Genomic DNA, 55,346 nt, shown 5'->3' with positions numbered 1-55,346 from the left:
TCGGACCAAATTGGCCACCAACAGCCACGAACCATAATGCTGTGCCAGCTCTGGATATAGGCGTTGTTGCCAAAAACGATGCCTTTGTAGAGGTTGGTCAGCCAAACGTTTTGCACCAGCAACTGGCTGGCTGGAATGCCATACATATTTGTCGCATCGCTGTAAACGCACAGGCCACACAGGTTAGCCTCGGCACCGGGGGTACCGACAATGCGCAGGTTATAGATCGCCGGTGCACCCTGACTATACATCACTCTTACGCACTCATTTCCGTATGGGCGGGGGTTCTTTTCTGGGCCGGGGGCGGGGGAGCCAGTAGCACCGCGGAAATCTAGAATGGTGCCCTTAAAGTCGACAGAGTTTTTCCATAATTTTAAATCGGCGGTGGTTTTACATCGGCGGACGCCACCGGGGCCGACCAGGGTAATGCCTGCAGGTGTGGTCGGGATTGGCGCATCCGACCATTCTACCCCTGTAACCTGTAAAAAATCACTGGCGCGGGTAATGGTCAGGGAATAATCCAGTTCATCGCCAGCCTGATACCACCAGTCGATGCTGTACTCGCCGTTATTGATAATACGTTTCCAGCGGCGGTTCTGCGTGTCGATCAGAAGGGTGGCACCATTATCCAGGCTGGTGGTGTCTGCGCTGTCACGGAGGAATACGCCGTGGTGATAGCGATTTTCAATCATTACGGTTGACTCACTGCCGGTATAGGCGCGCAGGTTGGCATAATCATTTAATGTAATCATGGTGTAATCCTCACTCTTTCGATGATGCAGGTTACTGCAAGGTCATAATTGCAGTAGCACAGTGATGTATTGAAAATAAAAGTGTGCAGGCCGAGAACGATGCATTTTTAAATCTCCCGGCCTGTGGGAGAAACTTAGCAGGAAGGGCAAGGCAGGTTAAGCCGTGAGCGTTGTGCCCGCTGTCAGCGGGCTAACGGCACTCTGTTACGGATGGGGGAGAATCTAACCGGCCTGCGGTGTGCGGCGAAGATAAGTGAGCGGGTTCAGCGAGCGCAGGTGCATTTGCAAGACTACGCCGCGGTGGAAGACGTAGTTGAGCAGAGTCAGCGACAGCAGTTCGGTCAGCAGGGTGCTGTAGGCGGCGCCCATTATGCCGTACTGGCGGATCAGGCAATAAGACAGCGGGATATTGATGATAAACACCAGGAACATCTTCTTCGACAAGAAGCCGTAACCCGAGAACATCACAATGTATTTATAGGCCAGGGTGCCGAGTGCCGAGAGCAGCGTGGCTACCGCCAGCACGCCCATGGCCGGATAGGCCGCCAGATATTGCTCCCCGTACAGCAGCACGATCACCGGTTTGCCGAGCAAAATTATGCCCGCCACGATCGCGGTGGCGATCGCCAGCACCAGCCCATTCAGTTTGGCGGTGGCGCGCACGGCATCGTCACGGCGGTATGCGAATATCTTGGCAAAAAATGAGGAGATCACTGCGTTGGTGACGAACATCCAGGCGGTGGCCAGCGTGATGGCGACGGAATAAATACCCAGCGCTTCGGCGGAAACGAACCACATCAGGAACAGCTGCGCCAGCCGGGTGTAAATGGCGATGGAGACGTTGGAGACCGCCAGCGGCAGCCCGCTGGCGAGCAGATAGCGCACATACTTGCGCCGAACGCGGGCGGGGGCGATAAAGCGCGTGTGGCGGCGATGGTACAGGTGGTGGCGGATCAGGTAAGGGATCAGATAAACCATCACTATGGGGATCGCCAGGAAATACAGATGCAGATCAAAATAAACAATCAGATAACGCACCAGCAGGGCGCTGCCCAGGCCGGCAACGTTGGCCAGCGTATTGAAGCGCGATTCCAGCCGGGCGTCGTGGTAAATGGTGAACACGTCCCTGAGCGAGAAAAAACCGGCGATAAAGGTGGCGGCGCAAAAGTAGAAGGTAATGAAATCGTCCCGTAACCCGGTGTAAAGCAGGATGGCTGCGGAAAACAGGATAAAACAGCCCTGGCGCAGCCGATTGGTGGAAAACATCAATGCGGTGCCGGAGCGCGGATTGCGGCTAATGCGCTTGAACAGCACGGTGTCGGAACCCAGCAGCGCCAGCGTCTGGGTAATGGCGAAAATAGCGGTAGCGAAGGTGATCTTGCCAAAACTTTCCGGGCCAACATATTTCGCCATATAGGCGGTGATAAAAATGACGCCCAGAATAGAGACCATTTTTTCAGATATCATCCAGAAGGCGTTTTTTACTATACTGATATCTATGAATTTTAATTGCATCAGCGATTTTCCCTGTCGCATGCCATAATAAGAATCATCCGATTATTCCCGCACCCCCTGTAAGGATAGGGCCGCAGGGTTTTATAATTGAGCGGCAATAATCGAAATGTCAAAAGCATTTCATCGTATGCTATCCTCATGGAAGAAACAGAAGAATGAGAAAACTCGCAAAACGGCTCTATCGGGCCGCGCCCGACGCTATCTATTATCAAATTAGCCATTATCTTGCCCATGGTTCTTGGGTTAACTTCAAAAAACCAAAGACATTTTCCGAGAAAATTTATCAACGTATGCGCTATCCGCGGCGTGATTTCAGCCTGCTGGCGGATAAGGTGGCGGTGAGGGCGTATATTTCACAGCGAGTATCGGAAAAATACCTAACGCCGATCATCATGATCACCGATGACTTTACCGAACAGGACTACCTTTCTCTGCCACAATCGTTTGTAATTAAAACCAATAATGCGTCTCAGCAGGTGAAAATAGTCAAAGATAAAAGTCAGACCAGCTATCAGGATATTATGAATATTCTTAATGGCTGGTCTGAAATAACCTATTGGAAAAGGTTTCGGGAAAAACATTACGCTACTATTCCACAGAGAATAATTGTCGAGAAATTGCTGGATATCGAGTGCTGCGGGGAATTGATCGATTACAAGGTGCATGTTTTTAATGGCAATCAATCTTATCTGTTCGTTGAGTTGCTGCGCGGCGGGCCTGAACCCACTTCGCTGGAATTTCTGGAGGAACATGTTCACCCCTGCTTTTTTATTCAGAAGGATATTCCGCAGATCAACACGTTGCATGAGAAACCTGCGTTCTGGGATGAGATGATCCAGGTAGCCAAAGCCGTATCGGCGGATCTCGACTATTGCCGCGTCGATTTTTATCGCACCCCCGAACAGCTCTACATTGGCGAACTGACGCTGACGCCCGGCGCCGGTAATGAGGTTTTTCTGCCGCGCGCGACCAACCTGTTGTTGGGCGAGATGATGTCCAGGGCCGATAGCCGCTGCGGCGTTTAGATCGATAGCCGGTCGATATCCGGCGGTGCGAGGTTTTGCAGCCAGGCCAAAAATTCCGCTGCTTTCGGTTTGTCCAGCGTACGCTGCGGAAAGGCTACATAGTAAGGCTTGCTGAGCGGCAGCACCGGTTCCGCCAACGGCACCAGCGTGCCGTTGGCCAGTTCGCGCTGGATCAGCCGCTGTTGGCCGAGCAAAATACCCTGGCCTGCCACCGCCGCATCAATCGCCAGTGAGGTCAGGTTATAGGTCAGGCCCCGCCGCTGAGGCAGCGGTAGCCCGGCGGCGCTGAACCACTCATGCCAGCCCGGCAGGAACTGGCTCTCCTTGCCCCAATCGACATGAATCAACGGCTGCCGGGCCCAGTCGCCGGCGGCCTGCCGTTGCGGGCTGCACACCGGCTGCACGCAATCCTGAAACAGCCGCACTTTTTCCAGCAGCGGATAGTCCTGATCGCCAAAACACAGCGCAAAATCCGCCGCCGAGGCAGCGAAATCCACGGCAGCATGGGTGGCGTGCAGGCGGATATCCACCTGTGGATGGTGCGCCAGCCAATCACCAATCGCCGGGTTCAGCCATTTTGACGCCAGTGCCGGCAGCGCAAACACCGTCAAGGTTTCCTGGCCCCGTTGGCGATCGACGTGCTGCTGCGCCACGCGCAGCGTCTCGAAGGCTTCCTGCACATAGGCCAGATAATCCGCGCCCTGTTCGGTCAGCGTCACGCCGCTTTTGGCGCGGGTAAACAGCTGAATGCCCAGATGCTGTTCAAGCTGGCGGATTTGCTGGCTGACGGCGGCGGCGGTCAGCGCCAGGCTGTCTGCCGCTCTGGCCAGGCTGCCGGTACGGGCGGCGGTTTCAAACGCCAAAATGGCGCTCAGTTTGGGCAGGCGGCTGCGGGAAGGTGCGTTCATGGCGGCTATCGTTAAGAATGGGTTACCTCATCCTTAACGCATTTTTGTTATTACGGCAATGCGACATTCGCTACAGTGGGGTATCCGGCCGCCAAGCCTTCAGGAGCTTCTCATGCAGCAACTCGCTCATATCGTTGATTTATCCGCCAACCCGATTGGCGACGCCGGCTTTCAGGCCCAGTGCAAAGCGACCCTGGACACGTCGGGTGCGCTGGTGCTGCGGGGCTTTCTGACCGCCGCCGCGCTGGCGACCGTTCGTCTCGAAGGGGCGGAGCACAGCCATGCGGCGTTTTATGCCGCCAGCAAGCATAACGTATACCTGAAACCGCAGGACGAAAGCCTGCCTGCCGACCATGCGCGCAACCGGCAGGTGGTGTCGTCCAAGGGGTGTATTACCGACGAGGATATCCCGGCGCAGTCGCCATTGCGCACGCTGTATGATGCCCAGCCTTTCCGCGACTTCCTCTGTGCGGTGCTGGAAGAGCAACAGCTTTATCCCTACGCCGATCGGCTGTCGTCGATCAACCTGCACTACGCGCATCGCGGGCAGGAGCTGGGCTGGCATTTTGATAACTCCTCATTCGCCATCACGCTCCTGATCCAAAAACCGCAGGCCGGCGGCCGGTTTGAATATGTGGAAAACCTGCGCGATGCCGATCGCGGCGAGATGAATTACGCGGGGGTGACCCAGGTGCTGGACGGCGAGCGTGCGGTGAAAACGCTGGCGATGGAGGAGGGGGATTTGGTGCTGTTTCGCGGGCGCAATGCCATGCACCGGGTTACGCCAACCGAAGGCGATATCACCCGTATGCTGGTGGTGCTGGCCTATAATGCCCAGCCGGATATCGCGCTGTCAGAAAGCGCCCGCATGACATTTTATGGCCGCTTGTAACGGATAAAAAAACTGCCCCGGTGGGGGCAGTTCAGAGACTCAGTGGTGGGCTTCTTCGTGAGCCAACTGTTCCAGCTTCACTTCCTGCGCGCGCTTGCGCAGGCCAAACCAGCCCAGCACCAGCAGCACGGCCAGCACCGGAATGGTGGCGATGGTCCAGGTGCCGTTCGGGTAATCGAACGCCATCATCACCACGACCGCCAGCAGGAACGCCAGCGTCAGCCATGAGGTGACCGGCGCGCCGGGCATCTTGAAGGTGACTGGCTGAGCGCGACCTTCTTTCACCGCTTTACGCAGACGCATCTGGCAAACGATGATAAATGCCCAGGAGCTGATAATGCCCAGTGAGGCAATGTTCAGCACGATCTCAAACACCTGCGAAGGCACCAGATAGTTCAGCACTACGCCGAGCACATAGATACCACAGGTCACCAGAATACCGGCATAAGGCACCTGCTGGCTGCTCATCCTGGACATGAATTTCGGCGCGGAACCGCCCATCGACAGTGAACGCAGAATACGGCCGGTGGAGTACAGGCCGGAGTTCAGGCTCGAAAGCGCGGCGGTCAGCACCACGATGTTCATGATGGTGCCGATATAAGGCACGCCCAGTTTACTGAAGAAGGTGACGAACGGGCTTTGGCCGGCCTGATAGGCATTCCACGGCAGCAGCAGCACCAGCAGTACTACCGAACCGACATAGAACAGACCGATACGCCAGATCACGCTGTTGATCGCCTTCGGCAGCATTTTTGCCGGATCTTTGCATTCTCCGGCGGCGGTGCCGATAAGCTCGATACCGGCGAAGGCGAAGATCACCCCTTGCACCAGTACAAGCGCAGGCAGCAAGCCGTGCGGGAACATGCCGCCGTTTTCGGTAATCAGGTGCAGGCCGGTAGTGTTACCCGCCACCGGGGTGCCCATGCCGAGAAACACCACGCCGACTATCAGGAAAATGGCAATGGCGGCGACTTTGATCAGCGCAAACCAGAACTCCATCTCGGCGAACCACTTCACGCCGATCATGTTCATGGTGGCGACTACCCCGAGAGCGCAAAGTGCGAACAGCCATTGCGGCACATCGGCGAAAGTGCCCCAGTAGTGCATATACAGCGCCACGGCGGTGATATCCACAATGCCGGTCATCGCCCAGTTGAGGAAATACATCCAGCCGGCCACATAAGAGGCTTTTTCGCCGAGAAACTCACGGGCATAAGAAACGAAGCTGCCGCTGGAGGGGCGGTGCAGCACCAACTCGCCCAGCGCGCGAAGAATGAAGAAAGAGAAAATCCCGCACACCAGATAGACCAAAGCCAGTGCCGGGCCGGCCATTGCCAACCGGCCGCCGGTGCCGAGGAACAGGCCGGTACCGATGGAACCGCCGATGGCGATCATCTGTATCTGCCGGTTGCCCATGCTTTTGTGATATCCGGATTCATGTGAGTCTAACCAACGTCTTCTGGCGGCGTGTTTGTCATGCGCAGTTTTTTTATGTGATTGCATCATCCGTCCTGTTTACCTGTCTATAGGGTTACCCAGCTCTCGGACGAGAGCAAACGATTGCTATTGCCAATCGTTATGAGAATGAGGTCATGGCATCATTCTGTTGTTTTATACCCGTCGTCTTTCAAGCTGCAGCGTTGTTGGCTGCACTACAAGACTCATCCATGGGTCTTGCCCCTTCGGGGCCGCTGCAAGCAGCGTTCAAATCTGTTCCCGACAGATTTGTGGCTTACCCCAGTGACTTACCGGAGTAAGCGCCGGGGGATAAGCGAGCGGGCCGCCTGGCCGCAACTTGAAACCCATAGGTATATTATATGTACAGCCATCATTAAATAACGGCGAGGCATGCTACCTTTTCTCCGTAAATGTGGCAAAAAATCCTGCGTATAAATCGTGATAAATTGTGTTTATTTTTTATTCCATATAAAAAACAGTATATTATTCAACATCATGTGTGATTTTATCAACGCGGAAATATCGAGGAATAAAAAGTGACGAAAATCACAAAATATTAATTACCGTGCAAATTGCAGGGGGTTTTGCTTATTTTTCGAGGCGTGAAAAAAGGGGAGAAATAAGATTCTTGTGGCCTGCGGCGATTATAGCCAGCAGGCGAGGGGATTAACGGCGATTTTTTAGGCAGACTCCCCGGCCGGCAGAGCCGAGGCAGGCAGACCGAAAATCAGGTCGAACGCCCAGTTAAACACGAAGGTGTAGCACGGGATAATGACGATCAGCGCCATATCCAGCAGCAGCGCTTCCAGCAGTGAAATCCCCATCCACCAGGCGATCAGCGGGATCAGGTACACCACCAGCGTCAGTTGAAACCCCACGGCATGCACAATGCGGCGCTTTAGCGTGCGGGTGCGTGACGTCTGGCGACTTTCCCAGCGCTCAAACAGCGCGTTGTAGATGAAGTTCCAGCTTACGGCGATGGTGGTAATGATCACCGCCAGCGGCCCGGTGCTGCTGGGGGCGTTGCCGGAAAGCAGCGCCAGCCCCAAAGCCGAGATCGCCATGCCGATAATTTCATAGGCGGTGACATACACCAGTTTGCGTTTAACGCCTTGCATCATGTTCTCCTGCGTTATTTTTGGTGGTTTCTTGGGTGGTGGCGGCTAAGATAACGTCAATCACATTGATAGAAAAAGTCAGGAGCTGTCAGTTTTACTGACAGGTAACGCAATGAACTTTTCCAGCGATAACATTGAGCTGTTTCTGGCGGTATTGGATCGCGGCTCGTTTTCCGCCGCCGCCCGTTCGCTGCGGCGCGTGCCTTCGGCAGTCAGTATGGGCATCGCCAACATGGAGGCGGAACTGGGGTTCCCGCTGTTTGACCGTTCGCACCGCGAACCGGTGCCGACCCCGCTGGCACTGGCGCTGGCACCGCATGCGCGGCTGATTGCCGACCAACTTAAACAATTGCAAAACCACGCCATCGAGCTGTCGCAGGGGCTGGAGAGTACGTTGTCTATCGGCGTCGCTTCGGACATCAACGGCAGCGGCCTGCTGGCGGCGATCAAAACGCTGGCGGAGCGTTATCCGTTGCTGAACATCGAAGTGTTGACCGCCCCGCAAGATGACGTGTTGCATATGCTGCATCAGGGCAGGGTTGGCGTTTGCCTGGCGTTTGGCGGGCTTAACGTCAACAGCCAGGAACAGTTCCACTTCGTGGGTGCGGAATCACTGGTCGCCACGTTATCGCCACACCATCCGGCGCTGCAGGGGGCGGCAGCCGAGCTGTTTCTCGAGGACCTGGTCAACGTGCGGCAGATTATGGTGGCCAGCCGCGATCTGCCGATCGCCGATCTGCGGCCACGGGTGGCGGAATCCTATTGGCGCACCGACAGCCTGCCGATGGCGCTGAGCATGGTTGAGGCCGGATTGGGCTGGGGCAATTTTCCGCTGTCGCTGACTGCGCCGCTGCTGGCGCAGGGGCGGTTAATCCGGCTGAAATTCAAAAATACCAAAAACGAACTGCGGTTGCCGATACATCTGGTCTGGCTAAAAAATGCGCCGCTGGACAAGGCCGCGCGCGAGCTGGTAGCGCTGATGCGCGACGCGGCTCAGGTTGAATGATCCCCGGTAGTCATTGCTTTTATTTTCGTCGCTGGGCTACTTTGAGCAATGGATTGTTAAGGGGATACCGCGAGCATGATGAGTGAAACGGCATTATCGGTATTGAGCATTACCGGGGCGATAACGCTCGGGGCGATGAGCCCGGGGCAAAGTTTTATTCTGGTGGCGCGCACCGCAGTTGCTTCTTCGCGCCGCGACGGCATGGCGGTGGCGTTAGGCATGGGCGTCGGTTGTTTTATCTTTGCCTTGATCGCGCTATTGGGATTGCAGTCGCTGCTGCTGGCGCTGCCGTGGTTGTACACCACGCTGAAAGTGCTGGGCGGCGCGTATCTTATTTATTTGGCGTTTAAAATGCTGCGTGGGGCCAATCGGCCGCTGAACGTGGAGGCGGTCGGCGAGCGGCATCTGGGGTTTCGCAAGGCGTTTACCACGGGTTTGCTGACCCAACTCGGCAACCCGAACACCGCTATCGTGTTCGGCAGCGTGTTCGCCGCGCTGCTCAGCCATAAAATTTCGCCGCTGATGTACGTGGTGTTGCCGGTGATTGCCTTGACGGTCGACGTACTCTGGTACGCCTTTGTGGCGTTTGTGTTGTCATCGCCGCGCCCGCGCCGCACTTACCTGCGTTTTAAAGCCTGGTTCGATCGGTTGGGGGGCGGCGTGCTGGCCTTGCTGGGCCTGAAGCTGATGCTCAATAAATAACGCTATTCGGCGCGATGCCGCCGCCACCAGAAGCGCAGCAGCAGAATGGCGGCGATCACCAGCGCGCAGAACAGCAGGCTGGTCAGCCTTTTGTCGAAGCCGGAGATAAAGCGGGCGATGGCTTCACCGCCGAAGTAGCCCAGCAGCACGAAAATCGTCGCCCACAGAATGGCGCCCAGAATGTTCAGCGGCACAAAGCGTGACGGCGGCAGCCTGCTGGCGCCGATCAGCACCGGGCCGATAATGCGAAAGCCGTACATAAAGCGCACGCCGATCACGAACAGCATCGGGTGGCGGGCAATCAGTTTGTTGGCGCGCTCGATGCGCTTTTCCTGGCTTTTCATCCGTGAAATCACTTTCCCACCGAAGCGGCGGCCCAGAAAGAACAGCAACTGATCCCCCAGTGTGCCACCCAGCGCCACCACCGCAATTACCCAGGGCAGATGCAGCAACCCCTGATGCGCGGCAATGCCGCCCAGCAACGTGATGGTTTCCCCTTCGGCCAGGCAGCCGATAAACAGCGCCCAGTAGCCGTAATCGGTAATGTAGTAGGCCAGATCCGCCATGCTTAATCCTTACGTCTATGACACTTAAGGTTAAGTATACGCCCTGTGCGCTAGCCGCGGGCGGCAATCTGCGCCACCAGCGCCCGGCGTTGTTGCAGGCTGTCGGCCATTTTTTCCTCTACTCGCGCCAGAATCCCCGCAGGTGCCAGCTCAGGCGTTCCCCCCAGGAAAGGCGGTGCCGGGGCATACTCCAGATACAGCTGGATCATTTGCGCGGTTTCTTCGTCGTGCAGCTCCGCTATCAGTGTCAGGGCGAAGTCGATACCTGCGGTTACGCCGCCACCGGTGATCACGTTGCCGTCGCGCTCCACCCGCGCACTGCTAGGGATAGCGCCGAATAGCGTCAGGCTTTCACGCATCGACCAATGGCAGGTCGCACGCTTGCCTTGCAGCAGCCCGGCGGCGGCCAGGATCAGCGAACCGGTGCACACCGAGGTCAGATAGCGGGCATCGGTCCCCAGCCGGCGGATCTGCAGCATGAAGTTTTCATCCAACAGTGCCTGGGTGCAACCACTGCCACCCGGCACGCACAGGACATCACAGTGCGTGACGTCTTCCAGCGTTTGCAGACGGGAGAAGTGCAGCCCCTCAGAACTGACGTCCGCACCGTCGACTGAGGCGACGATAATTTCTGCATCGGGCATACGCCGCAGAAATTGCAGCGGGCCGGTGAAATCCAACTGGGTAACCCCCTGATAGATCGGAAAAACTATGACTAATGGTACAGACATGATATTCGCCTCGGTTTTGTCCTTTGGTCTGGGTAATAATAACTGTCCTGTTTTTGGCTGATATGCCATATAACCCTCAAAAAGCGCCATCATGAAAAACATTGGCTTTGTGATCTTCCCCGATTTTAACCTGCTGGATTTTGCGGGGCCGCTGGCGGCTTTCGATCAGGCCGACCGGTTTACCGATGCCCCGGCATACCGTTGTTTGCCGGTATCGCAGGCGGGCGGAATGGTGATCGGTTCGTCCGGCGTGGCGGTGATGACCCAACCATTGGGTGATAGTCTTTTTGATACTCTGCTGATTGCCGGTGGCCGCGGCAACGTGGCGGCGGCGGAGTCCCCGGCGTTGATCGCGATGTTGCAGCGGCAGAACCGGCAGGTGCGGCGCATGGCCAGCGTGTGTACCGGAGCATTTATCCTGGCTGCCGCCGGGCTGCTGGACGGCAAGCGCGCCACTACCCATTGGTTTCATGCCGCGCGGTTGCAGCAGCGCTACCCGCGTATTCGCGTTGACAGCAACCGCATTTTTATTCGCGACGGTGCCCTTTGGACCTCGGCCGGCATCAGCGCAGGCATCGATCTGGCGCTGGCGATGGTTGAAGAGGACCTCGGCGCAGAGGTGGCGGCCAACGTGGCGCGGCAACTGGTGGTGTATCACCGCCGTCCTGGCGGGCAGTCGCAGTATTCACTGCTGCTGGCGCTTAATCCTTCTTCAGACCGGATCCGCAGCGCACTTTCTTACGCCCGTGAGCATCTGCATCAGCCGCTCAGGGTGACGGATCTGGCCGATGCCGCTTGCCTGAGCGAACGCCAGTTCGGCAGGTTGTTTCGCGCGGAAACCGGGCAGACGCCGGCCAAGGTGATTGAGCAACTGCGGGTGGAAGCGGCGCGGGGGCGGGTTGAAGAGAGCGGCGAAGCGCTGGAGGCTATCGCCCGTGCCGTCGGTTTTAGCGATCCTGAGCGTATGCGGCGGGCATTCATTCGCGTCTTCGGTTTGTCGCCGCAGGCGATGCGGCGCCTGAGCCGCGCCGGTTAATTCATTCAGCTATGCCCCAGTGGCGTGGCGCAGTAAAGGAGCAACAGATGTATCAGGATTTTGAGAGCGAACTGGATTGGGCGATGCGCCATATGCCGCGCACCCGTGCGGCGGTTGCGGCGCTGCCCGATTTGAACGGCGTGCGGTTGGCGTGCAATATGCACCTGGATCTGAAAATGGCGCCGCTGGTGGCGGGCCTGCTGGACAAGGGCGCGGCGGTTTACCTGACCACCTGCAACCCGACCACGGTGCAGGATGACGTAGTCGCTTGGCTGGAGCGGCGCGGCGCACAGGCTCACGCCTGGCGTGACATGAGCGATGCGGACTGGTCGGCTTCCTTCGATCGTGCGTTGGCCTGGGAACCGACCCACCTGTGTGAAATGGGTGCGGATCTGACGACCCGCCTGCACCAGTCGGCCGCAGGCCCGCAGATTGTCGCCGGCCTGGAAGCGACCGGTTCCGGCATCAGCCGGCTGAATGGTATGGCGCCGCGCTACCCGATCTTCAATTGGGACGATCTGCCGGTGAAAGAAGGGTTGCACAACCGTCATATGGTCGGCCTCACCGCCTGGCACACCTTCTTCCAGACCACGCATCTGACGCTGCATGAAAAATGCGTGCTGGTGATTGGCTATGGCCTGGTTGGGCAGGGCGTTGCGGCGGCGGCGAAAGCCTACGGCGGGCAGGTTGTGGTGGCGGAAATCGATCCGGCGCGGGCATTGCAGGCGCGTTACGACGGCTGGGCGGTGGTCGATCTGGCTACGGCGGTTACCCAGGCGGACGTGATCGCCACGGCGACCGGGGCGAAAAACGTGCTGTCGGCGCAGCATCTGCAACAGGTGAAGGACGGGGTGTTTATTCTCAACGTCGGCCACGTGGCGGCCGAAATTGACGTCGGCTTCCTGAAGAACCTGCCGCACAGCGAGCCTATGCCGTTTGTGAACGCCTACCAACTGGGCGATAAAAAGATCTATTTGCTGGCCAACGGGTCGATGTTCAACCTGACGGCGGGCTACGGCGACAGCCTGAACGCCTTCGATGTGACGTTGGCGGTGATGGCGGCGGGCATCGGCCATATCGTCGGTGACGGCGCCCGCCAGGCCCCCGGTTTGTATCTGTTGCCGCAGTCGGCGTGGCAACCGGCGCTGTAACTTTTCCATCGCGGGCGCTCGCCCCAGAGCGCTCGCGGTTTGCGCAATATTCTGTCCGACAGAATTTGTCACAAATGGGGGCGCATAATCCCAGTGCCAACTTGAGATCCCTCACATATAATTCTGCCAAATAAGACCTTTATCTTCTCCAGTTACAGAGTAATGCATGTGAAAATACGTGTTTTGGTACTAACCCTGCTCGCTTTGCAGGCGGGAGCAGGCATCGCGCCGCGCGCGCTGGCCAGTGAAAATAACGCCGCCGCATATGCCGCCCAGCCTGAGCTGGCTTCCGGCAGTGCGATGGTGGTGGATATGCAGACCCACAAAGTGATGTATGCGCGCAATCCGGATGAAGTGGTGCCGATCGCCTCCATCACCAAGCTGATGACCGCCATGGTGACGCTGGATGCTCATCTGCCGCTGGATGAAATGCTGTCGGTGGATATCCACCAGACGCCAGAAATGAAAGGCGTTTATTCCCGCGTGCGTCTGAACAGCGAAATCACCCGCAAAGACATGCTGCTGCTGGCGCTGATGTCGTCGGAAAACCGTGCCGCCGCCAGTCTGGCGCATCACTATCCGGGCGGTTACGGTGCCTTTATCAAGGCGATGAACGCCAAGGCGAGATCGCTCGGCATGACCAATACCCGTTATGTGGAGCCGACCGGGTTGTCGATTCATAACGTTTCGACCGCGCGTGACCTGACCAAGCTATTGATCGCCACCAAGCAATATCCGCTGATTGGCCAGCTCAGCACCACCACCGAGCGCATGGCGAGCTTTAAGGATCCGAACTACACGCTGCCGTTTCGCAATACCAACCATTTGGTGTACAACCCGAAATGGAATATCCAGCTGACCAAAACCGGCTTCACTAACGAAGCGGGGCATTGCCTGGCGATGCGCACCACGATCGGCAGCCGCTCGGTATCGCTGGTGGTGCTCGACGCGTTTGGCAAGTACACCCACTTTGCCGACGCCAACCGCCTGCGCAGCTGGATTGAAACCGGTAAGGTGACGCCGATCCCGGCCGCTGCCCGCGACTATCGCCGCCAAAAAGACGCCCGTCTGGCGAAGAACGAAACCGAATAATCCCGATCTGGCCTGCGGTTTCCGCCGCAGGCCGCTAGCGGCCCTCAGGGCGCCGAATGACAAAACCCCGTTCCCGATCGCCGTCGAACCCGGCGCGCAGATACAATTGGTGCGCCCCGGTACGCTGTTGGCCGGAAAGCAGCATCACTTTGTAGCACCCTTTACGCCACGCCAGTTGCAAGGTGTATTCCAGCATCGCCAGGGCAATGCCTTGCCCGCGATACGGCGGCGCCGTGACCACGTGCTCAATGATACCGAACGGCTGAGCCTGATGAATCAACCCCGGCACCATCGCCAGCATGCAGGTCGCCACCGGTTGTTCAGCGTCGGCGGTGACCACCAGTCGAATCGCCGGGTTGTCCAGCAAACGTTGTAAAGTGCGCTGGGCGCTATCCGGGCGCAGCGGCGGATCCTGCGGGCGCAATTCCTGATACAGCGCCTGAAGGCCGGCCAGATCGTTCAACTGTGCCAGGCGATAGGTGATTGCCATCTTTCCTCCTTTTTGGCGGCGGTTTATTCATCCGCTATCATCAATCCATACACTATCGCATGCGAGAGAGGGATCCTATGAGTCAGGTTGCAACCTTTATCATGTTTCAGGGCGACGCCCGGCAGGCTATCGATCTTTACAGCGAGTTGTTCGACAGCTTCAAGGTTCAACAGCTGCTGCATTATGACGAGACGCCCGACGGGCAGCGGCGAATCAAACACGCCTCGATAGACTTTGACCGACAGAATCTGGTGTTTATCGACAGCCCGGTCAGCCATGATTTCAGCTTTACCCCGGCGGTGTCTCTTCACGTTAATTTGGCGACCGAAGCCGAACTTGAACGGGTATTCGCCCGCCTGGCGGAGGGCGGTGAAGTGCTGATGCCGCTCGATGACTATGGCTTCAGCGCACGTTTCGGTTGGCTGAACGACCGTTTTGGGCTCTCCTGGCAGTTGAACGTGCCCATCGCGGGGTAGGGAGACATCGAGTCTGATGCGTTTTTAACCGGCTGTTTTAAATGAACTAATGGAGGTTTCTGCGCCCAGTGATTAGGATCACGATTTTAGTTAATAAATCTTTATGATTTTGCTTACAGAATGTTAACATCCGCGCCGTATCATTAGATGTTCTAATGATACCGATGTTTTCAAGGAACAAGCAAAATGGATTATCAGAACGTCTTCCCATTGACGGATCAGGAAAAAAACGAATTATTTTTGGCATTGGATAAAATAACTTACGATCCTGCCGGTGGCGATGCCTATATTCACGCTATCCGATCGGCAATGATGCATTATTTGCCTCATCGCGTGAGTGCTGCGTTGGGCAAACAAAAAGCTTCGATCAAACCCAGACCCTATTTTATTCTAAAGAATGCGCCAATAGATAAAGAAGTTTTTTTCTCACCTTGCCCGAATGAATATACGCCATCGGCAAAATCAGGAAATATAAGTGAAAACCTGTTGGTAGGTATATCTACTCTTATTGGTGAACCTTACTCCATGTATTTTGAAGGAAAGGAGATTATCAATAATTTGATCCCCAAACGGGAGGCGAAAAAAGAATACACCGGGCTGGGGTTTGATGTGGAATTGGATTTTCATATTGAAAACGCGGCACTGAAACATCTTGAACAGTTTAACGTATCCCCGATGGGCCTGCTGTTAGCTGGAGTGCGGCGTGATCCGCAAAGCCCGATGACGCGGATTTCCGATTCACGGTTGGCGATCGCCCAACTGAGTCAGGAAGATATAGCGACGCTGGCCAGCCCGCTGTACAGCATCAAGCTGCCTTACCGTTGGCGCCAGTCCACGCAGGGTGGCAGAGAGGAAACCGCACTGGTGCCGTTGATTTCGCAAAACCATATTCTGCCGGATGTCAGCGCCGTCTTCTATCCGGGAATGATCTCTGCCAGCACGCCGCGAGCGGAGGCTGCGCTGGAGCGTTTTTATGGCCTGATTAAAGAAAATGCAATCGGAATAGATATCTGCCCTGGCGATTTGGTTTATATCGATAATCGATTCGCTTTACACTCGCGTGATAAATTCACCCCTTCTTATGATGAGAATGATACGCCACTGCGTTGGGTACAGCGAGTTTTCGTTTCAGCCAGTTTGTGGAACCATCGCAATCTTAATCAGGTTGAAGAGCGCATTTTTTCGATTTAAAGGCGATTGTGTATGTTAAACGTTTTTCTTTCTATTTTACCTATTTTTCTATTGATTGTGCTTGGCTTTCTCTCCAAGTTGTATGTCAAGGATGTCGCCGTTTTTTGGGGTTTTTCAGATAAGTTTGTTTATTATCTTTTCTTCCCGGCATTATTGATTATGGATATTAGTGAGGCGGATTTTAGCGGTGCGGACAGTTTTTATCCCGTTATGGCGACTATCATATCGACCCTGGTCATTGCCTTGATTATCTTTGCGGTAAAGTTCTTTGTTGATACCTCGCCCGACCTCTTCACTTCAATTTTTCAGGGGGGAGTCAGGTATAACTCTTATGTGTTTATCGCGTTGTCTCAGTCGCTGTTCGGCAGTGAAGGCGTAGCGCTGTCCGGTTTTTTCGTGGCCTACATGATTATTCTGACCAATATCCTGAGCGTGCTGGTGATGAATCACTACGGTACCGGCAGCAAGAAAAGTCTGAGCGGCGCGGTATTGGCCTTGACCAAAAACCCCTTGATTATCGGCGCCTTGTTGGGTGTCCTGATGAACTTGCTTAACCTGCATATCACCGGTGCCATCAAACAGTTGTTCCAGTATCTGGCCAACGCCGCTACGCCGCTGAGCCTGATGTCGGTCGGCGCGGGGCTGATTGTCAGCATGCATATTCGCAAAATGGTTTCCATCTCCTATGCGACGCTGCTCAAACTGGTGGCGATGCCACTGATCACCATTGCGCTGGTGAAGTATTTTGGCGCCACAGGCGTGCCGGCCAGCATCGCTATCCTCTATTCCGCCGTCCCCTGCGCCGGTAATGCCTATATTTTGGCGCGGCAGATGGGGGGCGATCATGAAGCGATGGCGTCCATCATTACCTGGACCACGCTGTTGTCAGTCATGACCGTCACTTTCATTCTGGGAAGCGTGGCGATTTAACCAGCAGGCCGGGAGCGGTTGGTTCTGCTCCCGGTATTTTCCGCCATCATCCGATACCCATTCCAGGACGTTTAACGCTATGCTAAACGGGTAACGACCAATGAATTTGAAAAGGATGAACCGCTTTGGCTGGAAGTAGCTTACTGACTTTAATCGACGACATAGCTTCGTTGCTGGACGACGTCTCGTTGATGACAAAAATGGCGGCGAAAAAGACCGCCGGGGTTCTGGGTGACGATCTGGCGCTGAATGCGCAGCAGGTTAGCGGGGTAACGGCCGATCGCGAACTGCCGGTGGTGTGGAGCGTGGCCAAAGGCTCGTTTATCAACAAGCTGATTCTGGTGCCGTTGGCGCTGCTGATCAGCGCCTTCGCTCCCTGGGCGATCACGCCGCTGCTGATGGTGGGCGGTGCCTATCTGTGTTACGAAGGCTTTGAAAAAGTATTCCACAGCCTGACCCACGGTAAGCAAGGGGAGGAGGAAAAAGAACAACTGGACGCCAATGAAGACGTGGCGGCCTACGAGCAACGTAAGGTGAAAGGGGCAATCCGTACCGATTTCGTGCTGTCTGCCGAGATTATCGCCATCACCCTCGGCACTGTGGCTGGGGCGAGTTTCAGCCAGCAGGTGATTGTGCTGAGCGGTATCGCGATTGTGATGACGATCGGCGTTTACGGCATTGTGGCCGGCATCGTCAAGCTCGATGATCTGGGGCTGTACCTGAGCCGAAAAACCAGCGCGTTGGCGCGTTCGTTTGGCAATGGCATTGTCAGTGCAGCGCCTTACCTGATGAAAACCCTGTCGATCGTCGGTACTGTCGCCATGTTTATGGTCGGCGGCGGCATTCTGACCCACGGCCTGCCTGCGGTGCATCATTTGTTCGAAGACTGGGCGTCGTTCGCTACCGTAGTACCGACCTTCGGCCATATTTTGCAGGGGGCGATCCCCACTCTGCTCAACGTGGTGTTCGGCCTGATTGCCGGCGGCGTGGTGCTGTTGGTGGTGTCGGCTCTGGGTGCCATTCGCGCGCGCTTTACCGCCTGATAACCGCGGGGTGCGTTTTGCGCACCCCGTAGCTGTTGTTAGGGTCGGCTGTCGTCGCCGCCACTCAGTGCACGTTGCATGATATGCGTATCGCGCCATTCACCCAGTTTGAATCCCACCGCCTTCAGCGTCCCCACGCTGGTAAAGCCCAGTTTCTGATGCAAGGCCAACGAGCCCCGATTGCCTTCGGCATTACCGACGATCGCCAGCATCTGCCGCCAGGGGCCGCGCTCGCAACGGGCGATCAGTTCGGCCAGCAGCGCTTTACCGATGCCGTTACCCTGCTGGCCTTCGGCGATGTACACCGAGTCTTCTACGGTAAACCGGTAGGCCGGGCGCGGCCGATAAGGCGTGGCGTAACAGTAGCCCACTACGCGATCCTGCCGTTTGGCGACCAGCCAGGGCAGCCCGGCCGCCTGTACCTTGCTGCACCGCTGCTGCATTTCTTCCCGAGTGGGCGGCGTTTCTTCAAAGGATGCCGCGCCGTAAAGCACGTGGTAGGCGTAGATCTGTTGTACGGCAGCCAGGTCATCCGGCGTGGCGTCGGTGATGGTCAACGGGGCGGCGAGGGGCATAAGGGTTCTCTGTTTACCTTGAGAAATCAGAAGATAAGCGCATTATGCTCCCCGTTCGCCGCCAAGGTAAATTGGGCTTTTTTATGCCGATGATAAAAAAAACCTATAGTTGCCTGGCGGCCCGGTGCCGTGGCGCCAGGCGGTTTACTGCGCCGGAGGCCAGCAGCACGCCGAGGATCACCCAGGCGGCACCGGCCAATTGCCAAACGTTGGGTGCCGTGCCGGTGAGGGTGGCTACCAGCATGGTGAATACCGGTGCCAGATTGAAGAAAATGGCGGTGCGTACCGAACCGATTTTTTCCAACCCGTTGAACCACAGCAGATAGGCCAGCAGCGATCCGCACAGCGCCAGATAAACCACCGCCGCATGCACGCTGAGGCTGGCAGAAGCCAGACTTTGCAGTGGGTTTTCGAAGATAAACCCCAACGGCAGCAGGGCCAGCGTGCCGAACAGCATCGAATAGCTGGTGGTTTCGATGGCGGTGGCGTTATGCACCAGCCGCCGGGTACCGACCATATTCAGCGCCCAGGCCAGGCTGCCGAGCAGGATAATGCCGTCGCCGGGGTTGATTTCCAGCCGCAACAGCGTTTGCAGGCTGCCTTTGGTGAGCACCAGCGTTACGCCGATAAAACCCGCCAGAAGGCCGGCGGCACGTGACCCACTCAGTTTTTCATTCTCCCAAAATACCCCGAACAGCATTGTCCACAGCGGCGTGGTGGCGAGGATCAGCGCACCGTTGATCGGCGTGGTGGACTGCAGGCCGAAAAAGGTGCACAGGTTAAACAGCGTAAAGCCGAGCACGCCCAGCCCAAGGTAGGCCGGCCAGTTGTTCTTCAGCGTACTGAGGCGTAACTGCCCGCGCAGACCGAAGAACAGCAACAGCGCCAGCGTCGCCAGGCTGAAGCGCTCAATCGACGCGGTGATCGGCGGCTGATGGGCGATGATATAGGCACCGGCATTGAAGTTGGTGCCCCAGAAGAAGGTGGCGATAATCACCCCCAAATAGGCCAGCGGCAGCGAAGTTTTCATGGTGATGTCCTGTGGTGTGAAATAAACAAAAACAGTTTGCGCCACGGATTGTTGCGGTAAAATCCCCTATCTATTCACTTGTGATGTGAGAAAACACCCATGTTCAATTGGGAAGATTTGCACTACTTCATGGTGTTTGCGCGCGAGAAGTCGCTGTCAGGCGCCGCCCGCAGTTTGCAGGTCGATCACGCCACTGTTGCCCGACGCATCGCCAGCCTGGAAGCGTCGCTGGCGTTAAAACTGGTGGATCGCCGCCCGCGCAGCTATCTGCTCACCGCCGACGGGCAACGCATCGCGGCGCAAGGGGACAGCATGACGCTCAACGCCTTCGCCGTCAGCCGCGCCGCCCTCAGTGGGCGACAGGGCATTGCGGGCGAGGTGACGCTGAGCGTGCCGCCGGTGATGGGGCTGAAACTGATCGCTCCGCGTATTGCCGAGTTGCAGTGCCGTTATCCGGATCTGCGACTGGTTTTGCTGGCCGATACCGCCAACGTATCGCTGCTGCGCGGCGAGGCGGATATTGCCATCAGGCTCAGCCGCGTCACTGAAAGCGATCTGGTGGCGAGAAAAATTGGCACCGTCGAATTTGGGCTGTACGCCAACGTCGGTTATCTGCAAGACACGCCGGAGGCGGAGCGGGGGTTTATCGGTTATCACGATGAACGGGCCGCTTCGGCACAGCAAAAATGGTTGCTGGAGCAGGCCGGGCCACGGCCGCTGGTGATGCGCAGCAACGACCTGATGATTCAGGCTGCCGCCGCTGCGGCCGGCGCGGGCATTGCGCTGCCGCCGCTGCGGCCGGCGCGGGCATTGCGCTGCTGCCGCATTTTGTCGCGCAGGAACTGGGGCTTGAACGCCTGTCGCCGCCGCTTGGGCTGCGGCGCGAAGTCTGGTTAACGGTGCATGACGACATTCGCCATGCACCGGGCATCGTCGCCGTGACGGCATTTTTACTGGAATGCTACGCGGGCGTGGCGGGGATCACCCGGCTGGTGGATAACCTTACCTAGCCGCGCATCAGGTGCGCCACTGCCTGTTGCAGATAGCTCAACAGCGCCGGGGTCAACCAGGTGCCTTCGGTCAGCGTCGGCTCTTGTTCCATTGCCTGGCGGATTTTCATCTGGGTAGCCGGGTCGGTGCCGGCATAAGACTGAAACAGCGCCAGCCATTGGGCCGCCAGTTGCTTCGCCTGAGCGGACTCCGGCGGCACGCCGTCTCTTAGCGCCTGATGGAACTGGGCGATCAGCGCCGGCCATTCGTGCAGGCGGGTAAAGTAGTGTTGGCGCACGTAGGCGTATTCTTCCTCCGACAGATACTTTTGATAAATCCCCAGCTTGGTTTCGGCAAAGGCACGGGTGACATAGTCGGTCATGGCCGGAGTGATGCCGGTTTGCTCGCGCATTGAGGGTTCATCGGCATGCATGGCGTTAAGCCGGGTAAGAAACGCCGGGTTATGCGCGGTGTCGCGTTCCAGCATCTGCATCCAACGCCGCGCCAGAGCCTGCGCCTGCGGTGCTTGCGTTTCGACACCGCTATCGATCAACTGGCGCATGCTGTCGACCAGTTCGGCCCATTCCTGATTGCGCGTCCGATCGGCCTGATAGAAAGGCAACTGCGCCAGTTCGTCTGCGGTAAAGTATTTGTCGTACATGGTCATTAACTCCAACGTAGTCAGCCAGTCGTTCAGTTCCGGTTCGTTCCCGGCGGTGAGCTGGGCATGCATATGCTGCAAACGGTCGCGCAGCGCGACAGTCTGCGCCAATTGCCGATCCAGCATGGTTATTTGCTGCTCAATCACCGCGGTTAACGCCATGCCTGAACGTGCCAGAAGTGCCCCGACTTCCGCAAGCGTAACCCCCATTCGGCGCAACGCCTGAATATGGTGCAAGCGGGTGATGTCAGCCCGGTTGTATAAACGGTACCCGGCGTCGGAACGCGCAGAAGGGATCAGCAAACCAATGCCGTCGTAATAATGCAGCGTCCTGACGGTGATGCCGGAACGGCGGGCCAGTTCGCCCACTTTTAATAACATGGCGTGTTCCTCCCAAGTGCGTGTAGGGATACTAAAGCCTGACGCAACGTGAGGGTCAATAGTGCGGAAGGGGATATTTTCAGGAAAGTGGCGGGTGCCGAAAATAGCACCCGCAAAGAGAGGAACCGCTTGCTTACCAGCCTTTTACCGCACCGCCGTTAAAGATTTTCTCGGCGGCTTTGGCCACTTCGTCCGACTCGTAGGCCTTGACGAAGTTTTGCACGTTCAGCGCGTCTTTGTTGTCTTCGCGCGTGACGATGATATTGGTGTACGGCGAATCCTTGTCTTCGATAAAGATGCCGTCTTTGGTTGGCGTCAGCCCGGTCTGGTTGATGTAGGTGGTGCTGATGATGGCGACGGTGACTTTAGGGTCATCCAGTACCTGCGGCAATTGCGCACCTTCCAGCTCCATAATCTTGTAGTTATGCGGGTTGGCGCTGATATCCAGCGACGTCGGCAGCAAACCTTTGCCCGGTTTCAGCGTAATCAGGCCGGTTTTTTCCAGCAGCAGCAACGCGCGACCGAGGTTGGTCGGATCCAGCGGAATAGCGATAACGGCGCCATCCTGCAGCTCTTTCAACGATTTGATTTTTTTCGAATAGCCGGCCATCGGGAACACGAAGGTATTGCCCACCGCCACCAACTTGTAACCCTGATCTCTGTTTTGCTGTTCGAGGAACGGCCGGTGCTGGAATACGTTGGCATCCAGCTCACCTTTATCGGTGGCGTCGTTTGGCAGCAGAGAGCCGCTGAAACCGACCAGCTCAACCTCCAGACCGTATTTCTCTTTCGCTACCTGTTTGGCGACTTCCGCCACGTCTTGCTCCGCGCCGTTGATAACCCCGACCTTGATAAGGTTCTGGTCTACCGGCTTATCGCAACCTTGCAGTGCCAGCGTGGCGGCAAACGCCGCCGTCAAGGCGGTAAAACGCCAGGTCTTTAACATCGTGCTCTCCCTGAAAAAAACAGTAAAATCAGTTGGTTTTGTGCTGCCTAGCTAAGCCTGAACCCACGGGGAAGTCAAACGCTTGCTCAGCACAAAGGGTTATAGGTAATAACAGAGAGTTGTATAGCGACTATGGCTTTCAGATTGCACCCTGAAAGCCATAGGGTCTGGAAGGGCGGTTATTTGGCGCGCAGCACGACGATGCCCGGCGTGTTGATCACATAGTCCATAAAGGGCGAATCCACCACCTTCATGTTTTCCTTGCGCGAAGAGGCATTGCGCAACATTGGGCCGTTTTCGGTCATGATAAAGATGCCGGTGTGAGTGACGTCCAGCCCGGCAAGATTGGTGTAGATACCGATGTAATCGCCGGTGCGCAACTGGGCCAGCACCTTATCGTCAATCACATCGCTGGGCAGATAAGTGATGCTGCGCTGAACGTTTTTCAGGCCGGGCAGATAGCTGCCGCCATCGGCTTTCTGGTTCAGATTTTTTACCAGCGTCACCGCGCGCGGGCTGAGTTGAGCGGTAATGTCGGTCACGTTTGTTTTGGCGACCTGCGCCCAGTCGGTGAAGAAGTGTTTGCGCTGCTGGAAGCTGATGTCGCTATCGGCGTAGCGCGTCTGGATCAGGCGTTGCACGAATTCAGCCTGATTGTGCGATTTGCTCAGTGCATCGACGTAGTCGATATAGGTAAAGCAATCCAGGCCGCGGAAGTCGATCACCAGCTTTTCCGGCGTGCTCTGCGAGCCTATCAGCCTGTTGGCAACGTAGGGTGTACCGAGAAATTGCTGAGAGATCAGATTGATAGTTTGGCCGTTGTCCTGTCCTGCAGGCCAGGTGGCGCGTTTGGCGAAAATGTCGTTGAGCTTGCTTGACGTCTCGTCGTCCAGGTTTATCGGGGTCACCGCAGGGGGGGTGATCCCGGTGCCGGGTTTATTCATGGGCACCTGATGATTTTTGTCTGCGCATCCGCTCATCGCTATAACTAACATCAATGAAACAACCTTGTACATTTAACCCTCCAATGGTTTCAGTCCGTGATCATATAAATGATAACAGTTCTCACCATATAGCGGGTGGTTAATAAATAAACATAGCCTAAATGCCGGCCAATAATCAGTAACCGATTTCGTTATTAAACGGCAGATACCAAAATAACGCGATTTCATGGTCGGCAATATCCGGCTGAGCGCGATACAGCAGGTGATCGATACCGCCGAGAATAAAACCGAAGCGCTGATAACAGCGGCAGGCGATCAGATTATTGTTTTGCGTTTCCAGCATCAACCCCGGGGTTTCCTGTTGCTGTGCCCAGCGGCGTGCGGCATCCAGCAGCGCGGTGGCAACGCCCAGGCGGCGCACATGGGCGCTGACGACAATTTCTTCAATCAGCGCATAGCCGTTCCAGTTTTTGCTCAGCGTGATGTGGCCGACGGCTTCTCCCCGGTGGCGTGCCAGAAAGGTTTCGCTTTCCTCATTGATGAAGGGGGCCAGCGGATAGTGCTTGCGAAACGGCGTGACCGGCCGCAGTGGCCAGCTGTCGACCGGGGCATCGAAAACCGGTTGGGCGTAGTGGGCGACCGGGAAACTGAAATCGCAGCTTTCCAGATACCCGTCGGGCAACTGGGAGACGGGAGCGATATGGATAGCCTGGCTCATGGGGCCAGCTCTCTCGGCAGGCGTGCCGGATTACCGACCAGGCGAAGAGTGATAGCAGATGACATGACATTCCTCACGGCTTTGCTCAATCGGAGGATTATAAAACAAACCGCTGCCGCGTCTGTGCTTTCCGAACGTTTTTTCAGCGAAAGACTATAATTAGTATAGGGGGAGAGAGAGCCCCGTGGCCGCAATCCTCGCACGGTCAACAATCCGTCAGAGGGAAATTCGTTCGCCGATCGCGACCTACGGCGATGGAGGAGGTGTCTCATGGTTAATCATGTTTGGGGACTTTTGGCGCATCCAAGCACCGAGTTCGAACACATTAAAAGCGAGAACGAAAGCGTCTCGCACCTTTACACCCACCACGTGCTGCTGCTGGCGGCGATCCCTGTGGTCTGCGCCTTTATCGGCACCACCCAGTTGGGCTGGCTCTCCGGCGAAGGGCATGCGATCCGGCTCGATATGTTTACCGCATTTTATACCGCAGTGGCGTTTTACCTGTTGATGCTGGCGGGTGTGGCGATCATGGGGAAAGTGATCCACTGGATGGCGCGGCGTTATGAAGCACGCCCGAGTTTGCACCGCTGCATGGTGTTTGCCGGCTATGTTGCTACCCCGATGTTCCTGAGTGGTATAGTCGCGCTCTATCCCGTCGTGTGGCTATGCCTGTTTGTCGGCGTGATTGGCCTGTGTTATTCGGGCTATCTGCTGAATCTGGGGATTCCCCACTTCCTGAATATCGACAGTAAAGAAGGTTTTATTTTTTCCAGCTCCACTTTTGCCATCGGCATCCTGCTGCTTGAGTTTTTGCTCGGGGTAACGGTGCTGCTGTGGGGGTATGGTTCCTGGTTATTTTGAAAAGTCTGTTTTGATATTGCCCCTCATGCCACCCGGCATGAGGGGCTTTTGCGTTTTACGGTTTACGGAACACCAGCATTACGCCGAGTACGATGGCCGCCATGCCCAGCATACTCATTGCCGCCAGCGCATGGCCGAGCAACAGGTAGTCCAACAGAGCGGTGACCGCCGGGATCAGGTAAAACAGGCTGGTGACCTGCACCAGATTGCCGCGTTGGATCAGCCGGTACAGCAAGAAGGTGGCCAGCACGGAAATTACCACCGCCATCCACAGCAGCGGAACGATAAGCGCCATGCTCCACTCGACCCGCAGCGGCTCGAACGGTAACACCAGCGTGCACATCAGCAACCCGATGGCGTACTGCAGCGGCAACACCGCCAGCGGCGGCTGACTCATGCCTTTTTGCAGCAATGTGCCGGCGGTCATGCAGCCCAGCGCGATAAAGGCGCAGAGCATGCCGGGCAGGGAGAAGTGGGCGATCGCCAGGCTTTGGTACACCACCAGCGTCAGCCCGGCCATCGCCAGCAGCAAGCCGAGGCCGCGCAGCCCGGAACAACGGCGTTCGGTAATGAACTGGGTGAGTATCGGCTGTACGCCGAGCAGCGTCGCCAGCACGCCGGGCGTGATGCCCTGTTCCAGTGCCAGCAGATAGCTAATCTGGTAACTGCCAATCATCAGCAACCCGATCAGCGCTACGCGCCAGCGGGTGCCGCGAGCGGGCAGACATTGCCGCTGCCACAGGCCGATCGCCAGCAGCAGCGCCAGAGCGATGGCGCAGCGGAAGAACAGGAAGGCAAAGGCGGAGGCATGCTCCAGCCCCCAGCGGGAGAAAATTGCGCCGCTGCTCCAAAGCAGGACGAACAGCGTAGCCAGGCCGGCATTGGCCCATTGAGTGATAAATCGCATTCGGTTTCACCTGTCGTGAAAATAACAAGCTCCAGCACGCGCAACGGCCTACGCCTGAGCGCAAATAAAGAAAGCTGGAGGTAAAATTCGGTTTGGCTTAGCGCACAACCACAGAGCGTGGCGGGTAAGCGGCAACCGCAGTGACGACAGAGAAAACGGCAGGAGGGGCGGAAGATGCGCACAGCTGAACGACGGCCGGAAGCGGCGTGTTCGTTGGGTCTGTGGTGTGCGCAAACTGAGCCATTGATATTCCTGAAAGCAGGGAGTGATTAACGGATCAAAGATAGTGAAGTTCGGCGGGAGGCGCAACATAAACTTAACGCCTCCCGCCGAGATTGCGGTTTAGCTTTTGCTCACCACCACCAGTTTCTGGTTTACAAACTCTTTGATCCCCAGATCCGACAGTTCACGGCCGAAGCCGGAACGCTTCACGCCGCCAAAAGGCAGCTCGGGTGCGGTGTCGGTCAACGAGTTGATATACACCATGCCGGTTTCGATGCGCGAGGCCAGCTTTTTGGCGCGCTCGATATCCGTGCTGAAGATAGCGCCACCGAGGCCGTAGTGGGAGTCATTGGCCAGTTTGACGATCTCGTCGTCATCCTTGACCACATAGATCTGCGCCACCGGGCCGAAGAACTCTTCGAAGTACGCCGGGTTGTCACGGCCGATGTGGGTCAGTATCGTCGGTTCGAAGAAGTTGCCGTCATGCGGTATCGGCTTGCCGCCGTAATGCAGTTTGGCGCCGTTTTGCACTGCGGCGTCGACCTGTTTGGCCAGGCCCTCCAGCGCTTCGCGGGAAGACAGCGGCCCCAAGGTGGTGGTTTCATCCAACGGATCGCCGATTTTCACCGCGCGGAAATGCTCGGTAAAGGCCTGCAGGAAGGATTCCGCCACTTTTTCTTGCACGATAAAACGTTTGGCTGCGGTACAAACCTGGCCGGCATTGCTCAACCGCGCCTGCGCGCCGATCTTGGCGGCTCTGGCGATATCGCTGTCGTCCAGCACCACGAATACGTCGTTGCCGCCCAGCTCCAGCGTAGACTTTTTCAGTGCCTTCGCCGCCTGCGCGGCCACTATGCTACCGGCTTTTTCCGAGCCGGTCAGCGCCACGCCCTGCACCCGGTCGTCGGCGATGACGTTCGCCACCTGTTGCTGCGAAATATACAGATTGGTGTAGGCGCCTTGCGGTGCGCCGGCCTCGGCGACCAATTGTTCAAAGGCCTGCGCGCAGTGCGGCACTATGCCGGCATGCTTCACCAGCACCGGATTGCCGGCGGCCAGGTTGGGGGCCAGCACGCGCATCAACTGGTAGAACGGGAAGTTCCAGGGTTCTACCGCCATCAGTACGCCGATCGGATGATGCTCCACCCAGGCTTCGCCTAGGCTGGATTCATAGCGCACTGGCGCGAGAAATTTTTTGGCGTTGTCGGCATAGTAGCGGGCGATCTGGGCACAGAGTTGCACTTCGCCGCGGCTTTGCGCGATCAACTTGCCCATTTCCCGGCTGGCGATTTTCGCCAGTTCCTCGACCCGGCTCTCCATCAGGTCCGCCAGTTTGTGCAGCACCGGCAGCCGCTGGTCGATATCGCCCTTGGCCCAGCCGGAGCGATACAGCGCATCAGCCTTTGCCAATGCCTGCTCTACCTGCTGGTCAGTATGCGGCGTGTACTCTTTGATAAGTTGGTTGTTAAAAGGGTTTACCGTTTGGTATGGCATGAAGAGTTCCTCTCGTCGCGGATGGTGACGCATGACATACGCCTTGAACGGCGCAGCAAAAGCGGCTGCACCGGTCTTTAAGTCTAGACGATAGGGGGATGTGGGCCGAAGATGCAGAAGGGAACTTCGGCTTTGCCCCCGCATGCCGGGGGCGCGGGCCGAAAGCGGAAATGTTACCGGGTATTGCCGGCCCAATGTTTCCGCTTGCTGGTCTTGCCGAGACCGGGGTTAAAGCTGTTGGTCGGATCGGCAGATTGGTAGAACGCTTGCAGATCGGGCTTGGCGTGGTAGAGATGGCCGACGTTATGCTCGGCCGGGTATTCTGCGCCGCGCCGGTCGAGGATCGCCAGCATTTGTTCTTTCAGCGCGTGGCTGTCGACGCCTTTTTTCACCACGTAATCCTGGTGGAATACGTGGCACATAAAATGGCCGTAATAGAGTTTGTGCACCAGTTGGCTGTCGATTTCCGGCGGCAGGGTTTCAAACCACTCGGTATCGTTGCGGCGCAGCGCAATATCCAGCGCCAGAATATCCTCTACCTTGTCGGCATGCACCGCATGGTAGCGCACCGCCGCGCCGGCGGCGGCGAAACGGTGCAGGAAGGCCTTTTTGCCTTCGTCTGCGGTGCAGGCGAAAAATGCGCCCTTGGCCTGGGCAAAGTACTGGCTCAGATACCGCTGCGCTTCGTCGACGCCAGGGCCGGCCATTTTCAGCAGCAGGTGATGTTCAAAGCGTTCTCGATACTCTTTCATCCGCTTCGGCAGATGGCTGGGGGCCAGGTGGCTCAGGCCCTGCATCAGCCGGTCGGTCAGGTTGTGCGGCAGCAGCGGCAGTTTGTTGAAGCTGGCGTCCACGCGGCCTTTCAGGGTGAAGAAACGCGGCATTTGATCGGTGCCGAGCTTGTCGATCATCATAAAGGTGTCTTTGCCGTACACTTCGGCGATATCGAAAATATCGCGGTGCATGTATTCGCCGGCCACCGGCAGATTGTCGAATTTGCCGAGCATATGGCGGCGCAGCTCGGTCAACACGGCGGTGTCGTTGGTGCCGATATAAAATACCTGCTCTTTGCCTTCTTTCTCGAAGGTGTCCAGGCGTACCGCAAACACCGCCAGCTTGCCGGCGCAGCCGGAGGCCTCGAACAGGCGCCGTTTATCCGCGTTGAAGCGGGACGGGGTATCGGCATCGACGTCGCGCACCCGGCTGGCGTATTCGTTGTCGGAGGCGCGCAGTTCGCCGTGCTCGACGTCCTCCGGCCGGTAGTCGGCTTTCTCCAGCCGGGTAAGGATCTCTTCCGGCGTGTCGCCGAGTTTAATCCCCAGATGGTTCACCAGCCGCAGTTGGCCGTCTTTACCCAACTGGGCGTACAGCGCCATTTCGGTGTAGGCCGGGCCGCGTTTCACCAGCGAACCGCCGGAGTTATTGCACACGCCGCCAATAACCGAAGCGCCGATGCAGGAAGAGCCGATCACCGAATGCGGCTCTCGGCCGTAGGGTTTCAGCAACTTTTCCAGTTGATTGAGGGTGCTGCCGGGGAAGCCGACCACCTGTTTGCCGTTGTCCAGCACCTGCACGTGATCGAGCCGCAGGGTGCTGACGATGACGATATCGCGGTCATAATCGTTGCCGCTGGGCGTCGAGCCTTCGGTCAGGCCGGTGTTCGCCGCCTGCATGATGACGATTTTGTCGGCGGCCACGCAGGCCTCCAGTATCCGCCACAGCTGCAACAGGCGGGTAGGGAACACCACCGCCAGCGCTTTGCCTTCGCCGGAGCGGAACCCCTTGCGATAACGTTCGGTGCTGCGTTCGCCGGTCAGCAGCTGCGGGCCGCCGACGATGTCTTTGAGCTGAGCGAGAAATGCCTGGTTACCTGACTGCGTCATGCCGATCTCCCTGTCATACCTGTCGTCTTTCAAACGGCGGCGCGCTTACCCCAGAGGACGAAGATATTCGTCTCGATTAGCGTGGGCACCGCATGCTGCGCCCCTGCATGACCAGTGGTTCTTGCCGTTACCGCCGTTTGAAATCCATCGGGTAAATTAATTTAGTCGTTTGTTGGCTTAATGATTTGTTAGCTTAATAACTTATTGGCTTGGTAGCTTAATAGCGTTCTGCGTACCCGGCCTGGCGCTCTTCGTCACGCAGCGTCAGGATTTCCACGCCGTCTGCGGTAACCGCCACGGTGTGCTCCCATTGGGCAGACAGCTTTTTGTCGCGGGTCACCACCGTCCAGCCGTCTTTCTTCTGCTTGATCCGGTGGTCGCCCTGGTTAATCATGGGTTCGATGGTAAATACCATCCCTTCCTGCAACACCATACCGGTGCCCGGCTGGCCGAAGTGCAGCACCGCCGGCTCTTCGTGCATATCGCGGCCGATGCCGTGGCCACAGTATTCACGCACGATGCTGTAACCGGCCTGTTCCGCGTGCTGCTGAATGGCATGACCGATATCCCCCAAGGTTGCGCCAGGTTTTACCGCGCGGATGCCTTGCCACAGGGACTCATACACGTTGTTCACCAGCCGTTTGGCCAATGGCGTAGTCTGGCCGATACAGTACATCTTGCTGGAGTCGGCAATGTAACCGCCGTTTTCCAGCGTAATGTCGACGTTAACGATCATGCCGGAACGCAGGATTTTGCTGGCCGAAGGAATGCCGTGGCAAATCACGTCGTCGATCGAGGTATTCAGCACGTAAGGGAAATCGTACTGGCCCTTGCTGGCCGGGCGCGATTTCAACTCATCGACGATAAAGGCTTCGGCGCGATCGTTAATTTCCATGGTCGACATACCTTCGACAATCACCCCATCGAGCATAGCAAACACCTTGGCCAGCAGTGCGCCAGAGTGACGCATTTTGGCGATCTCTTCCGGCGTTTTGATCACAATCTGTTTCACCCGACAATCTCCTTCAGCGTCAGCGCGTTATCTTTCATCATTTTTTTTACCAGTTGGGGGTAGGTCAATTCTGGATGGAACTCCGCCAGCATGCCGATCTTGATCCAGTATTCCGCCTGCGCGTTGATCGAACGCGTCATCGTCAGGCTGGCGAGGCGCAGATCGTCATGCAGCGCATCTGAAATTTTCACAATGCCCATAGGCTGCTCCTTAAAGGAATAATATACGAAGTGTATATGGTTTGGATGGTGGGGATTGTACATTCCGTGGCATAAGAAGTTTCCTGATGACAACGATTGCCGCCATCGGGCAATGCGTTTATTGTGATAAACGACTTTTTTTGCATGATTTTTCAGAAGGATTCAGGGCGTGACTAAATTACGGGTTGGGGTGATCTTTGGCGGTAAATCGGCTGAGCATGAGGTGTCTCTGCAGTCGGCAAAAAACATTGTGGACGCTATCGACAAAGAGAAGTTTGACGTCACGCTGCTGGGGATCGACAAGCAGGGACAATGGCACATTAACGATGCTTCCAATTACCTGCTGAATGCGGAAAACCCGGCGCTGATCGCGCTGAACCGCTCAAATAAAAATGTGGCGCTGATCCCCGGTCAGGAGAAACAGCAACTGATTGAGGCGAGCAGTGCCGGCGCACTGGGCCAGCTCGACGTGGTATTCCCGATCGTACACGGCACGCTGGGCGAAGACGGTTCACTGCAGGGGCTGTTGCGGATGGCCAATATGCCGTTCGTCGGTGCTGGCGTGTTGGGTTCGGCGGTCAGCATGGACAAAGACGTCACCAAACGCCTGCTGCGCGATGCCGGGCTGGCGGTTGCCCCCTTTGTCACCCTGACGCGCACCAATCGCAGCAAATACGATTTCGATCAGCTTAGCGAACGTTTGGGCCTGCCGTTGTTTATCAAACCGGCTAACCAGGGCTCTTCGGTGGGGGTCAGCAAGGTGCAGGATCGGGCCGGCTTTGACGCCGCTTTGGCGCTGGCGTTCAGCTTCGATCACAAGGTGCTGGTGGAGTCGGCGATTGTCGGCCGCGAGATTGAGTGCGCGGTGTTGGGCAATGACGAACCGCAGGCCAGCCTGTGTGGTGAAATCGTGCTGAGCGACGCTTTCTACTCTTACGACACCAAATACATCAACGAGCAGGGCGCGCAGGTAGTGGTGCCGGCAGAGATCGCACCGGAAGTCAGCGACAAAATTCGCGACGTGGCGCTAAAAGCGTTCCGGGCACTGGAATGCTTCGGCCTGGCGCGCGTTGACGTGTTCCTGACGCCGGACAACAACGTGGTGATTAACGAGATCAACACGCTGCCGGGCTTCACCAATATCAGCATGTATCCCAAACTGTGGGCAGCCAGCGGCGTCAGCTACAGCAAGCTGATTACCCGGTTGATCGAGCTGGCGCTTGAACGCCATCAGCAAGATCGCGCGCTTAACAGTTCGGTGTTCGAGCGGTAATAATCGGATATTTCTCGCGTTGTTTTTTGGTAAAAAGGTATTTATGAGGCTGGTCCAAGGGAGTTCCAGCCTCATAAAAGTTATCACGTTCATCTTTTTGTTCTTAAGGGCAGGTAATACCCGAAGGTTCTTAAGGGAAAAAATTGTTGTTATCTAGTCTCAGTTAAAAGGAATTCCTGATACTAATGCACTATAGAATGCACTACGACGAAGTGCTTCCTGACGACGGTTGTGGTTGGGAGCGCAAGCGTTTTACCTATGATCGAGCAACGCATTATTCTTATAAGTTTATGGTATCGGGTGAGTTTTATTCTGTGGTAGCCCGACATATAAACTCAGAACGTGAGCTTAACCAATTAGGGTATGCACTTCCTCAAGACTGTAGTTTTCCTGATCCTCTCATGGCGGAAGTTTATTTTGACCGCTTTCATGATATTGAATCATTTGGTAATTTTTTCCATTACTCCAGCAAGGGACTGGGAAATGGAACTGTATTGCTCAATGTTGCATCACTTATGCTGGAGCACTACAATACTTTCAATCTCGGTGGTTTTGTTTTTCAAGCGGCTCTCCCCTCTCAAACCGGAGCTAAGCGACAGGCAGATCTGGTTGAGATTTATGATTGTTTGCTTGGGTTGAGCACAACACCCCGTGTTAATGTCAAAACGGGAAGGTTGAAAAAGAGCATTACACCGCTTCTGCCACCTAACATGAGAGCCTTTAAGTCAACTTCGACGGGGAGGGATTATGTCATCATCTGCTAAAGTTGTTGCCCGTGAAGTGACTGTCGAAATGGTCATGAGCAGGCATCGTAAGACTATGAAGAGTTTACTCGTAGCGGAGACAGAACGTCTGCTTTGCGGAACTTCCGGGGTTTACGGAAAAGACGGTGAGGCCGACGTGACTGATAATAAACTGAGCACGCGAGCTTCAATGAGTGAGTTACGCCGTAAGCTGAAAGCTTAAGTTTTTAAGGTGAAAATGGCTCCAGTTAGTAACGGAGCCATTTTTATCGGCCAGACAGAGGTAGACTAAAAGATACATTCCCCAGCGTCACCTTACTCATTGTGAACGGCCTGAGGGAGGCGCTTATTTCACCGTCACGTCGATATCGCCAAAATACTTCTTCGCCAGCTCGGTCACGGTGCCTTGCTGCTTCACTTTCACGATCGCGTCGTTCAGCTTTTTCTTCAATTCGTCATCCCCTTTGCGCAGACCGAAGGCAATGCCTTCACCGAGGATCTTGTCATCGCTGACCGCATCGCCGACGAAGGCGAAGCCCTTGCCGTCCGGGCGCGCCAGGAAACCGCTTTGCCCTGACGGCGCCATCACCAGGGTGGCGTCGAGGCGGCCGGCGGTCAGGTCAAGGTACGCCTGGTTTTGATCCTGATAGGACACCACGTCCACGCCCTGCGGCGCCCAGTGGGATTTGGCGTAGGTTTCCTGAATAGATCCTTGCAGCACGCCGACGTGTTTGCCCGCCAGCGATTTGGCGTTGGGCAGCAGGCCGCTGTCGGTTTTGGCGATCAGGCGGTTCGGCACTTGATAGATGGAGTCGGTAAAGTCAATTGCCTGGCGGCGCTGGTCGGTGACGTTCATCGCCGAGTTGATGGCGTCAAACTTGCGTGCCTTCAACGCCGGGATCAGGCTGTCGAACGAGGTCTCGACCCAACTGCACTTCAACTGGGCGGCGGCGCAGACCGCGTTACCCAGATCGATATCGAAGCCTTCCAGCGTGCCGCTGGCGGATTTGGATTCGAACGGCGGATACAGCGCTTCCAGGCCGAAGCGCAGCGTATTTTCCGCCGCCAGAGAGGAACCGGCGGCCAGCAGGCAGCCCACAGCGATCAGCGTTTTCAGTGATTTCATAGTCAGTGCCTTTTTCCCATGGTCAAACCAAAAGTGAATGCATTACACCTGACACAGACGGCGTGCGCCTTCCAGCAGGGTTTCGTTATCTTTTGAAAAACTCAGCCGGATGATGCCGGTGTCGGTCCCGTCGCTGTAAAACGCAGACAGCGGGATAGTCGCGACTTTCGCTTCACGGATTAAACGCACCGCAAAATCGTTGTCGCTTTCGCTGCTGAAACCGCTAAAGCGGGCCAGCATAAAGAAACTGCCACGGCTGGGTAATAATTCAAAGCGCGAATCTTGCAAAGCGCTGGCCAGCAAATCGCGTTTTTGCTGATAGAAATCCGCCAGCCCCAGATAGCTTTGCGGATTGCCCAGCGCTTCGGCGAAGGCGTATTGCATCGGCGTATCGGCGGAGAACACCATAAACTGGTGTACCTTGCGGATCTCATCCATCAGCGCCGCCGGCGCCATGCAGTAACCGACGCGCCAGCCGGTAACGTGATAGGTTTTGCCAAACGACGACACAATCACGCTGCGTTCGGCCAATTGCGGGTGGCGCGCCATGCTGTGGTGGATATCGCCGTCGAATACCACGTGTTCGTAAACCTCGTCGGACAGGATAACGATATCGGTATTGCGTGTCAGAGCGGTCAGGCGCTCAATGTCATGCTCGCCGAACACGCTGCCGGTTGGGTTATGCGGGCTGTTGACGATGATCATCCGCGTTTTGCTATTGATGGCGGCGGCGACTTCGTCCCAGTCAATGTGCAAGTCCTGCAACGACAGCTTGATGGCTATCGGCGTGGCGCCTTGCAGGCGGACAATCGGCGCGTAGCTGTCGAACGCCGGTTCGAAATAAATCACCTCATCGCCCGGGTGCACCAGCGCACTGATGGCGGAATACAATCCTTCGCTGGCGCTGGCGATGACCGTGATTTCTTCGTCGGCGTCATAACGTGCGCCATACAATCGTTCAACTTTATCCGCCAACGCAGCGCGCAATGCGGCCACGCCACTCATCGGCGCGTACTGGTTATGACCTGCGCGCATGGCTTGCGCCACCGCCTCAACCAGTTGCGGTTGGCAGGCGAAGTTCGGTGCGCCCTGCGACAGGTTCAGTGCCTGATGTTCCGCGCTGAGCTGGCCGATTACGGTGAAAATGGTGGTGCCGACATCCGGCAATTTCGAGCGTTGTGAGCAGGCGCTCTGCATGATTGGCTCCTGGAAAAAGGGGAGAAGTATTGATTGATTAAGCATCAGTGCCGGTAGGCGGACAAGGGAATGTTTGTCATACTAGCCATGAGTTAAAATCATGGCTAACCGAGGCCCGCTATGCAGACATCTCTGCCGTCGCTCGACGTTTTGAAAACTTTTGTGGTGGTGGCTCAGCGCCTTAATTTCACTCATGCCGCCCAGACACTGCACCTGACGCAAGGCGCGGTCAGCCGTCAGATCCTCGGGCTGGAGCAGCATCTGGGCTATCCGCTGTTCAGCCGCCGGGCGCGCGGGCTGACGCTGACCCCACAGGGTGCCATGCTGCTGGCGCCGGTGCAGCAGGCGCTGGGGCAACTGGGCGAGGCGTTGGCGCGGATTGGGGCGCAGCCGGGCACCTTGCGCATCAAGTGCCCGACCTGCGCCATGCGCTGGGTATTGCCGCGTATTATCCGATTGCAAAACGAACGCCCGGAAATGCATATCGAACTGACCGCCTCGGTATCGCACGGGTTGGATTTCAGCGCAGAGCACTTCGATGCTGCGGTGGTGTTCGGTCAACCGCAGGGCAAAAAGCTGGCGGTGCATCATCTGTTCGATGAAATCCTCACGCCGGTCTGCACGCCGTCTTACCTTCCCGATTTAGCCCGCCCGCCAACCCCGGCCGATCTGGCGGAGAAAACCCTGCTGCATCCCACGCGCGATCGCCGCGACTGGCTGCTGTGGCTGAAGGCGGCGGGGCTGGAGACGCTGCCCTCCGGCAAGGCGCAGCATTTTGATACTCTGGATCTGGCGATGAGTGCCGCGTTGCAAGGTTTTGGCATCGCCATCGGCGACTTGTGCCTGCTGGAGGAAGATATCCAGGCGCAGCGCGTCGTTACGCCGTTCCCGCTCAGCGTGGTCAGCGGCGCGGCCTACTATTTGGTCTATCCTGAACGGGCGATGATGCCCGCGACATTAGCCACGCTGGTCAATTTTCTGGGCGAAGAGGCGGCGCAAAGCCGCGCCCGGCTGCAAAATGGCTTATCCGCCTCCGCTAACAGCTTGTAACCTTTAACATTACAAATTATTTCTGCGGTGAAAAAGAGTATGTCACACTGCTTTTTCACTTTGACTAATCCTCCCCGTCGCCGGCTGCGGCGGGAACATGCCTGAGACAAAAAATATGAAATGGCTTTGTGTGGTGAGTTTGCTGTCCGGCCTGGCCATCAGCCCGGTTTTTGCGCAGGAGAACGGTGCGGCGCAAGGAGTTAATGCCCAACAGCGCGATGCTTTCGTTTCCAACCTGATGAAACAGATGACGCTGGAAGAAAAAATCGGTCAGTTGCGTTTAATCAGCGTCGGACCGGATAACCCGAAAGAAGCGATCCGCGACAGTATCAGCAAGGGCCAGATTGGCGCTATTTTCAACACCGTCACCCGGCCGGATATCCGCGCGATGCAGGATCAGGCCATGCAACTCAGCCGCTTGAAAATCCCGCTGTTCTTCGCCTACGACGTGGTGCACGGTCAACGCACCGTCTTCCCGATCAGCCTGGGGCTGGCGGCCAGTTTTGATCTCGAAGCCATCGCGCTCAGCGGCCGGGTATCGGCGCAGGAAGCCAGCGATGACGGCCTGAACATGACCTTCTCGCCGATGGTCGATATCACCCGCGATCCGCGCTGGGGCCGAGTATCGGAAGGTTTCGGCGAAGACACCTGGCTGGTGTCCAAAATTGCCAAAGTGATGGTCGATGCTTACCAGAACGGTGACCCGTCCCAGCCTGGCTCAGTGATGGCCAGCGTTAAACACTTCGCGCTGTACGGCGCCACCGAAGGCGGCCGCGATTACAACACCGTCGATATGAGCCCGCTGAGAATGCATCAGGACTATTTGCCGCCGTATAAGGCAGCGGTAGACGCCGGCAGCGGTGGGGTGATGGTATCGCTCAACTCGATCAACGGTATTCCTGCCACCGCCAACCCGTGGTTGCTGAAAGATCTGTTGCGCAGCCAGTGGGGCTTTGGCGGCATCACCATCAGCGACCACGGCGCGATTAAAGAGCTGATCAAGCACGGCGTAGCCGAAGATGCGCGCGATGCGGTGCGGCTGGCGATCACCTCGGGTGTCGACATGAGCATGAGCGACGAATACTACGACCAATACCTGCCGGGGCTGGTGAAGGACGGGCTGGTTTCGGAAAGCGACATCGATCGCGCCTGCCGCGACGTGCTGAACACCAAATATGACATGGGCCTGTTCAAAGACCCTTATAACCACCTTGGCCCGGTAGGCTCGGATCCGCAGGACACCAATGCCGAAAGCCGTCTGCACCGCGCCGAAGCGCGCGTAGTAGCGCGCAAAACTCTGGTGCTGCTGAAGAATGACAAGCAGACGCTGCCGTTGAGCAAGCAAGACACCATTGCGCTGGTAGGGCCGATGGCCGACAGCCAGCGTGATGTGATGGGCAGTTGGTCGGCGGCCGGCGTGGTCAAACAGTCGGTGACTCTTCGTCAGGGGCTGGAGCATGCGGTGGGCGACAAGGCGAAGATCCTCTATGCCAAAGGCGCCAACATTACCCAGGACAAAAGTATTATCGACTATCTGAATGAGTATGAGCCGGCGGTGGTGTTTGATACCCGTCCGCCGCAGCAGATGATTGATGAAGCGGTACAGGCGGCCAGGCAGGCCGATGTCGTGGTAGCGGTAGTGGGTGAGGCGCAGGGCATGGCGCACGAAGCTTCCAGCCGCGCCGATATCACTATTCCGCAAAGCCAACGGGATCTGATCGCCGCGCTGAAGGCGACCGGCAAGCCGCTGGTGTTGGTGCTGATGAATGGCCGGCCGTTGGCGCTGAGCTGGGAAAGCCAGCAGGCGGATGCGATGCTGGAAACCTGGTACAGCGGCACCGAGGGTGGCAATGCGGTGGCCGACGTGTTGTTCGGCGACTACAACCCGTCGGGCAAGCTGCCGATGACCTTCCCGCGTTCTGTCGGCCAGATCCCGATGTATTACAACCATCTGAATACCGGCCGGCCGTTCGGCAAGGAAAACCCAGGCAAGTACACGTCGCGTTACTTCGACTCGCCTAACGGCCCGCTGTATCCCTTTGGTTACGGCCTGAGTTACACCACCTTCAGCCTGTCGGATCTCAAGCTTTCCAGCCCGACGATGGCGCGCAACGGTAAACTGACCGCCAGCGTCACATTGAAGAATACCGGCAAATATGACGGTGCTACCCTGGTGCAGTTATACGTACAGGATGTCACCGCATCGGTCAGCCGCCCGGTGAAAGAGCTGCGCAACTTCAAAAAGGTGATGCTGAAAGCCGGCCAGTCGCAACAAGTGGAGCTGCCGATCACTGAAGAGGATCTCAAGTTCTATAACGCCAGCCTGAAATGGGGCGCGGAGCCGGGTAAGTTCAACGTGTTTGTCGGCCTGGATTCCGACAACGTACAGGCGCAAAGCTTTACGCTGCAGTAAATCGTATCGCCCTCTCTTACTGCGGTAAGAGAGGGTTTTCTATCTTTTCAATTCCTGCGCGAAATCAGAGTCATCATTCAAATACCCGCTGCGGGTAACCAGCAGCATAGCTCTGTTTGTCGAAAATGGGCAGATGTGGTCCTGATGCCGACACCGGGCACCATTCCCGGCATATCGCAGAAAAAGTTGGCCCCGTTGATGGCGTTTATCCAACAACGGAGCGCGTAGGCTATGAGCGCTACCGGGCCTTTCGGCCCGGTAAGCCGCTATCAAAATAGCGGAGTGGTGCTTTCGGCCAGGAAAGCCAACAGCGCTTTGGTGACCGCTTCCGGGTTTTCTTTGTTGCTGATATGGCCCGCCCCGGGGATCAGCACATGTTCGCAGCCAAGGATATCCGCCATTCGCTGGCCTTCTGCCGGCGGGCGCGGTTTATCCAGCTCGCCGGTGATCACCAGGGTTGTTGCGGTAATTTTTTCCAGCAGCGCCAGTTTATCGGGACGGCCGAAGATCATTTTGCCCAGCGGCACTATGCTGTTGCGCAGAAGGTCGGCGGGCAGGCTTTGCAAATGCTCAATCAATGGTTGCAACAGCGATGCGGGGACATTGTCGGAGTAAAACTGTGCGGCAATGTATTCCAGTAACGGTGAGGTGATCGCCCCTGCCTGATCGACGGCGTCCAGCATGGCGAAATAGCGCTGGCGCTCCTCAGGCGTTTCGTCGCCCATATAACTGTCCAGCAGCACCAGCACCTTAACCCGCTCGGGCGCCACTGCCGCTAACTCGGCACCCCACATGCCGCCGACCGACAAACCGACGATGCCGAATTCTTGGATGCCGAGCTGATCCATCAGCGCCAGATGGTCGGCGGCGATATCCGACAGGCTGGTGTGCGAAGCCGGTAGCTGCGGCGATTCGCCGTGCCCCCAGAGATCCGGAACGATAACGCGATAATGTTCGGCCAGCGCATCAAGCTGCGGCTCCCACATATGCCGATCGAACAGATAGCTGTGGCCAAGTAATAACGGGAAACCTGAGCCGATATCCAGGTAATTAAACTGCTTATCCGTAGTTTGCATATTATATGCTTCCTTGTTAAGTAGGGGGTGTCTTGACCTATTTATAATATCATGCTGATTTTATCAAATGGCGTTAATTTATCTTCGCAAAACCTTATTTTTAATTATTTATCGCTCAGAAAATGAATGCAAGTTAGGGTTTCGGTATAATATTCTGGCCGTTTATTGCCGGCTGATTTATGCTGGCCACTCTTTGGTGAAGGAAGTATTGAACATGGAGTGGTGATGAAAAGGTTTCTAAAGTTATCAATTATCTTGCTTGTTATTTTGATCCTGGCAGTGGTGTTATGGTTTTTCTTCGGGCGTGGCAATCAGGATGCGTTGTGGCAGATTGTCAGCCAACAGTGCGTACCCAACCAGCAACAGAATAACGACCCGGATCCTTGCTTAAAGGTTGATTTAAAAGAAGGTTATGTGCTGTTTAAAGACAGTAAAGGTCCTTATCACGATCTGGCGATGCCAACCGAAAAAATCAGCGGTATTGAGAGCCCAGAGTTGCAAACGGAACACACGCCGCCTTATTTTTCCCAGGCCTGGGAAAATCGCAGCCATATATCCACAGAGCTGGGAAAACCGCTAAAAGATACCTGGTTATCGTTGGCGATAAATTCGAGATATGGCCGCTCCCAAAATCAGTTGCATATCCATATCGCCTGCCTGCGTCAGGACGTATATAAACAGCTTGGGGAACAAGCGAAGCATATAGATCAAAACTGGCGGCCGCTGGCGGAAAAACTGGTCGGCCATCAGTATTTGGCCAGAAAATTGGTTGGCGTTGATTTAACCAAAGAAGACCCGTTCAGGCTGCTGCAGCAATATGTTGTCGGGCAGGGTGATGATATGGCCAATTATGGGCTGGCGCTGGCAGTGAGCCCAGAAGGTGAGATGATTTTGCTGGCCAACCGTTTAAAATTGACCGACCTGAATCTGGGGTCCGCAGGCGAGATCCAGGATTACCAGTGTGCAGTTGCCGGTAATGGGTTGTAATTCCTGTCATTGTTAGCCTGCCAACTTATTAAGCTGGCAGGCTATCAGGTTAATTACAGCTTTTTCAGCAACTGCAGCAGATGTTCTTCGCTTTTTTCGGCCAGCCCGTCAATGGCCAGCTTGATGATGTCGGAACGGGTAATGCGTACCACGCCATTGCGTGCCGCCTGCACAATGATTTCATCGATGGTGTCGACGTGGTTATCGGTCAGGCTGACCGAAATCGCCTTATAGGTGCGTTTACGGCCCTGTGGCTTGGTTTCGGCAACGGGGGTAATCAGGGTATGCGACGTGGCGCTGTTGATAAACTCGTCTTCCGACATGCGGTGAGTTGGGGTGCGCTTTTTCACAGGATCACCTCTTTCACCAGGCTTTCGATTTCCGCCTGCGCCTTGGCGTTGTGCGCCTCGTGTACGGTAATCGCCTCACCCCAGGCATCGCGGTAAATCTTGCGGTCGCACAGGCGGTTGCTGACCAGGGTAAATTCCGGATATTCGCTCAGCACCTGTGCCGCTTCGTTGGCTTCGTTAATAAAGATATTGGTCGGGCACATGTTCAGCACGATGTAGCCTTTCACCTTCTCGTTATATTCCTGCGCGGTGGAGAACATTTCCGACAGATAACCGATGGTGTCGAGATCCATCTGCGATGGGCGCAGCGGGGAGAGGAACAGATCTGCGGCCAGCAGGCCGGAGCGCAGTTCGGCGCTGTCGCGGCCGGCGGTGTCGACAATCACATAATCGTAATGACGATCCAATTCCAGCAGGGTTTCTTTGATTTTTCCCGAGGCGGCGACTACCGGGATATGCGGCAGGCCCTCCACATTCTGGCGATCGTTATACCAGGTCATGATTGATTTCTGATCGTCAGCATCGACGATGATGGCGGTTTTCCCCTGTTTGAGGATCAGATATCCGGCGATATTGACCGCCTTGGTCGATTTTCCTACGCCACCTTTTTGCGAGCCAATCAAAACAATCATGCTGCCATCTCTCAGGTTATCAAGATGCTAACTGGTTAAGCTGATGGCTTATTAAGTTAGTATCTTATCAGGTTGATAATTAAACAGGTTAACAAGAACAACTTATGGACAATATGCACCAACCGTGGCCGCTTGCCAAGCCAGTATGCTGTTAACTTTGCAGCTTATTTTGCTGGTAACTTATCAAGTGGGTAAGTAGGAATGCTCTGGGAAATGGTGTTGAGGGAGGGATTATTTGCTTTTTTATTAGCTTAATAAGTTGCTAGCTTGCTTGTTTTTTGCGGATGCGACAGCGCGCATCCGCAGCGGCAGCATTACTTTTTCAACATCGATTTCAGGTTGGCGAACGGATTATGGGTCGCAACGCCGACATCTTTTTGCGCGTCTTCACCGGCGATCACCGTTGAACCGTACTGGTCTGCTTCGGTGTACTTGGAGTGTTCATGGTCGTGGCAGTACAGGCACAACATTTCCCAGTTGCTGCCATCTTCCGGGTTGTTGCTGTGGTCGTGATCGATATGGTGAACCGTCAGCTCGCGCAGGTTGGAGTAAACGAATTCGCGCGAGCAGCGCCCACAGACCCACGGGAAAATTTTCAGCGCTTTTTCGCGGTAGCCGGTCTCCAGCCTTGCGTAGTTTTTGGGAATATATGCCATGGTGAGTGCCTGTAGAATGATAACAATATTACGTTTAATACTATCACAATGCGCCGGGTTACAGCGTGCGGCACATCACTGTCACTTCTTCGCCGGAAACCTGACGTTGTTCCACCGGTTGCCAGCCCAATTTTTGATACAGCGACTGTTGGTCCGGCGTGTAGAGATACAGCTCGGTAATATTTTTCTGTTTGCAGTGGGTAATGCATTGGTCGATCAGGCGGCGTGCAACGCCCAAACCGCGGTGCTGGGGATGGGTGAAGACTTCGCCCAGCCAGAATTTGCGCTCCGGTTTATCCGCCAGATCGTAAATGACCAGGCTGGCGGTGCCGAGGATGTGTTGTTGCGGTGACAGGGCCAGCAACGTCATGCCGGAATGCTGCGGTTCGCAGCGCTGTTCAAAGCGTTGGCTGATTTTCTCGTGGCTGCTCCACGGCGAGAAATCGCGCCATTCCTGATGCAGCAAAGCAGCCAGTTCGCCAATGCGCTGGCGGTGTGCGGAAAGTCGTTCGATATGCATACTCATGTTCCTGAACTCTCTTAAGATCCTTTTAGGCAGGGCCGGTCTGTGCCGGCCCCGGAATTATCATTCAATCAAACCTGCATCACGGCGATAGTTTGCCATCACCCCAGCGGCCAGCAGCAGCCCGAATAACGAAAGCAGGATGATGGCGGCAGATGCGCCGAGACGGTCGGCCAACAGCCCGCAGCTTAAGGTACTGGCGGCGCTTATCAGGATCTGCCACCGATAGGCGCGGGCCATTGCCATACCAACCTGTGCCTGGGAGAAATTGGCCATCAACCCATAGCTGGCGAGTGCAAATACCACGTTAGAGCATACATGCGCGGAAAAAATCAGCAACAACGCAATGCTTTCTGAAGGCACCAGCGGCACGCTCAGATAGCAGAGGATAAAGCCGCACAGGCAGCCCAATTGCAGGCTATTGCTGTGGCTCATGGCATGAAACCGGGTTACCGGCAGTATAAAGGGGCCGAACAGTTGGCCCAGACTGCGGGCGAACAGCAGAGACAGGCCGATGTTTTCACCTGCCTGCGGCAACTGCGGTGCCAGAGCGGGTAGTAACGCCATCGCCGGCGAGCCAACCAGAGCCAGCATTGGCAGCATCAGCATGGCCCGCTGTTGTCGGGGTTGCAGTGTACGCCAATGAAATGGCACCGCCGGGTGTGGCGAGCCAGGCGGCCGGCTACGGGTGAAAGCCTTTTTGGCCACGACCAATAGCAGCAGGCTGGAGACAAAGCTCATTGCATCCAGCAATAGCAATGTTTTTGTAGCCACCCGACCATACAGCAACACGCCAAGGCCAATGCCAAACAGCACGTTGGCGGCAAAAAACAGGGTTTCCAGCCCCGCTGCCAACGGCAGCTCTTCCCGTTTTAACCCGCCTTTGAAGAGCTGGCCCAGCGGCGGAACGATCATTCCCTGACAAAATGCGGCGACGCCCGGGGTCAATAGCAGCAACGTCGTCTGATGATGACTTAGCGCCCAAAACGGCAGGGCCAGCCCGCAGAGCCCGAGCGATTCACTGAGTAACAGCAGGGCAAAGGGTGAACAGCGCAGTGAGAGTTTTTCACTGAGCAAGCTGCCGATAAAACCCGGAGAAAAGGCCAGCAGGTACGCCAGGGCGAGGGAGGAAGGCGGAGCCTGCGAACGCAACAGCTCACCGAAAACGATAACAAAGGTAAGCCCGTTGCCCACGGAAGAAAGGATAAAGCCGCAGCCCAGCGCCCTGAGCCAAGGATGGCGCCGCAATGCGCACAGTAATGCCTGAAACATGTCGATGTTCCTCTTCAATAATCACAGTCCGGCTGCGTGCGGGACGAGGCCGGTTTGACGACAACAGTGACTGATTAAAGAAGGACTACATTGGTGGGCGGGCTCCTGAAATAGTGCGAGGTTTTAAATCTAGCACAACTTAACCCTCTGTCTATCCGCCGGATTTAAGCAAAGGCCTCCACCGCCCAGTCGATGAACACCCGCAGTTTGGCGCTAAGATGGCGGTTGGAGGGATACACCACGTACATTTGCTCCGATGGCGGTTGCCAGTCGTGCAGCAGGCTGACCAGTTCGCCGTTGTCCAGGTGCGGTTGCGCCATAAAGCGGAAGGTCTGGATGATGCCCAGGCCGGCCAGCGCCGCCGCCAACAGCGCATTGCCTTCGTTGACGCTGACGTGATAGCGGTGCTGGATGTCGATCTCTTTGCCCCGGTCAACAAAGTGCAGCGGCTGGATGCGATCGTTCAGCGCATGACGATAGTGCGCCAACGGATATCCCAGCTCCAGATCGCAGGGGTGCTTCGGCGTGCCGTAACGGGCCAGATAGGCTGGCGTGGCGCAGGTCACCCATTCCAGCTCGAACAGGCGGCGGGCAATCAGGCTGGAGTCGGCCAGCGGGCCGCTGCGGATCACGCAGTCGGCACTGTCGTTGATCAGGTCGATCAAGCGGTCGCCGACGCCCAAATCAATCTGAATCTGCGGATAACGCGCGATAAAATCAGGCAGTGCCGGCACCAGCAGCTGACGCGCTGTCGAACCACCGGCATCAATGCGCAACACGCCCTGCGGCGCGCTCTGGGATTCGGTCATGCAGCCTTCCATCTGTTCCAGTTCCGCCAGCCACTTTACCGTGCGCTGGTAATAACACTCGCCCTCAGGGGTGACAGACACGCTGCGGGTGGTGCGCTGGAACAGCTTGGTCTGCAGGTGATCTTCCAGGTTCTGGATCAGTTTGGTGACGGTGGCCTTGGGCATCCGCAGCGAGTCTGCCGCGCGGGTGAAGCCGCCGGTTTCCACCACGCGGTTAAACACCCGGATGGCCAGTAAATGATGATCCATAACGCTCTCAGTGCAAAACCCCGGTCGGAGAACCGGGGTGTTTCTGTGGATAGACAATGATTATGACTGTTTAGCGCCAATCATGCCGGAACGCAAGGTCAAGCCAAATACCAGCGCGGCGGAAAGGGTAAGGGCGCCGCCGAACAGCATGGCGCTGCTGACGCCCTGCCAGTCGACCACTTCCCCGCCCAGCAGCGCGCCGGAGGCCAGTGCAATCTGGATCACGCAGACCAGCAGCGCCTGGCCGGCTTCCGGCGCCTGCGGTACGGCGGCAAACATCCAGTTGGTGGCGCAGACCGGCACGGCACCGAATGCCAACCCCCAAACCATGACCATCAACGTGGCACCGGCAATGCCGCTGAGGAAAGGCGAAACGATCAGGATGGCGGCCAGCATGGTGGCGATCAGGATAAAGGTGGCGCGCAAGCTGCGCTCGGCCAGGCGTTCGCCGAGGAAGGTACCCAGCAGGCCGATGGCGCCGTAGGCCAGAAGTTGCAATGAAATTGCCGACGGGCTGAGGACAAACACCTGTTGCAGCAGCGGTTTCAGGTAGGTGTAGGCGGCAAAATGGCCGATAAACAGCAGGACGATGGCAATCAGCCCGGTGCGCGCCATCGGTAAACGCAGCGGCAACAACAGATCACGCGGGGTGACCGGCCGGGTTGGCGGCACCGATGTCAGCAGGCGCAACTGCGCCAACAGCACGCCCACCGCCAGCACCGCGCCACCAAAGAAGGCGGCGCGCCAGCCGAACAGGTCGCCAATCAGCGCGCCGGCAGGCACGCCACATACTGCACCGACTGAAATGCCACTCAGGATCAGCGCGGTGGCTCGGCCCTGGCTGGCTTCCGGCACCAGATGGCGGCCGTAGTTGGCGGCGAAGGCCCAGAAACCGCCGACGCAGACACCCAGCAGCACGCGGCCCAGCAGCATCATCGGGAAGTTAACCGCCAGCGCCGAAACCAGATTGGACACCACCAGCAACAAACTCAACGCCAGCATCAGCAGGCGACGATCAAGCCGGCCGGCCGCCAGGCTCAGCGCCGGTGCGGCTATCGCTGCCACGATGCCGGGTACGGTAACCATCAGGCCGGCCCTGCCGGTGCTGACGTCCAGCGACGGCGCGATATTGGTCAGCAGGCCGATCGGCAGAAACTCGGTGGTGACCATCACAAAGCAGGCGACCGTCAGCGAGAAGATCGCCAGCCAGGGTGATGATGCAGGTTTATCTTTATTATTCAGCATAGTACCGCTCGTCTCAGGTGAGTGCGTACACCGCGCGGTAAGGCGCGGAGTGACAGAGATCACAATTTACGCAGGCATTGGCGACGGATAAATCCGTTTGCCGTAGTTACACTGTTTCTGTGGGGGAATAATCATCCGGAGCAAGCAAAGCGGCGGGTTGTGGCAGAATGGCAGGTTAAATGCTCAATGGGCATAAGCTTATGCGGCGGGCGCAGCAGACTGCGCCCAGGGGCATTACAACCCCGGCGCTTTCCACATTGAGGTGGTCAGGCCGTGGTCCACCAGCGTGAGCTGATCGGCATAGATCTGCCGCCAGGTGTGTTTTTGCTGTTGATAGAGCTCATGATTGGCGCTATCAGGCTGATATTCGCGCTCCCAGCGCACCAGTTTTTCACCGGTGGCCGCCAGCGACTCATACAGCCCTGCGCCGACGCCGGCGGCAATAGCGCAACCCAGCGCGGTGGCTTCTTTCACCACCGGCACGCGAACCCTCAGGCCGGTAACATCGCTCAGGATCTGGCTCCACAGTTTGCCTTTTGAACCACCTCCGGCGAATACCAGCGAGTGCGCCTGCACGCCGGAGAAGCTGGCGATCTGTTCCAGATTACAGGCGGAGACAATGGCGGCATTCTCTTCCAGAGCACGGAACAGGGTTTGCTTATTGCAGCGTTCCGGGTCGAGCGACATATTGATAAACGACGGCGCGGCGTGGTACCAGGTTTTGAAGTGCATGGCATCGGAAAATATCGGCATCACCCCGTAGGCACCCGGCGGCACCCGCGCCGCCATTTCTTCCAACAGGCTGTAAGCGTCCACCCCCAATCTTTCCGCCATCAGCTTTTCCTCGGCGCAGAAGGCATCGCGGAACCAGCGCATGGTCAACCCTGTGAAGAAGCTGATGGATTCCGCCTGCGCCATGCCAGGGATCACGTGCGGGTTAATGCGGATGTTCATGTCCGGATCGGTGGCCGGCTCCGGCAGATTGACGATTTGCTGCCAGAAGGTGCCGCCCAATACCGCCGTTTGCCCGGCATGCACCACGCCCAGCCCCAGGCTGCCCAGTTGAACGTCGCCGCCGCCCATCACCACCGGCGTGCCGCGCAACAGGCCGCTTTGCTCCGCTGCCTGCGCGGTAACCTGCCCGAGCAGGCTGCCGGTCTCTTTCACCGGTGACAGAATATCGGCACGAAGCCCGGCCATGTCGAGCAGCGCCGGTCGCCAGTCGCGGCTGACCAAATCCAGCATGCCGGTGGTGCCTGCATTGGAAGGATCCACCGCCAGTTCGCCGCTCAGCATATTCGCCAGCCAGTCGCTGATCATGGTCAGCGTCGCTGCCTGCCGATAGATGTCCGGCCGGTGGTGGGCCAGCCACAGCAGGCGCGGCATGGCGCTCAGCGCCAGCGTTTGCCCGGAATATTGGTACACCTCGCTTTCGAAATTATTGTTATGCAGCTCTTTGAGCTCGCTGACTTCATGGCTGGCACGCGCATCCACATTGGCACAGGCCCAAATAGGTACGCCGTTGCGATCGTACAGCACTATGCCTTCGCGCATTGAGCAGCAGGCTACAGAGCGGATAGCCTGGCCAGTCAGGCCTGCATTTTGCAGCGCCTGACGGATGCACTGGCAGGTCAATTGCCAGTTGTGGGTTAAATCAAACTCCATCGAGCCGGGTACCCCAGATACCGCCAGATGCCGCCACTCAGCCTGGCCCTGGGCGATCTGATTGCCCGCCAGATCGAAGATTACCGCGCGAACGCTGCCGGTGCCTGCATCCAGCGCCATCAAATAGTTATCCATAGCTCACACTCTCTGGGGTTGGGATCTTAACTATAGATGGCGGGTTCACGCCCTCGCGTGAGCAAGACCTGGGGGCGGCGGGATTTGTGAGCTGTGCAGCAAAATTGCCGCCGCGCAGGGTAAATCCGGGGGAATAAACCTATGGTTTGAAAGAACAGTGATTTCAAGGTTAAACAAGGAGCCGCCATGCACGTCACTTTGGTAGAAATTAACGTTAAGCAGGACAAAATCGACGAGTTTATTGAGGTGTTCCGCGCCAACCATCTGGGAGCGATCGAAGAGCCGGGTAACCTGCGCTTTGACGTGCTGCAGGATGAAAGTGTCCCGACGCGGTTTTACATCTATGAAGCCTATAAGGATGAGCAGGCGGTTGCCGCCCATAAAAAGACCCCGCACTATCTGCAATGCGTAGAGAAACTGGAAGCGCTGATGACCGGCCCGCGCAAGAAAACCACCTTTATCGGCTTGATGCCGGCTTAGTGGGGGGCATCAGGGTAATTTTGTTCAATACTTTGCCGCCCCTGAGCGGCAATCTGGCATCTGCGAACTTTTTCTCAGGTGCTTGTAATCATGAATATTTACTTTTCCATGGCCGCATTTGCGCTGGCCGCTTCCATCACCCCCGGCCCGGTCAATATCCTTGCCCTGAGCGCCGGGGCGCAATTCGGTTTTAACGCGACCCTGCGGCATGTGCTTGGCGCCACGCTGGGGTTTACTTTGCTGTTGATCCTGCTTGGTCTGGGGTTGCACCAACTGCTGACCCTGTGGCCGGTGCTGACGCAGATCATCCAGTGGGCGGGCAGCGCATTCTTGCTGTTTATGGCCTATCAACTGGCATTTGATGACGGGAAGTTGGGCAGCGGCAACCGGCGGCAGGCACCGTCATTCTGGTACGGCGCGCTATTGCAGTGGCTGAATCCCAAAGCCTGGCTGGCGTCGGTGGCCAGCCTGGGAGCGTTTGTCGCCGACGGCGACAGGTTGCTGCTGTGGCAGTTCGCGGCGATTTATTGCGTTATCTGTTATGCCTCGGTGGCCTGCTGGGCTTACGCCGGCACGATGCTGACCGGTTTATTGCAACAGGCCCGCAATGTGCGGCGTTTTAATCGGCTGATGGCGCTGCTGCTGGCGGCCAGCGCCTGCTATCTGCTGGCCGATGGCGTTTAACGCGGGTTTTGATACTGGCCGGGCGTGGCGGCCAGCAACTGTTTGAAGGTGCGCTGGAAGTGCGCCTGATCGGCAAAGCCGCTTTCGCTGGCGGCTGCGGCGATAGGGTAGCCGCGTTTTAGCAGCCTGTGGCCAAACTGGATACGGCGATTCACCAGATAGGCGTGCGGCGTCATGCCGTAATGCTGCTTGAAGGCGCGGATCAGGTAGGAAGGCGACAGCGCCGCCGCCTGGCAGATCGCCTCCAGCGTCAGCGGCTGGGTGCAATGTTTGCTGATAAAGGCTGCCGCAGCTTCCAGTCGGGGGTGGGCGGCAACGGCGTGGGGTTGCGCTTCGCCCAGCCTAATTTGCAGATCGGTAAAATACTCCACCAGAGCAATTTGCTTTTCCAGATGGCGGCATTGCGGGTCAACCAGGAGTTCATAAAGCCGGTTCAGGCCGCTGAACAGCAGCGGATCGCGGCTGAGCACCTCATGGAATGGGATAAAGCTGCCGTCGCCGCCGGCTATCTCCCGTTGCAGCTCGCCCAGCCAGGCGGTATCGATATAAAACATGATGTACGACCAACGCTGGTCGCCGATCGGGTTGCAGGCGTGGGCCTGCTGCGGGTTGATAATCACCACGTCGCCGGCGTTGACCTGCAACTGCCGGTGACCGTTAATATAAATGCTGGTGCCGTCGGTGATGGTGCCGATGGAAAAGATTTCATGGCTGTGCAGGGCGTAGCAGACCTTGCGGCCATCTTCAATGGCGCGGGCTTCCACAAAGGGGAACTGCGGATCACGCCAGAATTGCGGCGCATTAGCGGTCATTGGTTTTCCTTTTAAGTGCGATGAGGCTAGCTTGTTATAGCGTAAAACGAATGCAGGAGGGAATGAGGATGATGATTTTTAATGTGTTCGGCCGCCTGCTGGGTGTTAAAAGGGTGGGTGATGAGTGGCAATTGTTCCGCGTGACGCTGCCGGAGCGCAAATATGCGCGCAGTTACGACATCGTGCTGCCGGAGGAGTTGACCGAGGCCGATATTGCCGGCTATCTGGGGGATATTTATCATGAAGCGGCGACTGAAAGGTACCCCGACGTTTTCAGACTAGAATAAGGCCCCGGCCGAATGACCGGGGCGCAGATTAATCTTCTTCGTTGCGGGCCATCAGCTGGCGCTGGTGTTCTTCACTGGCCGCCTGAATCTCTTCCAGCACTGAACCGACATCGGCGCGTTTGTTGCTTTCCACGAACTTCCCGGTCAGCACGCTTTCCGGCGTCAGATTGCCTTCCTGATACAGCGCCCAGATCTCTTTGGCGTATTTACTGTTGAGCAGTTCCGGCGCGTATTGACCGTAAAAATTCGACATATTGTTGATATCGCGTTCGAACATGCTTTTGGCGTGATTATTGGCGGCAGCGTCTACCACCTGCGGCAGATCGATAATCACCGGCCCGTTTTTGTCCATCAGCACGTTGAACTCCGACAGATCGCCGTGTACCAGCCCGGCGCACAGCATGCGCACCGCGTAGTTCATCATCACCGCGTGATCGGCCAAAGCCTGTTCCGGCGTCAGGGTCACATCGCTCAGGCGCGGCGCAACCAGGCCTTCTTCATCGGTGATCAGCTCCATCAGCAGCACGCCATCCAGGCAAATATCCGGCTGAGGTACGCGCACGCCCGCTTTGGCGAGCAGGTACAGCGCGTCGACCTCGGTGTTCTGCCAGGCTTCTTCCTGCTGCTGGCGGCCGAATTTAGAACCCTTGCTCATGGCGCGGGCATCGCGGCTGTTACGCACTTTACGGCCTTCCTGATAATTGACGGCCTGCTTGAAGTTACGTTTGTCCGCTTCTTTGTAGACTTTGGCGCAACGGATCTCTTCGCCGCAACGCACGATAAAGACGTCGGCTTCTTTGCCACTCTTCAAACGGCGGATGACGTCGTCGATTAAACCATCATCTACCAATGGCTGGAGTCGTTTTGGAATTTTCATGCAGCCTTGTACCCTATTTAGGCTCCTGTGTGAATGGTTTGCTAAGGTGATACCGCAATTTAGACCTGAAAGGCAAAAATTAGTTTTGCCGCCGGGGTGACTCGTCGCCGCGACGGCGGTTTTGCTACAGGTTTTCAGCCGGCACCCAGACGCTGACGCTGCCGCCGTTTACCGGAAAAGTGGCGTTCCCCCGATCGTCGGTGGTGACCTCATCCTGGCGGTTGCCGAGCAGATCTCGCCAGGTTTTATGTGCCAGCTCCGCGCCCAGCGACACCGCCTTGCCGTTTTCGGCGCCATTGGTGAGCACCACCACGCAGCCGGGGGCGTCTGCGGTACCGCTGCGGCTAAAGGCCACGCAGTTTTTATCGTCAAAATAATCGGTTTGCACGCCGTTGGCAAAGCGCTGACGCGCCTGGATCAGTTTTTCCAGTTCGGGGATCACCGGCATGTCAATCTGGTATTCATTGCCGTCGCCGCCTTGGTCTTTATAACTGGCACCGTACAGGTCGGGATAGAACACGCAGGGCACGCCTTGTTCGCGCAACAAGATCAGGGCGTAGGCCAGTGGTTTAAACCAGGGCTCGACCGGCGCTTCCAGCGACTGCAGCGGCTGAGTGTCGTGGTTGGCGACCAGTGTAACCGAGTGGGCCGGATCGGCGGCGGTCAGGGTACCGGTGAAAATTTGCGCCATATCGAATCCGGCACCCTGTTTCGAGGCGTGATGAAACTTCAGGTGCAACGCCACGTCGAACAGCATCACTTTGCCGTCCACCAGGTCAATATACTGCCGTAACGCTGCCAGATCGTGTGACCAATATTCGGCGACGATAAACAGGTCGCGCTGTGCGGCGCCGCGCACATGGTCCGCCCATTCCTTAAAGAACCAGGCTGGAATGTGTTTGGCGGCATCCAGCCGGAACCCGTCGCACGGCAGGGTTTCCATCAGCCAGCGCGCCCAGAACTTCAGCTCTTCCGCCACCGCGGTATTGCGAAATTCCACGTCGGCGCCCATCAGATAATCGTAATTGCCTTTCTCGTCGCCGACCTGATCGTTCCAGCCGTCGTCGCCGTAGTCATTGTCGATTTTGAACACGCCTTTTTCATCCGGCTGTTCAATGTAATCGACCCCGCCAAAACATTTATAATCCCAAATAAACTTGGAGTAGGTGCCCTGGCGTCCGGGGAAAGTAAAACGTGTATAAGCCAGCGCGTCGAAGCCCTGCTCGTTGATATTGTTGCGGTTGTTGACGTCCGCCCGGTACACGCGGACCTGTTCTTTCTCGTCGGCGCCGAGCTTGTGGTTGAACACCACGTCATAAATCACCCGTACGCCGTTGTCGCGCAGCGTAGCGGCGGCATGGGTCAGCGCCTCTTTATCGCCGTATTTGGTGGCGCGGCTGCCTTTTTGATCGAACTCGCCCAGATCGAACAGATCATAACTGTCGTAACCCACCGAATAACCGCCGGAAGCGCCCTTATAGGCGGGCGGCAGCCACAGATCGGTGATGCCCAGCCCGGCAATGTGCGGTGCACGTTCGGCGGCTTCCTGCCATAGCTTACCTCCATCGGGATAATACCAATGAAAAAATTGCAGCAGCGTGGTTTTTTTCGTCATGAGCCAGCATCCCGGTTAGCCAGAAAGAGGTGAGGAATTGGCCTTGTTCCTGCCACATCCTCTTTTAGCATGGGCTATTTTTGGCAAAAGGGAAAATTCGATGCAGGCAGCCGCGAGCGGCCGCCTGGAGTGCGGGTTAACGTTGACCGGCGTAATGCGGCGAGCGTGGACCATAGAGAATGGCGCCGTTGCCGCCCGTGGCCGACAGCAGGCGAGTATTGGCGATGGCGCCGATATCGAAGCCTTTGTCGCTGATGGTATCGACGATTTGCGCCACGGCAGCGCTGATCACCATACCCAGCAAACCGCCGCTGGAGTTGTTGTTATTTTCATTGCTGGATGCGCTGGCGACGCCGGCCCACAGTTGCTTGCCGTTGCGCAGATCAACCAGCTTCGCATTGACGGTAACGCGCGTCTCGCTGTTGATCACCATGTAGCTGGTACCATATTGCGTGACGTCGAGATAAAGCACCGCGTCGGCGCCAAAGATGCTATGCAGTTTTTGGATGCTGACCGTGCGGATATCGTTGGCGTTAGTCAGGCCATTTTGCTGGAAGGTTTCTTCAACCACGGCGACCGGGAACACGTAGTAACCTGCCTCGGCCAAGGGCAGCGTGGTGGTGGAAAGCACGCTATGGCTGGCTTTGACATCCGGCGAATGGTTAACCGGCGGCAGCACCAGAATCGATTTGGGTTTGCTTTCATGGAAGGCGGCGTAATCGTAAGGCGCCTGTTTGGCGCAGCCGGTTAGCAGCAGCGTGGCAATCACGCTGAATAAGCCTAATGCACGCTTCATTTAAAACTCCCCTTATCTTTGCTCAGCAAGAAATTCATAAACGGCGCTGACTCAGGGAACAGCGATTTTTCCGTGTTGAATTCAGCCAATGCCTGGCCGGTATTGCCGGTTTTGCTGTACAGCAAACCGAGCTGCGCATGCAGGCCCGGCGGTACGGCTTTATCTTTGGCGCGGGATTTTTCGATGATGGCTTTCAGCGTGGCGATCTGCTGCTCAGGGCTTTGCCCATCTTGCTGATAATATTGATAAAGAGAAGTTTGATACCCATCCCAATTGTAAATCGTTTTTGGCGCGGCACAGCCGGCCAGCAGGGTGGCTGCGAACAGCACCCCGCCCATTTTTTTAGTTATCATAATGCTGCTTCTATTCCGTTAGTTAGCAGGGCGCCATGCGCCACTTTCGATCCCGGCAACCAGATTGTTTACCGCCTCGCGTACCGCGAGATCCAACACTTTGCCGTTCAGGGTAGAATCGTAGCTGGCGGTTCCGCCAAAGCCGATGATTTCGCGGTTGGACAATTCGTATTCGCCTGCACCCTGGCTGGAATACACCACTTCCGAAGTTTGGACGTTAACCACATTCAGGTTTACCTTGGCGTAAGCCACCTGCGATTTACCTCGCCCAAGAATGCCCCACAGCTGGTGATCGCCGACTTCCTTGCGACCGAATTCAGTCACATCACCGGTAATCACGTAGTTGGCGCCTTTCAGCGTTTGCGTTTTGCCCTTAATGCCGGCTTCGGTTTTCAGCTCATCCATATTGGCGCGGTCCAGCACGTTGAAGCGGCCAGTTTGCTGCAGATGGGTGATCAGGATGGTTTTGGACTGGTTGCCCAGACGGTCGACGCCGTCAGAGAAAATACCGTTCATGTAGCTGGAGCGGTTATCGAATTTGCCGACGGCGATGGGGCTGCGCTGGCCTTGGTAGGCAGTGTTGTAGGAAGCCACTTTGGGCACTTCCAAAGAACGGGAGGATTCCGTTGCGCATCCTGCCAGCAAACTGGCGGCAAGCGCTACGGAACAAAGAGTGAAGGTCGTTTTCATTGAAAATAATCTCTCCATGATTATAAAACGGCGACAGGTTGATGCACCCTGCGCCAACCGTTCAAATAGGCGCGAAAACAGGCTGCAACCCTTGAACGGCGTAATCCTGCCATGGATAAGCGACAAAATACAACCTGTTAGCGTCGCAATGGGGTGTATTTGATGGGAGGTAAATCATTTAAATACAATGAATTGATCGTGGTTATAGGTCATTTCGCGTTTTTCGGATGGTATTGAGTGCTTTCATGCCGAATGATTATTTGTATGACTTTAATTTACTGGTTTTTTATTTTTATGATTTTTTATAAGTGAGATTTTAACTCTGTGCGCGGCGGCATTTGATGTGTCGGTGCCGGCTGCGCACATTGTCCGATTAAATTATTTTTATTCGCCTGCCATCATATTTGAATATTAGCGTTTCTCACGCCGATGCAGGGCTTCTTCT

The 55,346-nt window shown here is 56.6% G+C and carries 59 protein-coding genes (2 of these 59 running past the window's edge); 22 read left to right on the top strand and 37 right to left on the bottom strand.

Annotated elements, in window-relative coordinates:
• Together D4100_RS07890 and D4100_RS07885 are read right to left on the bottom strand one after the other, a co-directional pair.
• Positions 1-752, bottom strand: partial view of a hypothetical protein gene (locus D4100_RS07890; RefSeq protein WP_119803936.1) — the 5' portion only. It extends 1,108 nt beyond the left edge of the window; only the first 752 of its 1,860 coding nucleotides appear in the window; it begins with the start codon at positions 750-752; its stop codon lies off the left edge, out of view.
• A gap of 222 nt (positions 753-974) precedes the next feature.
• Positions 975-2,267 carry a flippase gene (locus tag D4100_RS07885; RefSeq protein WP_119803934.1) on the bottom strand — a complete coding sequence of 431 codons (1,293 nt, stop codon included), beginning with the start codon at positions 2,265-2,267 and terminating at the stop codon, positions 975-977.
• Between the two features lie 155 nt (positions 2,268-2,422).
• Between D4100_RS07885 and D4100_RS07880 the strand changes: the two genes are divergently transcribed.
• Entirely contained in the window at positions 2,423-3,292 is an 870-nt protein-coding gene (locus D4100_RS07880; RefSeq protein WP_119803932.1) for an ATP-grasp fold amidoligase family protein, read from the top strand.
• On the opposite strand, the gene D4100_RS07875 is transcribed toward D4100_RS07880, so the two are convergent.
• The gene (locus tag D4100_RS07875) at positions 3,289-4,200 is read right to left on the bottom strand and encodes a LysR substrate-binding domain-containing protein (RefSeq protein WP_119803930.1); all 912 of its coding nucleotides are present in this window, start codon (positions 4,198-4,200) and stop codon (positions 3,289-3,291) included. The genes D4100_RS07880 and D4100_RS07875 overlap by 4 nt on opposite strands.
• Before the next feature lie 112 nt (positions 4,201-4,312).
• Here D4100_RS07875 and D4100_RS07870 point away from each other — a divergent pair, with 112 nt between their 5' ends.
• Positions 4,313-5,092, top strand: coding sequence for a HalD/BesD family halogenase (locus tag D4100_RS07870; protein WP_119803928.1), 780 nt, complete (start codon positions 4,313-4,315; stop codon positions 5,090-5,092).
• A 39-nt stretch (positions 5,093-5,131) separates the two neighbouring features.
• Here the strand turns inward: D4100_RS07870 and ansP are convergent, their stop codons facing one another.
• Positions 5,132-6,595, bottom strand: coding sequence for an L-asparagine permease (gene ansP / locus D4100_RS07865; protein WP_065506016.1), 1,464 nt, complete (start codon positions 6,593-6,595; stop codon positions 5,132-5,134).
• A gap of 635 nt (positions 6,596-7,230) precedes the next feature.
• Positions 7,231-7,668: a PACE efflux transporter gene (locus tag D4100_RS07860; protein ID WP_065506017.1), complete on the bottom strand. Its 438-nt coding sequence runs from the start codon at positions 7,666-7,668 to the stop codon at positions 7,231-7,233.
• A 112-nt stretch (positions 7,669-7,780) separates the two neighbouring features.
• Between D4100_RS07860 and D4100_RS07855 the strand changes: the two genes are divergently transcribed.
• Positions 7,781-8,674: a LysR family transcriptional regulator gene (locus D4100_RS07855; protein WP_119803926.1), complete on the top strand. Its 894-nt coding sequence runs from the start codon at positions 7,781-7,783 to the stop codon at positions 8,672-8,674.
• 78 nt (positions 8,675-8,752) lie between these two features.
• Complete coding sequence (locus D4100_RS07850) at positions 8,753-9,376, top strand: LysE family translocator (protein WP_013811986.1); 624 nt, start codon at positions 8,753-8,755, stop codon at positions 9,374-9,376.
• A gap of 2 nt (positions 9,377-9,378) precedes the next feature.
• Here the strand turns inward: D4100_RS07850 and D4100_RS07845 are convergent, their stop codons facing one another.
• The gene (locus tag D4100_RS07845) at positions 9,379-9,942 is read right to left on the bottom strand and encodes a DedA family protein (RefSeq protein ID WP_119803924.1); all 564 of its coding nucleotides are present in this window, start codon (positions 9,940-9,942) and stop codon (positions 9,379-9,381) included.
• A 50-nt stretch (positions 9,943-9,992) separates the two neighbouring features.
• The gene (locus D4100_RS07840) at positions 9,993-10,673 is read right to left on the bottom strand and encodes a DJ-1/PfpI family protein (protein ID WP_119803922.1); all 681 of its coding nucleotides are present in this window, start codon (positions 10,671-10,673) and stop codon (positions 9,993-9,995) included.
• A gap of 91 nt (positions 10,674-10,764) precedes the next feature.
• On the opposite strand from D4100_RS07840, the gene D4100_RS07835 reads away from it, so the two are divergent.
• The 3 genes from D4100_RS07835 (at position 10,765) to pbpG (ending at position 13,952) form a co-directional block, all read left to right on the top strand.
• Entirely contained in the window at positions 10,765-11,709 is a 945-nt protein-coding gene (locus tag D4100_RS07835) for a GlxA family transcriptional regulator (protein ID WP_119803920.1), read from the top strand.
• Between the two features lie 47 nt (positions 11,710-11,756).
• Positions 11,757-12,860: an adenosylhomocysteinase gene (locus D4100_RS07830; protein ID WP_119803918.1), complete on the top strand. Its 1,104-nt coding sequence runs from the start codon at positions 11,757-11,759 to the stop codon at positions 12,858-12,860.
• 162 nt (positions 12,861-13,022) lie between these two features.
• Positions 13,023-13,952 (top strand): D-alanyl-D-alanine endopeptidase, encoded by a 930-nt coding sequence (gene pbpG / locus D4100_RS07825; RefSeq protein WP_119803916.1) that lies wholly within the window; start codon positions 13,023-13,025, stop codon positions 13,950-13,952.
• Between the two features lie 34 nt (positions 13,953-13,986).
• On the opposite strand, the gene D4100_RS07820 is transcribed toward pbpG, so the two are convergent.
• Positions 13,987-14,442, bottom strand: coding sequence for a GNAT family N-acetyltransferase (locus D4100_RS07820; RefSeq protein ID WP_119803914.1), 456 nt, complete (start codon positions 14,440-14,442; stop codon positions 13,987-13,989).
• Between the two features lie 77 nt (positions 14,443-14,519).
• On the opposite strand from D4100_RS07820, the gene D4100_RS07815 reads away from it, so the two are divergent.
• The 4 genes from D4100_RS07815 (at position 14,520) to D4100_RS07800 (ending at position 18,082) form a co-directional block, all read left to right on the top strand.
• Positions 14,520-14,918 (top strand): VOC family protein, encoded by a 399-nt coding sequence (locus tag D4100_RS07815; RefSeq protein WP_065506024.1) that lies wholly within the window; start codon positions 14,520-14,522, stop codon positions 14,916-14,918.
• A gap of 186 nt (positions 14,919-15,104) precedes the next feature.
• Complete coding sequence (locus D4100_RS07810; RefSeq protein ID WP_065506025.1) at positions 15,105-16,109, top strand: TauD/TfdA family dioxygenase; 1,005 nt, start codon at positions 15,105-15,107, stop codon at positions 16,107-16,109.
• 12 nt (positions 16,110-16,121) lie between these two features.
• Entirely contained in the window at positions 16,122-17,039 is a 918-nt protein-coding gene (locus D4100_RS07805; RefSeq protein WP_065506026.1) for an AEC family transporter, read from the top strand.
• A 125-nt stretch (positions 17,040-17,164) separates the two neighbouring features.
• Entirely contained in the window at positions 17,165-18,082 is a 918-nt protein-coding gene (locus D4100_RS07800) for a DUF808 domain-containing protein (protein ID WP_119803912.1), read from the top strand.
• Between the two features lie 38 nt (positions 18,083-18,120).
• On the opposite strand, the gene D4100_RS07795 is transcribed toward D4100_RS07800, so the two are convergent.
• Positions 18,121-18,657: a GNAT family N-acetyltransferase gene (locus tag D4100_RS07795; protein WP_119803910.1), complete on the bottom strand. Its 537-nt coding sequence runs from the start codon at positions 18,655-18,657 to the stop codon at positions 18,121-18,123.
• 103 nt (positions 18,658-18,760) lie between these two features.
• Positions 18,761-19,687, bottom strand: a complete 927-nt coding sequence (locus D4100_RS07790) for a DMT family transporter (protein ID WP_119803908.1) — start codon at positions 19,685-19,687, stop codon at positions 18,761-18,763.
• Positions 19,688-19,786: 99 nt separating this feature from the next.
• Between D4100_RS07790 and D4100_RS07785 the strand changes: the two genes are divergently transcribed.
• On the top strand, positions 19,787-20,584 hold the full coding sequence (locus D4100_RS07785) for a LysR family transcriptional regulator (RefSeq protein WP_244941644.1): 798 nt from the start codon (positions 19,787-19,789) through the stop codon (positions 20,582-20,584).
• Between the two features lie 109 nt (positions 20,585-20,693).
• Here the strand turns inward: D4100_RS07785 and D4100_RS07780 are convergent, their stop codons facing one another.
• The 4 genes from D4100_RS07780 to D4100_RS07765 form a co-directional block, all read right to left on the bottom strand.
• Positions 20,694-21,719, bottom strand: a complete 1,026-nt coding sequence (locus tag D4100_RS07780) for a MerR family transcriptional regulator (protein ID WP_119803906.1) — start codon at positions 21,717-21,719, stop codon at positions 20,694-20,696.
• A gap of 133 nt (positions 21,720-21,852) precedes the next feature.
• On the bottom strand, positions 21,853-22,665 hold the full coding sequence (locus tag D4100_RS07775; RefSeq protein WP_065506032.1) for a MetQ/NlpA family lipoprotein: 813 nt from the start codon (positions 22,663-22,665) through the stop codon (positions 21,853-21,855).
• A 179-nt stretch (positions 22,666-22,844) separates the two neighbouring features.
• Entirely contained in the window at positions 22,845-23,681 is an 837-nt protein-coding gene (locus D4100_RS07770; RefSeq protein WP_119803904.1) for a DUF1460 domain-containing protein, read from the bottom strand.
• Positions 23,682-23,784: 103 nt separating this feature from the next.
• Positions 23,785-24,327: a GNAT family N-acetyltransferase gene (locus D4100_RS07765; RefSeq protein WP_119803902.1), complete on the bottom strand. Its 543-nt coding sequence runs from the start codon at positions 24,325-24,327 to the stop codon at positions 23,785-23,787.
• A gap of 270 nt (positions 24,328-24,597) precedes the next feature.
• Between D4100_RS07765 and D4100_RS07760 the strand changes: the two genes are divergently transcribed.
• Positions 24,598-25,188, top strand: a complete 591-nt coding sequence (locus D4100_RS07760; protein WP_004941995.1) for a Yip1 family protein — start codon at positions 24,598-24,600, stop codon at positions 25,186-25,188.
• Between the two features lie 55 nt (positions 25,189-25,243).
• On the opposite strand, the gene D4100_RS07755 is transcribed toward D4100_RS07760, so the two are convergent.
• The 5 genes from D4100_RS07755 to D4100_RS07735 all read right to left on the bottom strand — a co-directional run bounded on the left by D4100_RS07755 (position 25,244) and on the right by D4100_RS07735 (position 30,906).
• Positions 25,244-26,095 carry a DMT family transporter gene (locus D4100_RS07755; RefSeq protein ID WP_065506035.1) on the bottom strand — a complete coding sequence of 284 codons (852 nt, stop codon included), beginning with the start codon at positions 26,093-26,095 and terminating at the stop codon, positions 25,244-25,246.
• Positions 26,096-26,437: 342 nt separating this feature from the next.
• On the bottom strand, positions 26,438-27,811 hold the full coding sequence (locus D4100_RS07750; RefSeq protein WP_119803900.1) for an NAD-dependent succinate-semialdehyde dehydrogenase: 1,374 nt from the start codon (positions 27,809-27,811) through the stop codon (positions 26,438-26,440).
• A gap of 173 nt (positions 27,812-27,984) precedes the next feature.
• The gene (dld, locus tag D4100_RS07745) at positions 27,985-29,694 is read right to left on the bottom strand and encodes a D-lactate dehydrogenase (RefSeq protein WP_119803898.1); all 1,710 of its coding nucleotides are present in this window, start codon (positions 29,692-29,694) and stop codon (positions 27,985-27,987) included.
• A 217-nt stretch (positions 29,695-29,911) separates the two neighbouring features.
• The gene (map, locus tag D4100_RS07740) at positions 29,912-30,706 is read right to left on the bottom strand and encodes a type I methionyl aminopeptidase (RefSeq protein ID WP_065506038.1); all 795 of its coding nucleotides are present in this window, start codon (positions 30,704-30,706) and stop codon (positions 29,912-29,914) included.
• The gene (locus D4100_RS07735; RefSeq protein WP_006324220.1) at positions 30,703-30,906 is read right to left on the bottom strand and encodes a ParD-like family protein; all 204 of its coding nucleotides are present in this window, start codon (positions 30,904-30,906) and stop codon (positions 30,703-30,705) included. The genes map and D4100_RS07735 overlap by 4 nt, the downstream gene beginning before the upstream one ends.
• 169 nt (positions 30,907-31,075) lie before the next feature.
• On the opposite strand from D4100_RS07735, the gene ddlA reads away from it, so the two are divergent.
• From ddlA to D4100_RS25590, 3 genes are all read left to right on the top strand, one after another.
• Entirely contained in the window at positions 31,076-32,179 is a 1,104-nt protein-coding gene (gene ddlA, locus D4100_RS07730) for a D-alanine--D-alanine ligase (RefSeq protein ID WP_065506040.1), read from the top strand.
• Between the two features lie 197 nt (positions 32,180-32,376).
• The gene (locus tag D4100_RS07725; protein ID WP_147417747.1) at positions 32,377-32,943 is read left to right on the top strand and encodes a hypothetical protein; all 567 of its coding nucleotides are present in this window, start codon (positions 32,377-32,379) and stop codon (positions 32,941-32,943) included.
• Entirely contained in the window at positions 32,927-33,145 is a 219-nt protein-coding gene (locus D4100_RS25590) for a hypothetical protein (protein WP_147417746.1), read from the top strand. Before D4100_RS07725 ends, D4100_RS25590 begins: the two co-directional genes overlap by 17 nt.
• Before the next feature lie 123 nt (positions 33,146-33,268).
• Here the strand turns inward: D4100_RS25590 and D4100_RS07720 are convergent, their stop codons facing one another.
• Complete coding sequence (locus tag D4100_RS07720; protein ID WP_119803894.1) at positions 33,269-34,048, bottom strand: ABC transporter substrate-binding protein; 780 nt, start codon at positions 34,046-34,048, stop codon at positions 33,269-33,271.
• Between the two features lie 42 nt (positions 34,049-34,090).
• Positions 34,091-35,245 carry a pyridoxal phosphate-dependent aminotransferase gene (locus D4100_RS07715; RefSeq protein ID WP_065506043.1) on the bottom strand — a complete coding sequence of 385 codons (1,155 nt, stop codon included), beginning with the start codon at positions 35,243-35,245 and terminating at the stop codon, positions 34,091-34,093.
• Between the two features lie 120 nt (positions 35,246-35,365).
• Here D4100_RS07715 and D4100_RS07710 point away from each other — a divergent pair, with 120 nt between their 5' ends.
• Both D4100_RS07710 and bglX read left to right on the top strand, forming a co-directional pair.
• Positions 35,366-36,295 (top strand): LysR substrate-binding domain-containing protein, encoded by a 930-nt coding sequence (locus D4100_RS07710; protein ID WP_119803893.1) that lies wholly within the window; start codon positions 35,366-35,368, stop codon positions 36,293-36,295.
• Positions 36,296-36,410: 115 nt separating this feature from the next.
• Positions 36,411-38,708: a beta-glucosidase BglX gene (bglX, locus tag D4100_RS07705; protein ID WP_119803891.1), complete on the top strand. Its 2,298-nt coding sequence runs from the start codon at positions 36,411-36,413 to the stop codon at positions 38,706-38,708.
• A gap of 269 nt (positions 38,709-38,977) precedes the next feature.
• On the opposite strand, the gene D4100_RS07700 is transcribed toward bglX, so the two are convergent.
• Positions 38,978-39,784 carry an alpha/beta fold hydrolase gene (locus D4100_RS07700; protein ID WP_119803889.1) on the bottom strand — a complete coding sequence of 269 codons (807 nt, stop codon included), beginning with the start codon at positions 39,782-39,784 and terminating at the stop codon, positions 38,978-38,980.
• 225 nt (positions 39,785-40,009) lie between these two features.
• On the opposite strand from D4100_RS07700, the gene D4100_RS07695 reads away from it, so the two are divergent.
• Positions 40,010-40,771: a CDP-diacylglycerol diphosphatase gene (locus D4100_RS07695; RefSeq protein ID WP_065506047.1), complete on the top strand. Its 762-nt coding sequence runs from the start codon at positions 40,010-40,012 to the stop codon at positions 40,769-40,771.
• Positions 40,772-40,824: 53 nt separating this feature from the next.
• On the opposite strand, the gene D4100_RS07690 is transcribed toward D4100_RS07695, so the two are convergent.
• The 8 genes from D4100_RS07690 to lsrK all read right to left on the bottom strand — a co-directional run bounded on the left by D4100_RS07690 (position 40,825) and on the right by lsrK (position 48,307).
• The gene (locus D4100_RS07690; protein WP_065506048.1) at positions 40,825-41,121 is read right to left on the bottom strand and encodes a hypothetical protein; all 297 of its coding nucleotides are present in this window, start codon (positions 41,119-41,121) and stop codon (positions 40,825-40,827) included.
• On the bottom strand, positions 41,118-41,753 hold the full coding sequence (locus D4100_RS07685; protein WP_065506049.1) for a division plane positioning ATPase MipZ: 636 nt from the start codon (positions 41,751-41,753) through the stop codon (positions 41,118-41,120). The genes D4100_RS07690 and D4100_RS07685 overlap by 4 nt, the downstream gene beginning before the upstream one ends.
• A 314-nt stretch (positions 41,754-42,067) precedes the next feature.
• Complete coding sequence (yajD, locus tag D4100_RS07680) at positions 42,068-42,409, bottom strand: HNH nuclease YajD (protein ID WP_004942039.1); 342 nt, start codon at positions 42,407-42,409, stop codon at positions 42,068-42,070.
• A 58-nt stretch (positions 42,410-42,467) separates the two neighbouring features.
• Positions 42,468-42,929 carry a GNAT family N-acetyltransferase gene (locus tag D4100_RS07675; protein WP_065506050.1) on the bottom strand — a complete coding sequence of 154 codons (462 nt, stop codon included), beginning with the start codon at positions 42,927-42,929 and terminating at the stop codon, positions 42,468-42,470.
• Between the two features lie 66 nt (positions 42,930-42,995).
• The gene (locus D4100_RS07670) at positions 42,996-44,204 is read right to left on the bottom strand and encodes an MFS transporter (protein WP_119803887.1); all 1,209 of its coding nucleotides are present in this window, start codon (positions 44,202-44,204) and stop codon (positions 42,996-42,998) included.
• A 164-nt stretch (positions 44,205-44,368) separates the two neighbouring features.
• Positions 44,369-45,262: a LysR family transcriptional regulator gene (locus D4100_RS07665; protein ID WP_065506052.1), complete on the bottom strand. Its 894-nt coding sequence runs from the start codon at positions 45,260-45,262 to the stop codon at positions 44,369-44,371.
• Positions 45,263-45,322: 60 nt separating this feature from the next.
• Positions 45,323-46,507: an MFS transporter gene (locus D4100_RS07660; RefSeq protein WP_065506053.1), complete on the bottom strand. Its 1,185-nt coding sequence runs from the start codon at positions 46,505-46,507 to the stop codon at positions 45,323-45,325.
• A 234-nt stretch (positions 46,508-46,741) separates the two neighbouring features.
• Entirely contained in the window at positions 46,742-48,307 is a 1,566-nt protein-coding gene (lsrK, locus tag D4100_RS07655) for an autoinducer-2 kinase (protein ID WP_119803885.1), read from the bottom strand.
• Positions 48,308-48,493: 186 nt separating this feature from the next.
• Here lsrK and lsrG point away from each other — a divergent pair, with 186 nt between their 5' ends.
• Together lsrG and D4100_RS07645 are read left to right on the top strand one after the other, a co-directional pair.
• Positions 48,494-48,787 (top strand): (4S)-4-hydroxy-5-phosphonooxypentane-2,3-dione isomerase, encoded by a 294-nt coding sequence (gene lsrG, locus D4100_RS07650; protein ID WP_065506055.1) that lies wholly within the window; start codon positions 48,494-48,496, stop codon positions 48,785-48,787.
• Positions 48,788-48,877: 90 nt separating this feature from the next.
• Positions 48,878-49,471, top strand: a complete 594-nt coding sequence (locus D4100_RS07645) for a LysE family translocator (protein ID WP_065506056.1) — start codon at positions 48,878-48,880, stop codon at positions 49,469-49,471.
• Here D4100_RS07645 and D4100_RS07640 read toward each other — a convergent pair.
• Positions 49,468-50,283 carry an AraC family transcriptional regulator gene (locus D4100_RS07640; protein WP_119803883.1) on the bottom strand — a complete coding sequence of 272 codons (816 nt, stop codon included), beginning with the start codon at positions 50,281-50,283 and terminating at the stop codon, positions 49,468-49,470. The genes D4100_RS07645 and D4100_RS07640 overlap by 4 nt on opposite strands.
• A 68-nt stretch (positions 50,284-50,351) precedes the next feature.
• Between D4100_RS07640 and D4100_RS07635 the strand changes: the two genes are divergently transcribed.
• On the top strand, positions 50,352-50,570 hold the full coding sequence (locus D4100_RS07635; RefSeq protein ID WP_065506058.1) for a DUF7661 family protein: 219 nt from the start codon (positions 50,352-50,354) through the stop codon (positions 50,568-50,570).
• A 28-nt stretch (positions 50,571-50,598) separates the two neighbouring features.
• On the opposite strand, the gene D4100_RS07630 is transcribed toward D4100_RS07635, so the two are convergent.
• From D4100_RS07630 to dapF, 6 genes are all read right to left on the bottom strand, one after another.
• The gene (locus D4100_RS07630) at positions 50,599-51,447 is read right to left on the bottom strand and encodes a PA4780 family RIO1-like protein kinase (protein WP_065506059.1); all 849 of its coding nucleotides are present in this window, start codon (positions 51,445-51,447) and stop codon (positions 50,599-50,601) included.
• A 124-nt stretch (positions 51,448-51,571) separates the two neighbouring features.
• Positions 51,572-53,062, bottom strand: a complete 1,491-nt coding sequence (amyA, locus tag D4100_RS07625; RefSeq protein ID WP_065506060.1) for an alpha-amylase — start codon at positions 53,060-53,062, stop codon at positions 51,572-51,574.
• A gap of 136 nt (positions 53,063-53,198) precedes the next feature.
• A complete protein-coding gene (locus D4100_RS07620; protein ID WP_006316819.1) occupies positions 53,199-53,858 on the bottom strand; it encodes a DUF799 domain-containing protein in 660 nt (219 codons plus the stop codon).
• Entirely contained in the window at positions 53,855-54,211 is a 357-nt protein-coding gene (locus D4100_RS07615; protein WP_119803881.1) for a DUF4810 domain-containing protein, read from the bottom strand. Before D4100_RS07615 ends, D4100_RS07620 begins: the two co-directional genes overlap by 4 nt.
• A gap of 18 nt (positions 54,212-54,229) precedes the next feature.
• Positions 54,230-54,901, bottom strand: a complete 672-nt coding sequence (locus D4100_RS07610; protein WP_006316817.1) for a CsgG/HfaB family protein — start codon at positions 54,899-54,901, stop codon at positions 54,230-54,232.
• A gap of 411 nt (positions 54,902-55,312) precedes the next feature.
• Positions 55,313-55,346 carry the 3' end of a diaminopimelate epimerase gene (gene dapF, locus D4100_RS07605; protein ID WP_119803879.1) on the bottom strand. Its footprint extends 839 nt past the window's final position, so 34 of the gene's 873 nt are visible here — the last part of the coding sequence; the start codon falls outside the window, past its right edge; the stop codon is at positions 55,313-55,315.

Origin of the sequence: Serratia inhibens, assembly GCF_003591175.1 — a bacterium.
Classification (GTDB): domain Bacteria; phylum Pseudomonadota; class Gammaproteobacteria; order Enterobacterales; family Enterobacteriaceae; genus Serratia; species Serratia inhibens.
This window is presented reverse-complemented; position numbering and strand designations above follow the sequence as displayed.

Excerpts from the sequence above, each read along its gene's own strand:
- D4100_RS07885 (WP_119803934.1), bottom strand. The coding sequence starts at position 2,267 with ATGCAATTAAAATTCATAGATATCAGTATAGTAAAAAACGCCTTCTGG.
- D4100_RS07880 (WP_119803932.1), top strand. The coding sequence starts at position 2,423 with ATGAGAAAACTCGCAAAACGGCTCTATCGGGCCGCGCCCGACGCTATC.
- D4100_RS07875 (WP_119803930.1), bottom strand. The coding sequence starts at position 4,200 with ATGAACGCACCTTCCCGCAGCCGCCTGCCCAAACTGAGCGCCATTTTG.
- D4100_RS07870 (WP_119803928.1), top strand. The coding sequence starts at position 4,313 with ATGCAGCAACTCGCTCATATCGTTGATTTATCCGCCAACCCGATTGGC.
- ansP (WP_065506016.1), bottom strand. The coding sequence starts at position 6,595 with ATGCAATCACATAAAAAAACTGCGCATGACAAACACGCCGCCAGAAGA.
- D4100_RS07860 (WP_065506017.1), bottom strand. The coding sequence starts at position 7,668 with ATGCAAGGCGTTAAACGCAAACTGGTGTATGTCACCGCCTATGAAATT.
- D4100_RS07855 (WP_119803926.1), top strand. The coding sequence starts at position 7,781 with ATGAACTTTTCCAGCGATAACATTGAGCTGTTTCTGGCGGTATTGGAT.
- D4100_RS07850 (WP_013811986.1), top strand. The coding sequence starts at position 8,753 with ATGAGTGAAACGGCATTATCGGTATTGAGCATTACCGGGGCGATAACG.
- D4100_RS07845 (WP_119803924.1), bottom strand. The coding sequence starts at position 9,942 with ATGGCGGATCTGGCCTACTACATTACCGATTACGGCTACTGGGCGCTG.
- D4100_RS07840 (WP_119803922.1), bottom strand. The coding sequence starts at position 10,673 with ATGTCTGTACCATTAGTCATAGTTTTTCCGATCTATCAGGGGGTTACC.
- D4100_RS07835 (WP_119803920.1), top strand. The coding sequence starts at position 10,765 with ATGAAAAACATTGGCTTTGTGATCTTCCCCGATTTTAACCTGCTGGAT.
- D4100_RS07830 (WP_119803918.1), top strand. The coding sequence starts at position 11,757 with ATGTATCAGGATTTTGAGAGCGAACTGGATTGGGCGATGCGCCATATG.
- pbpG (WP_119803916.1), top strand. The coding sequence starts at position 13,023 with ATGCATGTGAAAATACGTGTTTTGGTACTAACCCTGCTCGCTTTGCAG.
- D4100_RS07820 (WP_119803914.1), bottom strand. The coding sequence starts at position 14,442 with ATGGCAATCACCTATCGCCTGGCACAGTTGAACGATCTGGCCGGCCTT.
- D4100_RS07815 (WP_065506024.1), top strand. The coding sequence starts at position 14,520 with ATGAGTCAGGTTGCAACCTTTATCATGTTTCAGGGCGACGCCCGGCAG.
- D4100_RS07810 (WP_065506025.1), top strand. The coding sequence starts at position 15,105 with ATGGATTATCAGAACGTCTTCCCATTGACGGATCAGGAAAAAAACGAA.
- D4100_RS07805 (WP_065506026.1), top strand. The coding sequence starts at position 16,122 with ATGTTAAACGTTTTTCTTTCTATTTTACCTATTTTTCTATTGATTGTG.
- D4100_RS07795 (WP_119803910.1), bottom strand. The coding sequence starts at position 18,657 with ATGCCCCTCGCCGCCCCGTTGACCATCACCGACGCCACGCCGGATGAC.
- D4100_RS07790 (WP_119803908.1), bottom strand. The coding sequence starts at position 19,687 with ATGAAAACTTCGCTGCCGCTGGCCTATTTGGGGGTGATTATCGCCACC.
- D4100_RS07785 (WP_244941644.1), top strand. The coding sequence starts at position 19,787 with ATGTTCAATTGGGAAGATTTGCACTACTTCATGGTGTTTGCGCGCGAG.
- D4100_RS07780 (WP_119803906.1), bottom strand. The coding sequence starts at position 21,719 with ATGTTATTAAAAGTGGGCGAACTGGCCCGCCGTTCCGGCATCACCGTC.
- D4100_RS07775 (WP_065506032.1), bottom strand. The coding sequence starts at position 22,665 with ATGTTAAAGACCTGGCGTTTTACCGCCTTGACGGCGGCGTTTGCCGCC.
- D4100_RS07770 (WP_119803904.1), bottom strand. The coding sequence starts at position 23,681 with ATGTACAAGGTTGTTTCATTGATGTTAGTTATAGCGATGAGCGGATGC.
- D4100_RS07765 (WP_119803902.1), bottom strand. The coding sequence starts at position 24,327 with ATGAGCCAGGCTATCCATATCGCTCCCGTCTCCCAGTTGCCCGACGGG.
- D4100_RS07760 (WP_004941995.1), top strand. The coding sequence starts at position 24,598 with ATGGTTAATCATGTTTGGGGACTTTTGGCGCATCCAAGCACCGAGTTC.
- D4100_RS07755 (WP_065506035.1), bottom strand. The coding sequence starts at position 26,095 with ATGCGATTTATCACTCAATGGGCCAATGCCGGCCTGGCTACGCTGTTC.
- D4100_RS07750 (WP_119803900.1), bottom strand. The coding sequence starts at position 27,811 with ATGCCATACCAAACGGTAAACCCTTTTAACAACCAACTTATCAAAGAG.
- dld (WP_119803898.1), bottom strand. The coding sequence starts at position 29,694 with ATGACGCAGTCAGGTAACCAGGCATTTCTCGCTCAGCTCAAAGACATC.
- D4100_RS07735 (WP_006324220.1), bottom strand. The coding sequence starts at position 30,906 with ATGGGCATTGTGAAAATTTCAGATGCGCTGCATGACGATCTGCGCCTC.
- D4100_RS07725 (WP_147417747.1), top strand. The coding sequence starts at position 32,377 with ATGCACTACGACGAAGTGCTTCCTGACGACGGTTGTGGTTGGGAGCGC.
- D4100_RS25590 (WP_147417746.1), top strand. The coding sequence starts at position 32,927 with ATGTCATCATCTGCTAAAGTTGTTGCCCGTGAAGTGACTGTCGAAATG.
- D4100_RS07720 (WP_119803894.1), bottom strand. The coding sequence starts at position 34,048 with ATGAAATCACTGAAAACGCTGATCGCTGTGGGCTGCCTGCTGGCCGCC.
- D4100_RS07715 (WP_065506043.1), bottom strand. The coding sequence starts at position 35,245 with ATGCAGAGCGCCTGCTCACAACGCTCGAAATTGCCGGATGTCGGCACC.
- D4100_RS07710 (WP_119803893.1), top strand. The coding sequence starts at position 35,366 with ATGCAGACATCTCTGCCGTCGCTCGACGTTTTGAAAACTTTTGTGGTG.
- bglX (WP_119803891.1), top strand. The coding sequence starts at position 36,411 with ATGAAATGGCTTTGTGTGGTGAGTTTGCTGTCCGGCCTGGCCATCAGC.
- D4100_RS07700 (WP_119803889.1), bottom strand. The coding sequence starts at position 39,784 with ATGCAAACTACGGATAAGCAGTTTAATTACCTGGATATCGGCTCAGGT.
- D4100_RS07695 (WP_065506047.1), top strand. The coding sequence starts at position 40,010 with ATGAAAAGGTTTCTAAAGTTATCAATTATCTTGCTTGTTATTTTGATC.
- D4100_RS07685 (WP_065506049.1), bottom strand. The coding sequence starts at position 41,753 with ATGATTGTTTTGATTGGCTCGCAAAAAGGTGGCGTAGGAAAATCGACC.
- yajD (WP_004942039.1), bottom strand. The coding sequence starts at position 42,409 with ATGGCATATATTCCCAAAAACTACGCAAGGCTGGAGACCGGCTACCGC.
- D4100_RS07675 (WP_065506050.1), bottom strand. The coding sequence starts at position 42,929 with ATGCATATCGAACGACTTTCCGCACACCGCCAGCGCATTGGCGAACTG.
- D4100_RS07670 (WP_119803887.1), bottom strand. The coding sequence starts at position 44,204 with ATGTTTCAGGCATTACTGTGCGCATTGCGGCGCCATCCTTGGCTCAGG.
- D4100_RS07665 (WP_065506052.1), bottom strand. The coding sequence starts at position 45,262 with ATGGATCATCATTTACTGGCCATCCGGGTGTTTAACCGCGTGGTGGAA.
- D4100_RS07660 (WP_065506053.1), bottom strand. The coding sequence starts at position 46,507 with ATGCTGAATAATAAAGATAAACCTGCATCATCACCCTGGCTGGCGATC.
- lsrK (WP_119803885.1), bottom strand. The coding sequence starts at position 48,307 with ATGGATAACTATTTGATGGCGCTGGATGCAGGCACCGGCAGCGTTCGC.
- lsrG (WP_065506055.1), top strand. The coding sequence starts at position 48,494 with ATGCACGTCACTTTGGTAGAAATTAACGTTAAGCAGGACAAAATCGAC.
- D4100_RS07645 (WP_065506056.1), top strand. The coding sequence starts at position 48,878 with ATGAATATTTACTTTTCCATGGCCGCATTTGCGCTGGCCGCTTCCATC.
- D4100_RS07640 (WP_119803883.1), bottom strand. The coding sequence starts at position 50,283 with ATGACCGCTAATGCGCCGCAATTCTGGCGTGATCCGCAGTTCCCCTTT.
- D4100_RS07635 (WP_065506058.1), top strand. The coding sequence starts at position 50,352 with ATGATGATTTTTAATGTGTTCGGCCGCCTGCTGGGTGTTAAAAGGGTG.
- D4100_RS07630 (WP_065506059.1), bottom strand. The coding sequence starts at position 51,447 with ATGAAAATTCCAAAACGACTCCAGCCATTGGTAGATGATGGTTTAATC.
- amyA (WP_065506060.1), bottom strand. The coding sequence starts at position 53,062 with ATGACGAAAAAAACCACGCTGCTGCAATTTTTTCATTGGTATTATCCC.
- D4100_RS07620 (WP_006316819.1), bottom strand. The coding sequence starts at position 53,858 with ATGAAGCGTGCATTAGGCTTATTCAGCGTGATTGCCACGCTGCTGCTA.
- D4100_RS07615 (WP_119803881.1), bottom strand. The coding sequence starts at position 54,211 with ATGATAACTAAAAAAATGGGCGGGGTGCTGTTCGCAGCCACCCTGCTG.
- D4100_RS07610 (WP_006316817.1), bottom strand. The coding sequence starts at position 54,901 with ATGAAAACGACCTTCACTCTTTGTTCCGTAGCGCTTGCCGCCAGTTTG.